Source organism: Gimesia algae, from assembly GCF_007746795.1.
Taxonomy (GTDB): Bacteria; Planctomycetota; Planctomycetia; order Planctomycetales; family Planctomycetaceae; genus Gimesia; species Gimesia algae.
On the sequence record NZ_CP036343.1, the window covers coordinates 5,052,101 to 5,109,771 of the forward strand.

Consider the following 57,671-nt stretch of genomic DNA (forward strand, 5'->3'; position numbering starts at 1 on the left):
GTGGCTCACCAATCAGATCTGGTGGCCCGCCACACCAGCACGAATTTTGCACTACGTGGAAGCATTTGAGCAAGGACCTTACCCCTCGATTACTTTTCGTAACTGGGAGATCCCGGCGCGCTGGACGATCGAACAAGGACTTCATCCAGATTTGTCCCGCGCCCGCAAAGTATTAGACTACGAAATCGCCACTGATCAAGATCTTTTAGCCTTTATTCTGGGCAGTGCGTTCCGGGTAGGACTCGTGCGCCCCGACCAGATTGATACACTTCCCGATCTGGAAGAAGAACGACGATCACTACTGCCTGAAGCCAACTCACGAAAACCACGTAGAATCTATGGCCTGAATCAGAACGCCTGGGTCTTCTATGCCCTGGCTAATAGTAATCAACTCTCATCTGAGCATCGGGACTTTCTAGAGCAGCGGTTACTGGTCACTCTTGAAAACCCTGTCGTCAAAACGTCCGATATGCTGGAGACTGCCCTCCGCGTGACACAGTTATTAGAGGTGATCGACCGCCCCATCGACCGTGAGAAATACCGCAAGCAAGTCCATCAGTGGCTACGCGAGTTTCACAGCACACAGACCCACTCTTTCCAGATCGCTGGAGGATTCGAAAAGAATCAAGGCGTGTCAGCATCAATGCTGGCAACTTCAGATGCGGTCGAACTGATGCAGATCTATGGTATTCCCGAGGGGCTCGATTTAAACTGGGTCCGATCTTACCTGCGTCCGCTCAATTTCCGACCTTCCAGCGATAAATGGATCGCCGCGGTGACGCTCGATCGCCTGAATCGTCTGCCCGGAGTGACTCAACCGACGTTATTCGAATGGCTCTACTACGAACGCAGCCTGCTCGCGGCAATGCTGCTGGTCGCTTTGTGTCTCTATGCGACTCTGTCGTCCCCCCTGCCTCGTAAAGATAATTCTGGTACCAGGGAAGATTCTGCGTTAGGATGAAGCTGCTGATCCTATATTCATTTCGGGGTTACCGTTATGCTCGTACAATTCGCGCGATTCTTCTTACTCCTGGTCGTCGTCGGAATCCCTTCCAACACCGCTTCGACTGTAGCGCAGACTGCTCCTGCAGTGGGTACCAGTCTCATCCAGCCATGCCAGTTTGGAGCACAACTACAAGGAGAAGAAGCCTTGATTGTGGTCCCCGAAAACCGGACCGCTACCAGCAGTCGTAACATCACTGTGCATTATTTTCGGTTCCCCGCCCGAAAGCCCACCGGGCAGCCACCGGTTTTCTTCCTGCCCGGCGGACCGGGAGAAGCAGTGACGGCCAAACAGATTACAGCAGGATTACAGCAGAAACATTATAACAAATATGCTGAGATGCTCGCCTTCAACCAGACGCGTGATGTTGTCATTGTGAATCAGCGTGGGAACAGCCATGTGCCGGGAATTCACCAACTGCCTGAACTGTGTTTTGCGCAACCGGGTCAACGCCTGGAAGCATTGTCATTTGACAAGGCAGGCGCACGCTTGAAGGCAGGTTTACAAAATTCGATTCTCACTTGCCAGAAACTGCAGTTCGATCTCCGGGGATATGATATTCTGCATCTGGTTGAAGACGTCGATGCGATTCGGCGTTCCTGCGGTTACAAACAGATTGCCTTGCGTGGCAGCAGTTTTGGATCGCAGTGGGCACTGGCCTACCTGAAGCAGCATCCCGAACAGGTCGAACGCATGATGCTGTCGGGGGTAGAACCGCTCAATCATACCTATGACAGTGCCAACGGGATCTGGAACGTCTTCCAGCGAGTCGAAAACGAACTCCGAGCCTCCGGAACGATCAAACTGCCAGAAGCAGGATTACTGGGCGCTTTAAAGACCGTGCTGACACGGCTGGAGAATCAGCCGGTACGCGTGCGCGGCAAACACCCGCGTCGAGGTGGAACAACTGAGGTTGTCATCGGCGTCGATGACGTTCGCTATTATCTGACGAAACCGATACTGAATTCACGCGTCCATTCCCGCAGCATGCTCGAATTGTGGCCCAAAATGGTACTGGAACTTTATCACCAGGATTACCAGTACCTGGCAGCAAAGATTATCGATGATCGACCTGAAGTGATGCGTTACAACCTGCTACTGACATTGATCGATAACAGCCTGGGAATTACCGACAAACGATTACACGAGCTGAAACAGGAAGAAGCCCGCCGCTGGCTGGGAGATATCAACTGGTTCTATACAGCGACACGGAAAGTGACTCCCACACCTGTGGTAAATGATGCATTTCGTCAGTTTGAAACCTGTCAGACGCCAGTCCTGCTCATACATGGTACTCTGGATCTAGCGACGCCTGTGGAGAATGCGGAAGAGTTATTGAAGTACTTTCCGCGCGGACATCTGATTAAGGTCAAAGGGGGAACCCATGCAGCCAGTCAATACGCAGCAAGTGTCGATCCCCGGTTCCTGGAATACCTCACTGACTTCTTCAACGAAGCAAATCCGACAGACGCCTTTCAACATATCCCTGCTGAAATCACTTTACCGCCGCTTCAATTTCGAGAAACGGGAGATCCCACCCTGTTCACCCAACTGATTGAAAGCCCCCGGTAAAAACTTCATAAAATGGACCACTTGCTGTTGCAGAACAGCTCTTCCCCAGGAATTCTTCAAACATACTTGAGCGCATCACATTGAACCATAGCGTCTCTCAATCAATGAAACTCGGTCCAAATAACTCTGGAGACGCTACAGTTAAACTGGACACAGTCCAGTTGCCGCAAACGACAATCAGGGCATTCGTGGTTTCAAAGCTTTATTCGTCCCTTTTTCGACGGGATACTGAGCATCGTGTTGTTCCATACTGGCAATCAAAGCACGCATCAGCCGTTTGAGTTTCTTCGGTTCCGATTGTGCGAGGTTGTTCTGCTCAAACGGATCTTCAGCCAGATTATAGAGCTGGTAGTGTGAGTTTTCAGAATCTTTTGAAGGCACATAATGATAAATCACTTTCCAGTCACCGTTGCGATACGTGGTGAAGTAATTGCTGCGGTGTGGTGAATGAGGATAGTGCATCAGAAACTCTTCGGGCCGCGATTGGTCCGCCTGGCCTAGCAACAGTTTGTTGAGGCGTTTTCCGTCTACTTTGTATTTCGCAGGAGCTTTGACGTCGGTGATATCTAAAATGGTGGGAAACAGATCCTGCACGGCAGCAACCTGCGGTTGAATCACATCGGCGGGAATCGGCAGCTGTTTCTGAAACCGATTGTTGGGATTCGGTTTGGCCCAGGCGGCGATGAAGGGCACACGCATGCCCCCTTCGTAGTGGGCCCCTTTTTTGCCGCGCAGTGGTGCAGCACAGGCTACATCGTGCTGATGTCCCAACGGTGCATCCGAGCCGTTATCTCCCAGGAAAAAGATCAGCGTATTTTCGGCGACACCCAACGCATCGAGCTGATTCATAATATCGCCCAGCGATTTGTCCATGCCTTCAATTAACGTCGCGAAAGCTTGTGCATTTTTGGGCTTGCCCGAGTCCTTGTAATGCTCGGCGAAGCGGGGATCGGAATCAAAGGGGGCATGCACCGCGTACTGTGCCATATAAAGGTAAAACGGTTTGCCTGTTTTAACAGCAGACGCCAGAGCAGCATTGGCTTCAATTGTGATTGCTTCCGTTAGAAAGATATCAGTGCCATGGTATTTTTCCAGATGAGGCACCGCATGATGGGCCCGCCTGGTACCCAGACCAAATTTCTGCATGCCATAGTAACTGCCCGGTGCCCCAAACGAGGCGCCTGCGATGTTGACGTCGAATCCAAGATTGAGCGGCTCCGCTCCTGGAAATCCGTCAGCACCAAAGTGCCCTTTCCCTACATGAATCGTGTGGTAGCCTGCTTTTTGCAACAGGCGCGCCAACGTGACATCGTCTTTCTTCAAGCCTTCCCAGTTCCAGTCGGGCGGCCCCTGCGGTCCTGCATTATTTTTTCTGGGATTGATCCAGTTTGTCGCATGGTGCCGGGCGGCATTCTGACCGGTCATAATTGAAATGCGTGTCGGCGAGCAGACACTCATGGCATAGAAATGATTGAAGCGGATTCCCTGCTGCGCCAGCCGTTCCATACTGGGTGTAATATAATGATCGTTCAACGGATAACGCTTTGGTTTTCCCGCGGCGTCGGTCAAAAAGGGAACCGAAGTATCCATGATGCCCATGTCATCCACCAGAAAGACCACGATATTCGGATGCGCCTGCGTTTCGTTTTGAAAATTCGCAGCTTGCACAGAGGCAGCCAACAGAAACGGAATCAGACAGATAACAGCAACTCGTTGAAAAACGCGTGAGAAATGTTGACTCATGATGTGATGCACTTCCTTTAACCGAGATCGCTAAGTTAAAACAGGATTCAAACCGAAGCCGGTCTGCTTTCAATTGAATATAACAAGCCGAACATGGACATGTCTAATGCAGCCGGAAAAGTTCTCCCTTCCTTAAAGATGTTAACCAAAGTCAAGACACTGCTTCTCTTTAATCAAATCCGCGGCACGGCTTTCGGACTCTGTTCCACGACGAATTTCATAAAATGTTTTTTTTGCATTTGACAAAGATGTTTTACTCGAGTAAATTCACTCCAGTAAACGACAAACACAATCAGGAGACACGGATGAATTCGAAACAACTGGGGCGTGTGCAACTGCAGATCATGCAGGTCCTCTGGGATCGGGGCCGCGCTAATGCGCGTGAGATTACCGATGCGCTCAACGAAAAGAGTGAAATCGCACATAGCACCGTACAGACACTGCTGCGACAACTGGAAGTCAAGCAAGCGATCGCACACGATGTCGAGGAACGCACGTTTGTGTTTTATCCTCTGATCAAAGAAAACAAAGTCACGCGGCAGGCCACGCGCGAACTGATTAATAAGATCTTCGACGGCTCCGCTGCCGGCCTGGTCGCGTATCTGATCGAAAATGAGAAAATCCCCAAGTCGGAATTACAGCGGCTTCGCAAACTGATCAACGACGAGTCATAACGAGGTACTTCACCACGGCAGGAGATCTACTCATGTTTGATACACTGATTGCTGATTTTGCTGTTCACATTCTGCTTCAATCTTTGGTTCTGATTACGATCGGCCTGCTCGCTGTGCGTGTCTGTGGACGACATAAACCGGCCGTCCAGTCGACCATCCTGCGAGTCACACTGATCGCCGTCCTGTTCTGCCCACTCGCCTCTCTGACATTGAGCAAAGTCGGCATCACCGGCTACGCTTTGCTGCCTGCCTGGGAATCAGATCAGATCGTGCAATCAGATAGTCCCACGATTCTCCAACTTACAAATTCGCTGCCGCCTGTTGCTGATGAAAATACAGTGAGACGGATCAAGGATCCAAACGGGATAGCTGATACGAATCGTCTTCCCGGAACGGACTTTGATTCGACGAGTCTACCCCACACCGGGAATCCGGAGACCGGACTGACTGCCCAAACCGTTCCAAAAGAGGAGTCATTTTCAGATCCAGTGACTTCAAATCGTTCTCTACCAGTCGTGGGTTGGATCGTCTCTTTGATCTGGGTCACCGGTGCTGGATTTTTTCTGACAAAACTCCTGCTGGCATGTCATCAGGTTTCCCAACTGTGTCGCAACAGTCAACCAGCAGAGGCTGCCGTTCAGGAACTCTGCCGGAAGACGTCAAAAACACTGAGTTTAAATCCGCCGCAGGTCAAAATCGCGGCCTCTGTCCATTCTCCCTGCCTCATTGGTATCTGGAATCCTGTGATTCTCCTGCCCGAACAGAAAACATTAACAGAGCCCGTCTTGCGCGATATCTTCCTGCACGAGTTGGCACATCTGGCCCGCCGTGATTGTCTGTTTCATCTGTTGGCCCGCATCGCGACTGCGATTCTGTTCTTTCAACCGCTGGTCTGGCGGCTGTCACGTCGTCTGGAACTCATCGCCGATGATCTCTGCGATGATTATGTCATCCATTTTGGGTCCTGTCGCAAGAGTTATGCGAACACGCTCGTCGATTTTGCAGAACAACTTACAGCCCCAGCATTGGCTACGGACCCCAGTCTGGCGATGGTCTCGCTGCGATCTTCATTGAGCCGCCGCATTCTACGGATTATGGATTCATCGCGTTCTCCGACGCTCCGGCTGCCTGCGAGATGGGTTGTTTTGATCGCGGTAATGGGAATCACCGTCACGGCCAGTGCGGCTCTGATTGTGAATGCCAGAACCAGCGCTTCTGAAGAGAAAATAACTTCCAGATCACAAATAGACCAGGATCAACCAACTGCGGTGACCCCGAAAGCAGCGGGATTACGGCTGCGAGGACGTGTCGTCAATCCGGATGGTCAGCCGGTCAAAGCTACCACGATCGGATTAGTAAGTACAGGCAGGGATCAACGCAAGCAGATTAAGCTTGCATCCACGAATGATCAGGGCAAGTTTGATTTCTCTATTCCCGCTTCGAGTGAGCTTTATGATTCGATGAACAACGGAGGAATGTTGATCGCCCAGGCTGAGGGTTATGGCCCGGCGGTAGAAAGCGTCTATCAGTTTGAGACCTCTGGCGAAATGCGCAAAACCCTGCTGGATAAACTTGCGAATTCTCACACTCCTCCTGGATTTCTGAACCAGGCCCGGAAACGGATCCACAATGCTACGTCCACCTTCCAACTGGTCGCCGACGACACGCCCCTGACGGGCCGCGTTGTCAATATAGAAGGGCAGCCGGTGGCAGGGGCCAGTCTGCGGGTGACCCAGTTGAACTCTACAGAGACAGGATCGCTCGACGAGTGGGAAAAAGCAGCAGAGAAGTCAGGAGCTGACTTTTATGAGATACGAATGCTACTGACCGAGAGTCTCGGCAATGATGTTGGCGGTGCGACGCTGGAATACATTCCCACTGTAATGACCGACCGGAATGGGCGGTTCACATTGAAAGGCCTGGGACGCGAACGTATCGTCAAACTCCTGATTTCCGGTCCGGGAATCGCCACTAGCTACGTCTATACCCGAACCCGCAAAGGAAAAATCATTGAAGTCCCTATGCAGGCCAGCAATCCCTGGAGGGAGAAAATGGTCTATCATCCGAGTGAATTCACGCATGTGGCTGGACCGTCTCACCCTGTGTCCGGCGTGGTTCGGGATACGAAGACACACCAACCGGTACCTGGTGTCACACTGCAAAGCTATCGGCTGGCCGGGCATCGTACATCAGGCTGGTCTGAGGGGCTGGTCCAGACAGTCACCGATGACCAGGGTCGCTATCGCCTGGAAGGCTTACCGATCGGCAAAAATGAAGTTATCTGTCTAAATCCCAAGAATCAGCCTTATCTCCTCTCCAAGTTTGTCGCAGAGACCAGCGCAGGAATTCCAGTTCTGAAAAAAGATGTGGACCTAACACGGGGAATCTGGGTAGAAGGTCGTGCCTATGACAAGGCCTCCGGTAAACCAGTACGAGGGGGGCGCGTCCACTACTTTGCATTCAATGACAATCCTTTCCTGCAACCGGTTAAAAAGAGTTTAGCGCATCTCACAACCCACTACAAACTCCAATCCGACGGCACCTATCGCATTCCTGCTCTTCCGGGGCCTGGTATTGTGGCGGTGATGGCCGACGATCACGAGCAATACCAGCGAGGCAAGGGCGCGGAGAATATCAAAGGCAAAAAATATCAACAGATGAACGCCTTTTATACAGTGCCTTATCTGTTGATCGTTTCAAACTTTCACTTCATGGCGGAAGTCAATCCCGCGGAAGACGCGAAATCAGTTCAGCTCGACTTCCCGTTCGACTCGGGACGAACGTTGCAGATAAAAGTGATAACGCAGGACGGCAAAGCGGTTCAGAATGGAAATTACGTTGGACTGATGGAAGAATTTCCGAGTTGGCATGGCTTCAGCAATGGACAGCTGGAAATCAGGGGGTATCGCCCTGAACAACCACGGCGAGTGCAAGCCATCGATCCGGAACGCAAGCAGGTCGGCTATCTATTAATCGATGAGAAAGATCCGTCTGATTTGAAAATCACCCTGGAACCCTGGGCTGAAATCACCGGTCGTCTCGTTGACGAATTCGGCATTCCCCAAGCCAATATCATGCTTTCCGACTCCTTCTCGGTGTTAAAAAACGATCCGAACGTCGCATTGTTGCCTCCCAATCCTGAACAAAAATCGGGGGGATCAACTAAATATGTCACAGATAAAAACGGAAGGTTCATGATCAGAGGCTTGATCCCCGGAATTAAATACAGTGCTTATGCCAGAGAACTACGTAAAAACGGCACCAGTTTCTCACTGGGCGATCTTGTGAACGGGGATCCTCTCCAACCGGGTGAAGTACGTGACCTCGGAGACATCCAATTCAATCCCGCGGGAGCCGAGTGATGGAACTTTTCATTCAGGCAGCGAAGCCTGATCATTCAATCCGCTGGCGTGAGTATCGACCGACTAAAAAAACGCCATGGAATCTGCGGCGTGTGGTCCACCTGCATCGGCGGGCCGGGTTTGCGGCAACGTGGAATGAGCTCCAACGTGATCTGCAGGAAGGCCCCCAGTCGAGCATTGACCGCATGTTAAACGGAACGACGCGCGAGAAAACATATTTTGATGATTTCGAACGTATGTCTGCCAGCATCGCGAAGGCCGCCGTTCGATCAAATCAGCCTGATCGCCTGAAAGCGTGGTGGCTGTTTCGGATGCTGTTCACGACCGATCCATTAACGGAAAAACTGACGCTGCTCTGGCACAATCATTTTGCCACCAGTAATCAAAAATTGGAAGACCTGTCACTGATGAGACAGCAAAACGATCTGTTCCGCAGCCTGGCACGGGCGCCGTTTGGCAAACTGCTCACCGCGGTCCTGCACGACCCGGCGATGCTGCTCTGGCTGGATGCGCCCTCCAATCACAAAGGGCGCCCCAACGAAAACCTGGCACGCGAATTAATGGAACTGTTTACGCTGGGTATCGGCAACTACAACGAAACCGATGTCAAAGCAGCAGCCAGGGCGCTGACCGGCTGGACAGTGATCGATGACCGGTTCTCATTTCGTGCAGCACAACACGATGCCGGTCAAAAGACAATTCTTAATCAACGCCGTGCCTGGAAAGGTGACGAACTCGTTGAATTACTGTTGGACCAACGTGCCACCGCAGAGCGTCTGGCAGGACGCTTATGCCAACTTTTTCTCGGCGAAGGAGTCGCGCAGTCGGAAGACATCAAGGCTCTGGCCGAAGGGCTGCAGGCACACGATCTGGATATCGAGTGGGGAACAGAAACCATTCTGCGGAGTGAACTTTTCTTTGCCGACCAGAATATTCGTCAGAGTGTGGCAGGGCCGGCTGAGTTGATCATCGGCGCGACGCGCGCTTTGGAACTGGTTGATCCGCCACCGCAAACCATGATTCTGGCAGACTGGATGCGCAAACTGGGCCAGGATCTGTTTTATCCCCCCAATGTCGGCGGCTGGAACGGCGGCAGAGACTGGTTGAGAACCAGTGCCCTCATCAGCAGGACCAACTTCGCCGCGGGACTTGCTCGCGGCCAGTTTTCCGCAACGCAGACACCTCCGGACTGGTCCGGCTTTGCCGCAAAACAGAGACGCTCCAGTACTCCCGAAGATTTCGTGGCGTTTCTGGCTGAGTTACTGTTTGGTGGTGAACCCGCTCCCGGCTGGATCGAAGGCATCGCTAAACGCATTTCGTCAAATTCCCATTCTCGCGATGAGGTGCTGCAACAGGCCGTCGCTAACATACTCGCATCACCCGAGGCACAACTCAACTGAAGGAGTCCTCTATGTTGACACGTCGCCAGTTTCTCGACACTTCATTCCAGTCAACGTCGATCCTCTCGCTCGCTTCCTCGGTTCCCTGCTTTCTCACACGATCACTGCAAGCCGCCGAGAAAAAAAAGAAAAACGGGCGAATCCTGGTGGTGATCGAACTCAACGGCGGCAACGATGGCCTGAATACAGTCGTCCCCTTCAAAGATGATAATTACCAAAAGTACCGAAAAACATTAGGCATTTCGGAATCAAAGGTTCTGAAGTTGAATCCGGAAATTGGCTTACACCCAGCCATGAAAGATGCTGCCAGACTGGTGGAAGATGGACGCCTGGCGATTGTACAGGGCGTCGGCTATCCCAACCCGAATCGCTCTCACTTCGAGAGTAGGGGGATCTGGCAGTCAGCACAGCTCAACCCTAAAGCGCACGGCGGTTACGGCTGGCTCGGTCGTGCCCTTGATCAGAATTCAAATCGGGTTCAAACATTCGCCGATTCCATTTGTCTGGGTGACGTTGATCCTCCGCAGGCCCTTCGAGGACGTCAGGCCACCCCATCGACAATTAAAAACCTCGCTGAACTGAAATTTGATTTGCAATCTATCGACGCCGAAGTTGATTCTGACAAAAACACGACAGACGACCTGCTGCAGTTCGTTCGCCGCCGGACAGTGGATGCGCGCGCCACCGTCGAGCGCTTAAATAAAGTGAAAAACACCGGTTCGACAAAGACACGTTACCCGAATAATGGTCTGCCAAACCGGCTGAAAGAGATCGCCCGGCTGATCCGAGCCGAACTGGAACCGCGCGTTTATTACACGGTTCAAGCGGGTTACGACACGCATATCAATCAGGAATTCGATCATTATCGACGCCTTTCAGAATTCAGCGGCGCACTGAGCGCGTTCCTCAACGATCTGCGTGACTCCCAACTGGACGACCGCGTGCTCGTGCTGGTCTTTAGTGAATTCGGACGGCGTGTTGCCGAAAATGATTCCCAGGGAACCGATCACGGCACCGCTGGTCCCGTCTTTCTGGCAAGCCCTTCCGTCGAAGCAGGACTGCACGGCCCTGCTCCGGATCTGTCCGATCTACAAGACGGCGATCTCAAAATGACAACTGATTTCCGCAGTGTTTATGCCACGATTCTCTCAAAGTGGCTCGACATCAATCCGCAATCATGTCTGCAGGGACACTTTCCCTTGATCGATTTCTTGCCTTCCTAATCACACAGTGAGCGTCTTCTTTTTATCACTCACACCATAACGGCCGCAATCGCCGTTCCGCTCAGATTATTGTACTGATAGAATGACACTGTTATACATTGTTCATTTTAGCACAATATCTCTGCACCAGATTATCGGAAAGCGTTTCCCATGTGTCGCTGGCTAGCCTATTCCGGTCCCTCGCTTCGACTGAGCGATGTTCTGACCCGCCCTAATCATTCATTGATCGATCAGAGTCGTCATGCCACACAGAATGTCGAAAGCCTGAACGGCGATGGATTCGGCGTTGGCTGGTATGGGGACGACCCAACGCCGGGCGTCTATCGTGACACACACCCCGCCTGGAATGATTCGAACTTCCTGCATCTGGCCGAACATATTCATGCGGGTCTGTTTCTTTCTCATGTACGGGCCTCAACAGGCACGCCGGTCCAGAACACCAACTGCCATCCCTTCAACTACCAGAACTGGCTCTTTCAACATAATGGCTCGATCCCCGAATTTCATTCACTGAAACGCCAACTGCTGTTTGACGTCGATCCGGGTCTATTTCTGGCGATAGAAGGTTCCACTGATTCGGAACTTCTGTTTTACCTGGCGTTGACATTCGGGTTAAAAGACAATGCCCCCAAAGCCCTCGCCAGAACAATCGGTCATGTCGAACAGGCCCGTCAGTCAGCCGGGATCGAAGGAGCCATCTATTTCAGTGCCTGTGTTTCGGACGGAGAACGGATCTGGGCAGTACGCTATTCGAGCAATTCCCAGTCCCGCACACTCTATCATAGCAGCCACCTGAGAGCATTACATGACTTGGACGGGACCTATGCGATCCTCCCCGATGATGCGGTCATCGTCGTCTCGGAGCCGCTGGACGATTTAACCCACCACTGGATGTCAGTTCCCGAGTCATCACTTCTGACCATAGAATCGGGATCTGCCACTGTCACCGCGTTTAGCCCGAAAAGATAAAGAGTAATGAAAGAAACTTCGGTGAATACGTTTATTGCATTATTACGCGGAATCAACGTCGGTGGAAATAATCGCCTGCCGATGAAAGAACTGACCACACTGCTGGAAGAACTGGGATATCAGTCGATCCAGACCTATATCCAGAGCGGCAATGTGATTTTTCAATCCCGAAAAAAACAGACCGTTAAAATGGTAAAAGAGATCAGCGCCCGCATCGGGGAAACGCAGGGCTTTGAACCCCACATCTTATTACTGGAGAAAGGGGACTTACAATCAGCGATTGATCACAATCCTTTCCCGGTCAACGATGGCAAAGCCTTACATTTTTTCTTTCTGGATTCCGTTCCCCGCAAACCGGATCTGGAAAAGCTGCAGGCACTGCAAGTAAAATCGGAACGATTTCATCTGCAGGACAAGGTCTTCTACCTGCATGCACCGGACGGCATTGGTCGCTCCAAACTGGCAGCAAAAGTAGAATCATGTCTGGGTGTCCCCGTCACCGCCAGAAACTGGAACACTGTGAGTAAACTCGACAGCATGATTCAGGAGTCGCATTGAACCGAACTGATTTCTCTCTATGCAGAGAAAACTGATAAAACAGAAAAGCCGTTTACCCTGCATTCGGCTCTTCTGTGATAAGGAATTCGACTGCTGTAATGTGCCTCAGTTACGTCCCACGGCCCGCATTACCGCTTCAAGCTGGTCATGTTGTTTACGTGTGCCATTCATTAATACGAATACCTGATCCTTGCGCTCAATCTGATCGACAAAATTGGGCGGAAACACAAGTCTCTGTTTATCATAGTCGGCCATCCTCGGTTCGGCTTCCGTGACAACCAGTTTAAAGGGAGTTGCGATTTGAAACACCTTAATGGCTTCAGTAAATGATTCTGCCTGCTGTCCGGTCTCGAAATAATAGGCTCTGATCGAAGATTCGACTCCCCAGATGACGAGTCTTGCATCTGCGATCTGGGGTTGATGATACGCACTCGTCCCCGGTTTCGCTTTCGATTCATCAGATGTTTCCGAGTCTGTCCGGGCCTGCAGCAGACCTGTCAGCAGGACTATCCCACCAATGGTCAGTACAACCTGCATTAATCGAAGCCTGCCATACCTGGTTCTATTGTTAGCGACCATCTCTGCTCTCCTCTGATCATAGTAAGATGAACTCCATCAGGCCCCAACCCAGGAAACCTGTTTTCCCTTAAAGTCTTAGCAACGTCTTTCTCTACTTAGATCCTGTACAACACAACCGACAGAAAACGCGATGATTATTTCTGTCGTTTGAACTTACTTCGTTTCCAGCGCACTCATCACTTTCTCCAGCCGTGAGTGATCTTCTCGCGTGCCTTGCAATAACACATACTTGTCGCCGTCGAGTTCAAGATTTTTTGCGATGTTAGCTGGCATGATAAAAATCCGTTTATCCTGATCGGTAAGCATGGGTTTTGTATCCGAAACTTCTACTTTGAACTGATCTGCAAGCTGAAATGTTTTCACCAGCTTTGCGAACGTTTCAGCGGCCTGGACGGTCTTAAAATAATAAGCTCTGCTTGATGTTTTACTGCCCGACCAGGAAATCAACTTTACATTTGGAATCGTCGGTAAATTAGCAGACCCGGTATTGGGCGTATCGGACTCTTCTTTCTCCAGCTGCCTGTTTTCCGGAAGAGTTTCGTTTGGAGATTGCTCGACTGCAACCTGATTACCGGAGACGCGCTTCTGATCAGCCTGAACCGGGACCAACATCAACGCAAGCAGGCCGAGGCAAACTATTGCCCCACGATGTGAACGGGTTAAAGTTGTTTTGACACGAGAACTGGCAACCATGGTAATTCTCCTCTCCAAAGAACGGGATTCGATAAACTGTGTTCCCCAGACTGGCAACACAGATTTCTCATGAACAGCATAGTCAACGGCAGCCAGTAATGTTCTGGCGTATGACTGGCGAGAACCGGATGTCTTGTCGATCGCAAACGCATCACAACAGGTTTCAGCCGCAATAAACATTTCCCGACGTGCGAGCCAGGCAATGGGATTCCACCAGAACAGACTAATGACGCCATAGGCCAGCAGGCTGGGGAGATAATCTTTACGGACCAGATGTCCGATTTCATGGGCCAGAATCTGTCGCAACTGTTCCTCACTTAAGGTCTCTGCTAATGCGCGTGGCAGAATGATCGTGGTACGTCGGAACCCTACCCACAACATCGGAGAGCAGACCGTATTGACCACAACCAGTTCGGGTGCTTTTAAGAGCTGACAGGACTTACAGACACTCTGCAGCATCGCTGTGAGGCGTTGTTCCGGTTCAGCAAAATGGGCTGATATTTTTTTCAATCGGTACTGTTGAACAACCGCTAAAACAGCGAAAATCCACGTCACAAAAAGGCTCAGACAGAGGAGCGCTTTGGAAATCATTAAACCACCATGATTCCAGTCGCTGCTGTGCGTTCTTTGATGAACTGAGAACTCTGCAGATTCAACTAAAACAGGAGCGACCTGCTCCTCCGCAGTGCGATCACTTTCTGCCATCGGTGGTAACGCGGTCCTGGTTGGCTGTTCCGTCTGCATTGCCGGCAGTAATGGAACCACAAACAGTGGGGGCGTCACGAACTTCAATAATACCAGCATCCAGAGACCATGCCGTAATGCCGGTCGTTCATGTAGACAGCGGGTTGCCCCCAGCAGAGATAACATTAACGATGCTGCGGTCACGAACACCAGATTCCAGAGTAGACAGTACAATAGATAATTCATCGTAACGCTCCTCTAGAGCGCATCACATTTAACCATAGCGTCTCCCAATCTATTATACTCGGTCCAAACGGCCCTGGAGACGCGACAGTAAAACTGGACACAGTCTAGTCTTTGATATCTTTTATGATTTTCTCAATTGAAGCACGTTGTTTGTCGCTCAATTTGGCCTGGTCTACGAGTGAGAGCAGCATCGGTGCGAGCGAACCACCAAAGTGACTATGCGCCATTTTCTTTAACTGCAGCCCCACAAACTCCTGGCGATCCAGAACGGCTGCAAAACGATGAGCAAAACCACTCTTATCAACGGTCACCAGACCTTTCTCCATCAGACGGTCCAGAAAACTCTTCACCCCGCCATGCAGTGAATGTTCGTGGCGGCCGTACAGCTTCAGTACGATTTCCCTTACGGAAATACCTTCCGGATTTGCCCACAGTATTTCCAGTACGGACAACTCCGTATCAGTCACATCAATATCGATTTCATTTTCAGGCATTTCCCGCTCCAGCTGTTTGTAGTGAGAAGAGAGTTTCAACCTCTCATTCATTCTGCATTAGATGTTAATGCATTTTGCATGAGAGTCAACCACAATCTGAAATAATATTTTTTTTAATTCTCAACCGCACAGCGTCAGCGATCGATATCACTAATCCCCAGTGAGACTGGCAATGATTTTTCCGTGACATACAGTTTCAGCAGCGCGAGTGCGAGGGTATCTGCGCGGGTCACGTTTTCGTAATGATTGCATTGCGGATCGGCCTTGGGAAGCGGATGTGAATCGGGCCAGTAATGCTGGAGTCCCAGTTTCGCAAAGTGCCGGGCCCGGATTAGATACTGGTTGTTATTCGTCATTTCATAAGCAGCCAGTTGCAGATAAACAGCGATCCCGATTTCGACCGGCCAGGGACGCTCCGACATATCAGGCTCACTATTCAGATAGCGGTCCGCTGCCTGCAGAATCATCTCGCGGTATCGGTCCTTCTCTGGTCCTTCGGGAAGCTGCTGGTAGCGACTATCAAACAGGACTCCCAGCATGCCAGTCGTCTTACGTCCGTATTTGATATTCCACAGAAAAGAATAACCGCCGTTTTGTTTGTGCTCATAGAGTTGATACCTGGGTTCCGCTGTTACATATTCCACGAAACCGAGGCTATCAACCTGATGCGGGAGGGCCTGAAGACCCGTGTCAATCGATTGCGAAAGCTTGAGCAGTTTCTCCCGCAGATCGCCAGGGCCCACCAGTTGCGCTGCATGATGGCAGTCGATCGCCAGGGAAATGCTGGCAGAGGTATCGGCATAATTACGGATCGAGTCGAACTCAATCAGGTTGTTTTGATGCTTGTCCAACTTACGTACATAGCGACTGGCGAGCACATCGATATATTTCAGAAACCTGGGATCCTGTGTTTTTGCATACGCACGAGCCCAGTCATGAATGAAGTAGCCTCCTTCCTTAGGAAAATCATAATTGCGGCGTGGGTCATGTTTATCATACGCTGCATGACGACTGAAATTACCGTCCTTCCTCCCCTGCTTGTCAGTATAGAGCTGATGTTCCCAGAGTCCGTCACAATAGTTGATCGTTCCCGTAGGATTTAATTCATAAAACTTTTCGAACAAGATCGTCGGACGTTTGGGTTCATGAATGGCTTTTGTTTCGTAGGTCCCCGGGCGGTCCGTTTTAAGATCCCAGCAGAGATGCTCACCCCAGGCAAATAACTGAGTTTCAGAGGAGGGAGTGACTTCCAGAAATGTTTTCAATGCAGCATCCGCCGCCTGTTGATATTTCGGGTCGGCGGTGATCTCGGATAACGCATAGAGTACCCGATACAGATTCTGATCCAGGTTCACATTCGAGCCATGCGTCGTCACCCGGTCACCCTGTCGGATGCCGTTTGGCGCGGGTGGCATTTTAGAAAAGGGTTTGAGCTTCGTCCGCTGCATGATCGACAGCAATAACGGAGATTTCACACTGCCATAAACATCGGTCCCGTGTTCCAGCATCGCATCTGCATAGGCTTGTACCACCTGCAGATATTTCTTCGACTCCTGTCTGTCGTCTGCAGAGACCGGATCAGTATTGAATAGGAAAACAATCAGAAACAGCGGGAGAAATGCTTTCATAATACCGTCCAGTGAAAATGAGCGATCTGGCAACAGAAAACTCTATCCTAAACAGCCTGCATGTGAATTGCCAACATGATTCCAATGGGAACGGCAATTGGTTTCTGCTCGCTGCAAATTATCCGCAGTCAGATCTTGACACCTGAGACAGCATGTCCTACCCTACCCTGCGACAGCATGTCCTATGTTCTGGTGAGGTAATCATGGTTAATAAATCACGCGATGTCACGGAAGCCGAACTGAGTGTTCTACAGGTACTCTGGCAGCAGGGTTCCGCGACCATCCGTTTGATCGCGGAAGTTCTGGAACCCCAGCGCGTTGACGCGTATTACTCCACGGTGAAAAAGTTACTGGAACGTCTGGAAACAAAAGGCTTTGTGCAACGTGAGCCTGCAGGCATCGCATTCACTTATGAGGCCACTATTGCCCGCGACGATCTGGTCGGGCGACGTTTACAGGAAGTCGCAGAAACGCTCTGTGAAGGCTCACTCACGCCACTGCTCACGCAGTTGGCCCAACACCACGATCTCAGCAGAAAGCAGCAGAAAGTGCTGATGGATCTGATCGACGATCTGGCGAAACAAAACAAAAAACCATAGGGAGATGGTGATGAATCCGATACTGAATGGAATGCTCAGTAATGTGTTGATTGCAGCCGGCCTGTTTGCCGTGGTCATGCTGTTACGCCGCTGGATCAAAAACCCGGCGGTTATCCATCTGCTGCTGGTCTTGATTCTCGTCAAGCTCATCACGCCGGCTTACTGGCAGCCACAAATCGAACTCTTCCCGGCGGAATCAGTTTCTGTTGAAGTCAATTCGGACAAGAAACAGGCAGATACTCTCCCTCAACGATCGGACATGCAGGAACAGTCACCAGCAGTGGAGACACCGTCTTCGAAGCAATCGCTGGCTCCCTTGAAAAACCTGTCAGGGCGTCCTGCAGAATCGACTTCCAAAGCACATTCAGGTTCAAGCGACCTGAAGAAAAAACAACCTGCTTCCAGTAAATACGTAGCAGACTCACATTGGATTCCCGGTAACTTCTCGTGGAACAGGCTGCGTGAGATTTCATTTCTAACCGCGCTTTTGTTTCTGTGGGGAATGGGAAGCATCGTCTGTTTTCTGCTGGCGGCGATTCGCATTATTCGTTTTCAGAAACGATTACGCCATACTCAACCGGCGTCCGCCGACCTCATTGAACAGGCCTCATCACTGGCAGCCCAAATCGGTTTAAAGTCGTTGCCGCGTGTCGAATTGATTTCAGCCAATATTTCCCCGCTGCTCTGGGTCTTCTGCAGTCGAGCCCGCATCATCTTACCGGCGAAACTGCTCACACAACTGACCCAGGCGGAGCGGGAAACACTGATATTACATGAGCTGGCCCATTATCGGCGCGGCGATCACTGGGTGCGTCTGCTGGAACTGCTGTCCACGGGAGTTTACTGGTGGAACCCGCTACTCTGGTGGCTGCGTCGGGAAATTCGCATCACGGAAGAAACCTGCTGTGATGCCTGGGTCATTCAAACACTTCCGGATCTGCGACGCGCGTATGCTGAAGTCCTCGTGAAAGCCATGGGATTCGTCTCACAGGCACAACCGATCACCGCGGCAACGGGCATGGGTTCACAACATTTTCTGGAGGGGCGTTTGAAATCCATTATGTGTGATTCCGTTCGCAGCCGACTCTCACGGCCGATAAAAGCAGGAATCGCCGTGTTGACTCTGGTTCTGCTCCCCTTTGCGCCCATCGCCGTCCATTCACAAACGGAAACGGAATCCGAAACAGCAGTCGCAAAAGATAAATTGCCAACTGTGGAAGAGATCCTGAATGGGTACCACGCAAATCTTCAGAATCTGCTGCCCATCGAGATGACTTATCGTGTTCTATCACAAGAGAACATGAATTGCATCACACGAGATCAGTTTGAGCTGGAGGCGATTAAACAGGCTCCCAATCTGGACCGCAGCCAATTCATCACGGCGGACGGCAAAGTCATCAGCGAAGATCAATTTCGGTTTATGGATATTTCATTCCAACTGAAGCAACAGCAACTTGAACGACAGCTGACTCCCGAAGCAATCCAGGAACGCCTGCGGGAAAAAATAGTCGAGCAACGCTATTTCTGGACCGATGGTTCCTCATTTCACCAGCGCTGGCCCTATTGGTCCGACAGTGAACGACAGCAGAATCCCAAATTAGATCAAGGGCCTGTCTGGCCGCCGGAGAATCTAAATCTACACTACGACTCCATCAAGCTCATCTCCTGGTCAAAGGCCAACCAGCCTCCACTCAGGCACTGGTTTGGCAGGAATAAAGAACGCAGTTCCCTGCAGGCTTCAATTGGAAATCAACTGAAGGAGATGCCTTCCCTTCACACCAGTGCGCCGTTGGGTCTGAATGCATATCAATGGGATGAGAAATTGCCCACGTATTCACTCGATGATTCCATGTCAAAAAATCCCGATCAATACAAGATCGCAGGTCGAAGCCAGGTGAACGGCCAATCCGTCATTCTGGTTGACAGTTTCAGCGCCTATCCTCGACGCTCGAAGGAGTCGCGCTGGCGGATGCGAGCCTGGATCGATCCCAGCCGTGGCTATCTTCCTTTACGCATTGAATGGGGGGTTGTTGATCCGTCCAACAAGTTGATCTCTGGCTTGAGTCACCACCTGGAGATACTTGAAATCAAACAGGTGGCGAACAGTTACTATCCTGTAAAGATTAAATATCAGGAATATACGTCTGACTGGCTCACACAGCAAAAGCAGGCTGAGAAAATGCAGCCCGAAGAGCGAGCCAGGCTAGCACAGCTACCCATTCCCGTAATCGAGGGTCGCTACAAAACCTGGGAAGTCGTCAGCATCACAGCCAATCAATCGATTGAGCCAGAAACACTGGCACTCCAGTTTCCAGAGGGAACTGTTTATGAAAACAAGATTGACGGGCAGAAATATGTAACGGGGAAGACACACCCCCTGCCCTCTGAGCCTGAACCTGAACCTCCAAAATTCGTCAACTTCCTTGAGCAGGCGCCTCCCCTGCAGATTCAGGAGTGGGTGGATGGAAAAACACGGAATCTCGCAGATTTCCGCGGCAAAGTTGTGGTTCTGTTATTTCTGGGTGATGTGATGCATTTTGATTTTGAACAGATTCCAGCGGAAAATCAACAGTGGCTTGAGATGATCAAACAGACAATTAAGGCATTCCATACGAAATACGCCGAAAAAGAAGTCGTTTTCCTGGAACTCTACCCCCCTGGCACGAGCAAGGAAAAGATTCGCGCATTCCACCAGTTCCGAGGTTTTAAAACGCACGCCGCCATTGATCAATCCGCACCAACTGGAGGTGTCACCAATTTTCAATATCATGGCGGCATTCTCGATCTCAGCTTTTATCTGATCGATTCGGATGGTCGTGTGATCTTTGGTCCGCGTTTCTGGGATGGAGAACTCGGCGAGATGTACTTCCAGAATGCGGCTGACAAACTGTCGATTTCTCTGGATTCTTCCGAAGATATCTCCCCGGAAGAGGGGGCCCGTGCCAGCCTGCGGATCATGGAATACATCATCAGCGAACAAATCGACAAAGCACTGGCAGCGAAGAAATCGAAATAGTTCAATCAGTTCTCTGCTTTCATTCATTCCACAGCAGGTTTACTGTTCTCTACTGGCAGACCGGCCCGTTGCTGGTCAAGAACAACTTTCAGTTTCTCGAGATCGTCTTGATAAAAACCTACCGAAGAGAAAACAATTTTCCCTTCAGGAGAAACCACAAAAGTCCGTGGAATCAGTTCGTGGGCGAATTGGGAATAGATCTCACGTTTGGGGTCGGGAGCGACGGGGAAGGTGAAACCGTATTCCTCACAAAACTGTTTTACCTTCTCCTCTGTTTCCTCTCGTCCGATTACCAGCAGACGAAAACCCGGATTTTTCTTTCGCTCATCCCAGATCTGCTGAATATGTGGCAATTCCAGTCGGCAGGGGCCACACCAGTTTGAATAGAAATTGATCAGCACCACTTCGCCCCGCGCCGCTGCTAAGGAAAACAACTCGCCATCTGTCGTTGTCACAGAAAAGTCAGGCGCAGTATCCCCCTCCTGTACGACCGATGTTTTAATAAGCCGCTCCGCGCGGAATGCATTCGCCTCTGCGATTTTCTCGCGAACGAGAGACGGCCAATAGATCCAATTGCTTACAACGTAAGTCACCGCGTAGAGTCCAATAATCGCAATGACTGAGGACAGCAGTCGAAGTGCATGTCCTCTTCGCTTTGGCGTTTTCCAACGCAACAACATAAAACCCAGCGAAAATACCAACACGCCAATGGCAATGGACATTGTGATCGCGATGAGATAAATAACCAGATTGTATGTCTCACCGCTCATAACTCCCCCTGGCTATTACCACTGCACAAAACAAATAATACGATGCTGTTTTGCTTACTCTGCAACCGCTTCGCTTTTCTCTTCTGGCAGACCGGCCAGTTGTTCATCCAGCAATGCTTCCAGCTGCGGAACATCGGGTTCATAAAAACCGGCCTGAGAAAAGATGATTTTTCCTTCCGGTGAAATGACCAGTGTCCGCGGGATCAGATCGTGAGCAAACATTGAGAAGACCACGCGATCCGGGTCGGGGGCCGCAGGGAATGTGAAACCGTTCTCTTCACAAAACAGTTTCACCGTTTCCATCGTTTCTTCGCGACCGATCACCAGCAGTCGAAATCGGGGGTTCTCTTTGCGTGCTTCCCAGATTTTTTGAATATGTGGCAGTTCGACGCGACAGGGTCCACACCAGGTCGCGAAGAAATTGATGAGCACCACATCTCCGCGTGCCTGTGTTAATGAAAACTCTTTGTCATCCGTCATCGTGAGTGTAAATTCAGGAGCCTCGTCCCCTACCTTCAGAACAGACGATTCATCAAGCTGTTTTGCACGTCCCTCCTCATGCTCTGCTATTTGCTGTTCACGCAAAGTGGGCATCAGCATCCCCCAGAAAATTGACTGTTGCACCACGATGCAGCCGACAATGATTCCCAGAGAAAGCAGCAGCCGCAGGATGTGCCGTCCCCGTCGCGGTGTCGTCCATTGAATAATCATCCCCAAAAATGAGACGATCATGACACAGATCGCGACGAAGGCACCAATCTCTAGAGCAAACAGAATCGAATTATAGGTAGAAATACTCATGGTTTCAGTGCTTCCAGTTGCTTACGGATCAGGGAAGATTGCGCATCATTCAGAATCTGCCAGCAGGCCAGACCATTGCCGACCAGATCAAATTCGTCGAACTTCCAGACGACGTTTCGGTCGGCATCCAGTTCGATGATCTGTGGATTCTCCGGGCCGGCGTGGCAGTTGCCAATCACGATGTTGCCGTTCTTCAGTTGCTGTAGACAGGTGGTCCATTTGAGTTCGATTTCCGTCCCTGGCACTTTACCCTGGATCTCCCACACCGTCTCTTTCTCCGGATTCACTTCGCGAATACTGTTACCACTGCCGGACGCAATGAGTGTGTTGCCGTTCTTTAGTCGAATGGCACCATAGACGCGGGTGTTGATCAGGTAGTCCCAGATAATTTCGCCGTCCCGATTGTATTCGGTCACGACGCCAGGCTGTTCAGAGCAGACCAGATACGTTCCTGCTGGCGTAATCCGCATCAGACGGGTGGATTGCGTCCCCCCTTTCTTGAGGGGAAACTGATGCACCAGCTTGCCGTCCTGACCGACTTCAATAATCCGCCCCACGCCACTTTCTACAATCACCGTGTTCCCATGGGGAAGCCGGGAAAAAGCATGCACGTCGACACGTTTACCGGCATTGCCATTCATCGTTGCGGAATCGTAGGTCCAGACGATTTTTTTAGCGAGTGTGATTTCTTTCAAGCCGGTCCAGCTGTCATGAAACAGAATATGGTCGTTAGGCAGCAGTTGCACGTCGTGATGGCCTGCGTGCCCCTTTTTCGGACCTGCCGTTTTGTACGACCAGAGCACTTTGCCATCGGCATCGCAGATCGCCAGGAGGTCTTTCTGATAGGAAGCGCTGACCAGCACCAGTCGTTCCGCAGACGCGATAGCGGTCACCAGCAGGCAGATGAACGACAAGACAAACAACTGCGAGGCACGTTTCATGATGACTGCAGGTCCTTCCGTACAAGTGAAAAGAGTGGATACTCTCGAGAGTGGATCTTGATCTGATTGAAGCACGAACCGCAAAAGCTTATGTATCATACCCTTCCAGCACTGCAGTGGGAATACAGAACGGAATTCGTTTCATTGCTTTCAATGAGAATCGACAGTTTCACCCATTACATCTCATGAGACAGAATTCCTGAATCGCAGTTGATCTGACGAACCAACTCCCGTACCCTTGAGCGCAACTGATAAAAAATATTCATAATTTATCAGACAAATATGCAGGCTCACAAACTCTCTCTACGGTGAGAGGATTCTGTTATGAAACAATTGAAACATCATCTAAACCATCAGTGAGGATATTCGATGACTTCACTCCGCCTGCTTTCATTGTGTGCCTGCTGTTACTACCTGATCTCTTCTGGTCCGACCTTTGCCGATGACCTGTTTGAAAAGCCGGTTCGTCTGAAAGCAGAGGGAACGATTATGGACACCGGTGCCGCCTGGGGACACAGCAGCCCCTGCATTGAGGACCTCGATGGAGATGGCCTGAAAGACCTGATGGTGGGCGATTTCAGTGGTACGTTTCAATTCTATAAGAATGTGGGCCGCAGTGATGCCCCGTCTTATAAAGATGTGGGAAAAGTTCAGGCGGGCGGTAAAGACGCGAAAGTCAACATTTACTGTTGCGTGGGTGGTCAGCCCCGGTTCGTGGACCTGGACGACGACGGCATTCGGGATTTCATCAGCAGTTCTTATGATCCGGGTACCTGCTTCTATTTTCGTGGACTGCCCGATCACAAATTCGCTGCCCCTGTAGAATTAAAAGACAAAGCAGGCGTCCCGGTGCGGAGCAGTGTCAAACAGAAACAGGACTACCAGTCGTTCGGCAGTTTTTATACTCCAGTCGACTGGGACGCGGACGGCGATTTCGATCTGCTGATTGGCTGCTTCGACGGCCACCTGAAACTGCGCCTCAATGAAGGGGACGCGAAAAAGTATGCCTTTGCTGAAGAGAACCAGACAGTCGACGCCGGCGGAAAACCGCTGGAAGTTGAGAACCACTGCTGCCCGGTGATCGCAGACTGGGATCAGGACGGTCTATGGGACATTTTAGCTGGCAGTGATAAGGGGAGCGTTACCTGGTTCCGTAATATAGGCTCGAAAACAGCGCCTCAGTTTGAAGAAGGAAAAACCCTCATCCCCCAACATGCAGGGAACGGCTATAACCAGGTCGTCTGGAATGAAGATGAAATTGTTCCTGGAATTCGCGCGCAAATTGAAGTCGTTGACTATAATCAGGATGGCAAGCTGGATCTCATTCTCGGCGATTTCAATACGTCTTACGATTTTCGCAAAGACTTGACAAAGCAGGAGAAAAAAGAAGTTGAGACAATGCTGTCAGAATCAGAAAAAATCGGCAACGCATACAGCAATCAAATTGAAGCCCTGCGGGAGGATTTCAAAAAACGCTATCCGGGTGATAAACTCTTTAGCGAGAAGGCAACGAAAGAATGGTCAGAGGAATATAAAGCCCTCAAAGACAGTCCTGAAGCCAAAGCGTTCGAAAAGCACGACGCGGAATTCGTAAAGCAGTTGAAGCCCTTCCTGGCCAGTACACACCGCAAGGGAAACCGTAGTTTCGATCTGGCAAAACCTCATGGTTACGTCTGGCTGTATCTGAGGAAATCATGAACGATCTGTCTTTCAAACGACAACCTGTTTTCTGCACCAGAGACGCCTTGACTCTGATTTGCGTGTGCTGCTGTCTGTTGACAATTTCAGGCTGTGAGCAGGCATCCGAGCAGAAAGTGATTCCAGAAAGCAGTACCGTTGCGGATCAACCTCAAAAGGAAACCAGTCTTCCCCGGGCAAGTCAGCAGGTTAGTCAGACTGTGGTTTCTGATCGCGTCGAAGGCCAGCAGGTTTCCGTTCTGCTTGAAGTTCCCCATCAACGGGTGAAACCGGGGACAAGTTTCCCCTTGACAGTGAAGTTCGAAATTGCCCCTTTGTGGGAAATCCGGGCACTGGATGAACAGCCCGCAAATGTCGCCACGCAACTCAAACTGGAACTGTCTGAGGTTTTTCAAACACAGGATGACTGGCAGGCTCCTCCACCAGGACGTTCACTGTCCTCAGACAGTCATCCCGTTTATTCAGGTCAGGTCGAGTTTAAAAAAATGATTCAGGTTTCCAAAGATGCCCCACCTGGTGAATATAAGATAAGTAGCCAGGTGCAATACCAGGCCTGCGATGAATTTCGCTGTCTGAGCCCGACGAAAGTAAAACTGAAACTCACCGTCAGGATCGAGTAAACCATCGATTCCGCATCCTCAATAATCGCGTGGCATCCTGACTGGATAGCGTTCAGCCAGATTACCCGCTGTCCCAGCGTTCTCCCACGAAGCTGTCATTGATCGCTTCAATTTGCGTGCGGATGGCGGCGATGCGCTCATGATGCAGTCCCAGAGTGACAATATTAAACGCCGCCTCTGGACTGGGATTGTGGTAATATTCTTCCGGTGTCCGCGCAGGCATCCTCGTGTCGAGGGGAAAATCAGTGACTCTGACAAATGCCAGGATACAGCAGATACGCTGGTCGTTGGTTAACTCATTGCTCTGAGGAATGACAGCACTTCCATTTTCCAGTTCCAGCAGTCGGTTCCAGAGAGAATGTACAACCTGAGTATCCTCGTCAAACAAATCGACTAAATAGGCAGGTAGAAATTTCAGAAACCCCCAATATGACATGAACACCGGGGCTTCATGGTGAATAGAGATCAACCTGTGATCCAGCTGGTCCCAGGTTTTCCCTGAAAAGTCCCGGATGATTTCATCGTAGTCATCCCCCCGGGCATGCACTAACTGTCCGCCGTCAATGTCCGCAAAGTGTGTCGCTGGCGGAAAAGAGTCAAAGATACTGTCGATGACAATTTCCCGATAGTCTCGATTCCAGTCTCTGTTTTTAAGAATAATCATATTAGACTGTGTCCAGTTTTACTGTAGCGTCTCCAGGGCCATTTGGACCGAGTATATTAGATTGAGAGACGCTATGGTTAAATGTGATGCACTCTAGACTGTGTCCAGTTTTACTATAGCGTCTCCAGGGCCATTTGGACCGAGTATATTAGATTGAGAGACGCTATGGTTAAATATGATGCACTCTAGACTGTGTCCAGTTTTACTATAGCGTCTCCAGGGCCATTTGGACCGAGTATATTAGATTGAGAGATGCTATGGTTAAATGTGATGCACTCTAGAATATTTTCATGCGATGAGTAATCACGTCCTGACTAATATTGCAGCAGTAGGAAAGTGAAACTCCTGATTCCCAAATGACGGTAAATTACTGAATTTGTTTTTGCCCGTTTTTTCAAATCGCTGGTAGCAATCTGGTTCCGCTTTGCGTTTAAGTTAATGGGGTGAAAGCCTTAGATTCATACTACCGGATTTACCCCCATAAACTGCTATTATACCACGAGATACAACACAGATCACGAATCCTTGTATTTATTCCTGTCTTAAAAACATTCGTTATCGGAAACATCTGTTTCCAACCGCTGACGCTTTTGAGCGAGCAATCTTCTGCAGTATCGGGCCAACTGTATTTTTTAGTTTGACACTTGTTGTCCGATAGGGGGATTTTACGTATGCGAAAATTCAGTATGTTACTCACAGTTCTGGCGTTATCGATGTTTGCCACGGATGCTTTTGCCCAGCGAGGCGGCGGGGGTGGAGGCCGTGGCGGAGGAGGTGGTCCCCGCGGTGGTGGCGGAGGCGGTGGCGGAGGTCAGCAGATGGGCCAACAAGGGGGTGGCGGCGGAGGCGGTCAGTGTCAGCAGGGAGGGGGTGGCAGCAACTCAATGCGAGGTGGTGGAGCGGGAGGCACGCAGACAGATACGACCGACACCACCGATCTGGTCACTCAGATGATGTTAAGCATGGATCAGAACCGGGATGGCATGATCGCTGGCAACGAAGTTCCTCCTAAAATGCGATCGAAAGTGAAAGACGCCGATGCCAATGGAGACGGTGTTTTAAACCGCATGGAACAACTGGCTGTCATCGATCGCACCAAAATGCTCAACGGCCGCTCCGACGTCAATGGCCTTGGACTGAATGAAGACATTTTCAAGCGTCTGGATACCAATCTGGACACCTTTGTCAGTCCCGACGAAGTACCTCGTTCACTGCAGCGACTGTTTCGCACACTCGACACCAACAGAGACGGAATCATCGATACCGATGAGCGGAAGGCTGCTCTGTACAAGATCAAAGGGAAACTGAACCCGGACACCGCACGAACGAAAGAGTCCAATAATTAGACGTGTGACGATGATCCTTTTCTCATTGCTTTGCCGGGAATCAATCCAAGACTAAAATGGTGTAACTCCTTGGGGCAGGCAGCATCCTCGAACTCCGAGATCGAGAGATGCTGTTTGCTATACCAGTCGATGGGAGATTCCCGGCACTTTTTCGTTCATTGCAGCCCTGCTGTAGCTCATTAATGGAGCAGAGTCTCGAAATAGCTGGTGACGCGTGTCAGTTCGGGTGGTTCACAGCGAAGCGCAATATGGCCGTCAGGGCGGATCAGAAACAGGCTGGGATCAATCACGCCAAAGCGGGCATGTACTTTTCCGGCGATATCATGCAGCCAGCATTCCTGAGGTGACGATTCCGGCAGGAATTCAGGAGGGCAGGCAGTTGAGATAATCCAGAACACCCCACAGGCTTGCAGAATTTGATGGAATTCATCGAAAGCAGGAACCTCGGTCTGGTCAGTGGCCATCCAGAGCAGACTGTGCCCCTCATTGCAGATTAACTGACTCAACTGGATCGCTTCCGCTGTCCCGGATTTCATAAGCGGGCCGGCATCGGGTGTGCAATCGCCGGGCAGTGGCCCGAACCAGTGTTGCTTTGCCTCGTCGCCTGCAGCATGATAACCACTCACCAGGGGACTGTCGCGGTAGTGAAATTCCAGCTCGGACTCCGCCTGGGCCGCCTGCAACTGTCCCCGGGATGTTGTTAACATCGCACACAACGCACGCTTGACCCGCTCAACGGCAGCTGGATTATCGGGAATACTGCGAAGTTCTTCCGCTGTGTCTCCCGAAGCACCAACGGCGGCAGCCGCCGGGCGTCGTTCCTGCTCATAACTCGCGAGCAGTTTCGCATCCGCCGTTCCCTCAATGACCAAAGCCAGCTTCCAGCCCAGGTTGAATGAGTCGTGAATGCCCATATTCATGCCATGCCCTTCTATCGGGCTGCAGGCATGCGCGGCATCACCGGCCAGAAGAACCCGTCCCGACTGATAGTGCGCACTCAACTGTCGATAGGTATGATATAACATCGGTTCATCCGGTTCATGCAGTTGGGAACCGGGAGACAGGATCTCGAGACCGGCGTTAATCTGTTCCAGCAGCGCAGCATTGTCGATGTCATCATCGTCCCGGAAGTAGATCCGCCAGCGACCCCGTGGAAGAGGAATCGGATTCAAAGACGGGGCTTCGATCTGAATGGCCGCCCGATCCGGAGCATGCTGCCAGTCTTGTATCTGACCATCAATCACTCCCCAACGCCGCAGATAGCGATGGCCGTCCACATCAATCCCACACGCCTCTCTCACCCGGCTGTGAATTCCATCGGTCCCCACCAGCCAGTCGGCGGCCACGGACTGTTCGGTTCCGTCGGTAGACCGCAATTGCGCGATCACTTGTGATTCGCTCTGTTCCAGACTGCTGAGTTCCCAGCCACGCGTGACAGCGCCTCCCAAAGCGACAAGTCGCGCTGTCAGAATCTCTTCAGTTTCGTTTTCAGAAAGATTCAGGTCATAAGGGTGCCTGCATTCCAGACCGTTGAAGTCGGTCTGCGCGACGATCTGACCATAGGCGAAGATATTGAACCCCCGCATCAGATGCCCCCGCTCCAGAAACGCATCGATGACGCCCATTGATTCAAAGATTTCCAGTGAGCGACTGTGTATGACCGTTGCGCGATCAAAGGGCAGTGGTTCCGGGCGACGATCAACCAGCAGGAAATCGATATTTCGTCGCGACAGTTCTACAGCAAGAGTGAGCCCCGTCGGACCGGCACCGACGATCAGCACCGGAGAGTACAGAGGAAGTCTTGTATTACCGTTTGACATTCTGTGTTCCATAACCTGAAGAGAAGTGAGGACCTGAGAAATGTATTTTTCATCACTGCATTGTAATCAGATGGAGTCATCAGCAATGATTGCATTCAACGATCATACAGATCTTAATGCTCTGTTCGCGAGTCCATTCTGATCAATTCCAACCGCTGCCTGCATTGCCTGCAGAGAATCGCGGGCAAACTCTTGCTGTTTGCGACGCACATAGGGATAAGCGATTTTCGATAACAACTGCTGTGGTCGCGAGAAGGCATAGAGATCGTACCAGACCGAATCATCGTCGGCCCGCCATTCCACCTGAAAGCGTTCTTCGCCACACTCCGCATGTTCGGGCAGTGTGCCGTATGCGAAGGCATACCGTTGAACCGGCTCCGTTTCTTCCAGCACATACACCACTCGACTCGCATTCAGAACCCACAGTCCCAGCGTCTGCGCCAGAATGGCCACGGTCTGTCCCGGCTCAGGCAACGCAGCAGGCCGATGCAGACTGACCCAGTTCAGACGAAAGTGCTGCCAGTCCTGCAGTGCCCGCTTCGCCTGTTCATAAACGGCTCGCCCCTGCCCCAGACAGATCCGGTTATGATCGACCTGAAAGCCGTCAGGCGGTGTAGCTGACCGCGTCGCTCCAAGAGAGGAGTAGGTAAACTCCAGCTGTGCCTGAATCGCGATGAATTCGTTGATCTGTTCTGCAGAAGGTTGCTGAAGAAGAAACATGGTTTCCTGGTTTTTTCATAAAAGTGATGAACCGCCGGCAGCGAACTTGCGTTACCATAGATAGAGATTAAGCAGTAAATTCTCTCAACAGAAGTGTATGGGCTCTATGGACCTGATAAATCCCAAGATGGTTGAACATGGAGGAATGGAGGCTGAGCACAAGGTCTTTCGGATACGGAGAAAATACCGAAATGGTGGTGTAGCGGGGCTGGCTCTGGCCTCAATCATGACTATCGGCATGATGCTGGAAATCAGGGCTGAAGCGCCCCCGGATCGACAGATGTCACAAATATTTTTTTTCGGTTCCATCTGCACTTTCTTCGCGAGCATTTCTCTATGGATGGTCCTATCATATTATTTCGAATCTCTGACGATTCAAGGCAGTAAGGTTATTGAGCAGGGAGTCCTGCTGCGGAAAGAACTCGACCTGGAACGCATCAGAATGCTCCGCTGGATCGCTAGTCCCTCTGGTGGTATCAAACTGAAAACCCTGACTGAGAAAATCACGATCTATCTAGAAAACTTTCCGTGTGAAGAGCGGCTTTGGATAGTGGAACATCTTCGTGAACAGATTCCTGAGTCAGCTCAAGAGGGCTGGGATCTGTTTTGTCACCGTGTCGCGCTGCCACTCAGACGCTATGATCCCCAGGCACTGCCTGTGCCTGATAAAGATGAAGTCCTGCTCACCAGGAAACGCTGGGATCGGCTTCTGCTGCCCTGGATTCTGTTATTTACAGTGGGGGGAGTCCTGGCCGCCTGGAAGTTTAACTTACCGCGCCTCTTGTCTGCTCCTTTACTGCCAATGATTCTCTGGTTGTCCATGCGTTATTCCACTCCCAAACAGGGAATGGTATCGCAAAAACTCAGTGCGGATAAAGAGTCCAATTCATACCTCACGTTTCTGGGAGGAATGTTTGCAGCATACATGATTTTAATGATTGGTCTAAAGTTTATCGATAACCCGCCTGTCAGTGAATCTACAATTATGTTCTGTTTGACAGTAATCTGGTTTGCAGTCGTGCTCTGGAAAAGTCACCGGATCGGTAAGAAGCTTCACAAAAAACAGCTGGAAGCATCGAAGACTTCTGTCAAAGAATGGGAGGCCGGATCTTCTCCTCAGACAACTGACAGTAAAGAAAGTCAGTTATCATGAATGAGATTTCCTTTAATGAAACAGATTTGTCCGAACCAGTTAAACAGAAAAGAGTGTTTCGGCAGGGAAAAAAGGAGCAAAACGAAGCCATAATCACATTGATCTTTTTTGGAATAATCGGCCTGGGTTTTATTTTCGGAATGTGGCTTATCGCTCCTGCTGAAACGCGAATCTACGCTGCCCTCTTCTTCAGTGTGCTTTGGGGTTTACTAATGAGCATTTTTTTCTGGTCATTTCTGATCGCGAAATATGTCTCAGTCTCCTTTCACAATGGAAATCTGATCCTGCAGGGAGTCTTTTCGAAAAAGGATATTTTACTGTCCAATATCGATATAATCCGGTGGAGTTTATATTCACATGGGCAAATCATAGTCGAGACTGCCACCGAAGTCGGAACCATCAACTTGTTCTATTTTAAAAAAGAAGAAGAACTCTGGATGATTCAATTTTTCCGGAATCACTTCCCGGAAAACCAGCAGGAAAACTGGGACCTGTTCTGCCATCAGATTGCCCTGCCACTCCGAAACCGACACTTGAATAAACCACGAACACCTCGGCCCGATGATTTCTTACATACCCGAAAGCGTTGGGACAAATTAATCATCATCTTTGCCACTGTGACAGCTCTGATCAGCATTCTGCCAGCCTGGTACTTTCAACAAATCAAATACTTACTGTTACCAATTTTGCCACTGTGTGGCTGGTTTGTCCGTTATACGATTCCTGAGGAAGGAATCCCTGTTTCGGCAAGTGAAAATAAAAACTTCAATGAAGCATCTTATTTCTTTGGCATCTGGTCCGTGGCATGGCTCATCATTTATCTTCCCTTCCGATTTGAACTGCTACCTGCTCCCGCCGCAATCAGCGTTGGCTGGACAATCACTTTTATCTGGAATTTCGGTTTGTACTGGAGAATTTTTCTGATGAACCGGAGAGATCACCAGAAGGATCTGGAAGATGCGAAACTGTCAGTTCAGGAATGGGAAGCCGGAAATACGTCTTCCGACTGACGACTGACGTCTCACCGACTCCCTCATTATCTTTTTCCGCAGCGTCTCTTTCGTTAACCGTATGTCGGCTTCTGTGGCCAACCCACGGGGGAGTCTTCGAACGCTTCCTGGCGACCGTAGGGCGTGATATCCAGCAGGCTGTAGGCATTTGTCAGGCCTTCACATCCTCGCGCATATGTGGAATAGGTGTGATAGATCTCATCACCCAACCGGAAAAAGGCGCTCATGCCATGCATTTCGCCCGACAGGAAATAAGGTTCGTCATTTTTGCGCTGCTGCAGTTCTGCCTGGGTACGATAGTTGTATTGAGGTGGCATGATCTTGTCATCGAGCGTCACATGAAAATCGTAATTGAAATCGCTTTCGAAGGACGAAATCCAGGTCCGGTTCCAGCCCTGATCGGCCTTCATCTTCAACAGTTTCTCCAGGGGTGCTCGCGAGATCATTGCGAAAGTGGTATCGCGATCATGCAACATTGACAGATCACCCATCGCATTAATCAGACCCGTACAGCCTCCACAGCCTTTCTCCCAGTCAGGATCAAACATGAAGTGATAGACGATCAACTGGCGGCGTCCCTCAAATAGATCCAGCAGACTCAGCTTGCCATCGGGTCCGTCAAACTGGTAATCCTTCTCCAGCTTGACCATCGGCAGCTTACGCCGCAGCGCATTGACGCGATCCTGCTGCTGCGTCAGTTTCTTTTCAGCAGTTAACAGATCCAGTCGTTCGCTCAACCATTGTTCCTCGACCACAATCTCGGGATGGGTGACAGCGTTTTCGGTACTCATAGTGATTCTCCTCGGTTAAGAATGTTTTCGGTAAGGGATACTTGCTCTGTCGGTCAGCTGTGGGGCAGAGAAAAAATGTTTTAGCCGCAGGAACACAAAGAGCGTCAGCACCACACAACTTACCACGATCAGGAACAGTCTGAGCCAGGCCGCAACGGTCAGCGACAATCCGACTCCAGTCAAGAACGTCACCCAGGCGGCGACACAGACCGGGCATTTCGGCATCAGAAGCAGCACCAGGGTCGAAAGCAGCGAAGCCAGCCCCTGTTTTAACCAGACTCTGCGTCTCTGAGTCTGAGCAGTCGGGATTCCTCCCGAAGCCGGCAGCTGATATCTCTGACAATGACAGTCAGCGTCGAATGGCATCAGATGTTCCTTCAAAACAGGGTGTGTTGGTGTTCTACCCTGTTGTCGAACGGCATCCGGTCAAATCGACAGGAGCTGAAAAACTTTTTACATTCCGTCAGAGAAATGTTTTATTGCCTTAATCATCTGAATGACAAGGCTTTACGGCTTCGAGGGGCTGAAACTCAGACAGCGATTCTCTGACTTCTGGTTCCGGTTGTATCTCCAGCACTGTCATCACAAAACCAAAGCAGTCATAGGAATCCTGCAACGCCACGCGGGGACAAGGCACGAAATACGTCTCCCCATTGGCTTCAATACGCAGCTTGATTTTATCGGATTTGAGCCACTGCTTCTTGTCTTTTCCGGGCACGAACCAGGAACCACTCAGTGACTCTTTTAACTCCCAGTGCCCCAGTGAATCTGTCACACAGGTGGCGCCATCTGAGTTTATCAAAACCAGCGTCACTTTTGCGCCCGAGACCGGCGTTTGATCGGCCCCCGCCAATACCTGGCCGTCCAGAAACAGATCGTAAGAATAACTGCAGCCCGGCAGAGCCAGCAGCGACAGGACCAGACACAAAGTGACCCGTTGTGCGACCGCGTACATGCGCAGTTCACGATCCAGCCAACAGTAGAGACGACGACAAAATGATCGATGAAAAGTCCGAGACATGCTGGAACCTCACCTGAAAAAGATCAAGGAAGCAGATTCGCTTACTGCTTATGAGATCTGTTTCAGGCAGGATTTATTCCCGGTTATTTGAAGAGATCATATTTTTGCTGTGGATTGTAAAACAACAGTTCAACTATGCAGTTCGCCGCCTTTACTTTTGAGTTCGTTCAATACATGGCCGTAGACGCCCTGCTCGTCTGGGTGACGATAGTAGTCGGCAGGATGCAACAGACATCCCTTTGCCTGAATCTCGGCAACCACTTTCTCCATCCAGTCATGAAGTGAATCAGCTACCGGGACCAGAACATCCGGAGAATGATTCATGAACAGCATGCTCCCCTCCGGGTACTCCGATTTTTTCGTGGCGATGCAGGTAAAATCGCCATTACCAAAACTGTGAAACGTAATGAATCCCTGTGCGTACTGCAGTGAATCCGCATCGTACAACTCTGCTGATAAAAGCTGCATGCCATTGGTGACAGTATAAAAGTCGCGCAGTTCCTGAGGCAGTCGCATCTTATCGATCAGGCTTTTCAGTTCATCCGCCGAAAGTGGGTCCTGCAATTGGACGGTAATCTCAAATTCGTCCTGATCTTCCGCGGTCAGATCTGCAATTTGCTCCAGCAGTTCTTTAATTCGGATCATTATTTTTGACCTTTCGTTGAAACAGGAGCCGTCTTCATTTCTTCCAACTCAATTTCGACAACGATAATGCCCCGCCCCGGAACGCGGACACTGAACTTTGAACCCTGGGGATGAATGGCAACACTGGGGAAGTCAGTCAGCACTTTGACCGACTTGACTGGTTTCCCAACGTCAATTTCGGGGCGTGCATAACTCAGGGAACGATTCTTGATCGCCATGCGAATGCGTCCGTCCGCCTGCTTCACTGGCATCAGCGCCACCGCCCCTTGATCGGAAGTGACGGTAATCGCCTGGGATACCTGTTGCAGTGTTTCGGCGCACGCTTTCAGAAAACTCGGAGAGACCTTGCGATAAGTCAGATGAGTCCAGTAACTGCGGGGAGCGGTGAGACTGGCCAGATCCCCTAAGGGCGTTTCCTCACCGTCCTTAATGATTTCTACCGCTGTGATCTCTGTTTCAGAGCTAATGCCATACACACCGCACCAGAGTTCATCGGGTGGATAAACATCGCTGAATTCAAAATCAGCGGCCGGCAGTGACGCCACTTTACGCCCGATCAGAACAATCGGCCCCCCCTGGTATTGCATTACGCCAGCCAGTTCCTCAGCGGGCAGCAGATGTGGATTGGGCACGAGAATAGCGCCTTTCGCCTTTGACAGTGACTTCACATTAATCGTTGTCTGTAGTGTGGCGCCGGCCCCCATCAGTTCTGCAACGAGATGATGCGTATTCCAGCTGCGTGTTTTAATGAAATCAGCCATTTGTGCGCGATATGCGGCGTCTGACCAGACGACTGTGACGCCATCTGTTTGCAGTGGAGGCTGCGTGAAAGCGAGATCCCAGCGTTCCTGCAGCCACAGCCATTCTTCGCGGCTCAGCCCATCGCCCAGGCAAATCAGAAAACCGTCCGAGCTCGGCTTGAGTGAGCCATCGGGCATAATGTGAAACACATTCGCCAGCGCTTGAATTTCCCGTTCCAGCACGGTGGGGTGGTGATGAATGGCGTCCCACTGCTCCACGACGTCATGCACCGTCTGCAGATTAATCAGCCGCGTATCAGGTAGAGCGGCTCTCATGAGCATCAGCATGGACAGGAAGTCATCGTGCCGATCGACGGCGGAAAGGCGCGGGTCCATCGCCAGGCTGGCGGCAACAGTTTCCACGATCACGCCATCAACGCCTGTCTGGGCAATCCGCTGATAATCAACACCGTAACGATAGAGGGATTCAAACGGAGCCCGTCCCCAGGCCGAATTGATGACCGCCTGCTTCTGCCGGGCATGCAGGGCGTCCACCATCGTCGACCAGAAACGCGCCCAGCGATCTGCATAGAATTCACTCCATTCCGCCCGTTTGTGATTCAGGATCCAGTCTCCCCGGGCCGTCAGCTTGTCGGCATTGTATCCGCATTCCTGTGTAACAACAGCCGGTAATTCCAGACCGGATGCCTTTTGAAACTGCTCGATCATATCGTCAGAATAGGATGTCAGGTGAATATTTCCTGAAAGTGGGCCAAATCCATCAGCACCGTGCCAGCCATCGAAACCGTAGTCAGTCAGCGTTTTGACCATCTGTGACGCGAAGTAGTCTTCGAAATAAGAGCCGTCATTCAGCCGGGCCAGACAATTCAATCCCCAGACTTTACCATAGCCCTTCCAGACATGCAGGACTTCCAGATGATCGCTGATCCATTCGCGATGAGTCCTATCCCGCGTATACTTCGCGAACGTACTCAGAAAGACCTGTACGCCCTGCTTTTGCAGATTCTTAATGAGGGCGCGGAGTTGAAAACTGGTCCAGTCCTGGCGTTTTCGCTCGCGATTGAATTCATGTCCTTCTCGCGAACAGTATTCGGGATACAGTGGGAAGTCCTGCTTGAGTCCAGGATGTGACAGTACAAAATCGGGGGAACCTATCAACAGGCATATCGAAGTGGGAGTGAATCCCGCTTTATCGAGATACTGTTGAACGCCATAATCGTCCTGCTGATTATCAAAGGCGATTAACTCAGTCCAGATCCAGCGTTCATAGTCGCGAGATTCAGTAGATTTTTCAGCGGCTGAAAGGGGGGTAACGACGAAGAGTACGAGCACGAAATAAAATGTCATACGCGACAGAGATATTTTTTGCAGAAGCATGGAATGATCCCAGCAGTTGGAGAGTCTAATTGGCAGGGGAGAACAGGTGAGACACAGTTTCCCATAATTTTACAGCGATCGCATCCAGACTGAAATCAGCGAAACCTGTTTTAGACTCTATTTTTCCGTTTTCCGGGAGAAGGACGGGCTTTCAATCCCGCTCTCGGAAATGGAACCTGTTTCCTGAGAAGCGAGAGCAACATTCGGTACTGTACCAGAGCTGCGACTCACTCTCACAGCGGTCGCCGCTCCGCATTTAATCATCGGACGTTCGACCCAATGATACGAAAGGCATGCGACATAATAACTGATCACAACCGATACAACAGCCAGCAACAGACCGAGCATAACGGGATATGCAGCGGTAACCGTCGGACTGACGACAGCCAGCAAACCACAGGCGAGCCAGTACAGGATGATAAAGTGATAGATATAGAATGAGTAAGACAACTGACCCAGCTTGCGGACAAGCGGAACATCCAGGACACGGCTCAGCAGCGGGTTGGTTTTTCCGTCTGCAAGAATTGCGATCAGAAGTGTTGCAAAAACCGCCTCCATCAGAACAGCACAGAACAGATTACCGGGTGAGAACACTGAGCGAGCCGATATTAAACAGACAATGCTGATTAGAAACAGTGTATTCCAGGCTTTCTGGTGGATATGCTGATTCAGTTTCTCAATCAGAGTTGGCAGCATCAACCCCAGATAAAACACATATCCATAGAGAAAGTAGAGACTTCCCGGCAGGACCACACAGATCAGACTGCAAAAGATGAGTAGCATGAGAAACATCAGATTCAGTTTTGTTCCCACACTGCGGCTGACAAAATACGCCAGCGGAAACACCGCAGATATGACCAGTTCCACTTTCAAAGTCCACACAACATGATTGATGTTGGTCTTTTGTAATGCATAATTGGCCAGCACGTTATCCATGGTAATCGGGTTCCGATACCACGCTTTGAACCAGATTGAGGTATTCGGGTACACCTTATAGGTATGAAAGTAGAATATCGAAAGAATAACCAGCGACAGGCAGACCAGATACGCCGGGTAGATGCGAAACAGGCGTTTTACCCAAAAGGCGATGCTTGTTCCCAGCGACTTTGATTTTCGGTCGAGTGACAGCCCCAGTACGTAACCGCTCAGGACAAAAAAGACCGTCACCGCGGCTCCGCCATTAAACGGTATGAGCAACAGGCGCGTGATGTAAGCCTGTGTGCCCTGTGTCGCCTGCAGCGGGGTCGCCCAGATCATTTCATTCTGGTTGACTGAAAACACAATCAGACAATGGCTCACTGCAACCATCAGAGCAGCAATACCCCGCAGTGATTCCAGTTTCGTAATAAACATGGTCTGATTCCGTCTGGCTGTGATCGAAGCTGTTACTCAAGTAATTTCCTCAGTTTAGCCCTCGCTCAGGGGCAGACACAATCAGAAAACCGAAGTAGAGCACCGATTCCCGCCTGATTTCCATCGAAGTCTTTTTATTTCACAGGTTTCCCGTTACGTCGATCAAACTGGAACGGGTCGGATGCATCATCTGTGACCGTGACTTTCAGGGGGGACGCAATCCCTCCCTGGTCAACTTCGACACGCAACAGATTTTTCGCGGCAAACGGCCGATCATGAATCCAGCGATGTCCGTCGCCATGGATGTAGAGGATCGGCTTTTTAAAGGCAATCGCTGTTTCACTCAACGGATCAAAGAAGTCATTGTGAGCCTTCACCGGTTTGGCGTGTCCGAAAATGACCAGACTGCTGACTTCATCACCGAAACGACGCAGGTTGCTGCGCACCCAGTTCAGATTGTCAGCGTGACGCTGTTTCCACTCCACAGGATCGTGAATACGGCCGCCCACCAGATTCAAACCGATAAACAATACGTTCCCTTTCACGAAGGAAAAGTTCTCTTCCCGCTCCAGTTGACGAAAGATTCGAAAAGAATGCTGCCAGCGACGGTCAAACCGCATGAAATACTGTTCCCAGAATTTCCACGCTTCCGCGGGATTGGCACAGTCATTCCATTCGTTATCCCCCGGAATAATAAATACCGGTGTTTTTGACTTGGCCAGCATACCGGCTACTTTAATATAGACGCCTTCATTACAGGGTGTGCTCCCCGCTTTGATATCTCCCACATGCACGACGAATTCGGCATCGTCTGGTAATTTCGTAATCTGTTCCGGCAGCAGGACATCTTCCGCCGGTTTGTAGGGAACGTCGCCCATCACGTAAAAAATGACCTGAGTCGTAGCCTGTGCACTCGATTCAGTTTTCTGCTCTGCCATGGCAGTCGAACCGCACAGCAGCAGGAGTCCCATTGAAACCATTCTCAATCGCATCGGTATCTCTATCCTCAAGAAAGAGTGAAACACAGTGTTATTCTTCGTAAGTGCAGAAGAATGCATTTAAAGCATGGTCAGCGGAGAAGAGAACAGCAAGTGCCCCGGTATTAAAATTGCGATACGCATATTTATTTCAGCCAAACAGCTTTCTGGCCGTCGGATAGACGAAGACAAACCAGTATCCACTGAGAAAACTGATCGCTGAGAAAAAGGCACAAGAGGGATCGATCCTGTTTCCAAAGAGAGTAAACGCAATCATGATCACTCCAATCGAAGTGATAGAACCTTTCCAGACATACTGCCAGGTCGGACAGTGTTCTGCAAGCTGCTTATGCCGTTCCTTTGATTCAAGGGATGGTTCGCCTTCAACCAGCGATTTCCCCTGATCTCCGTTCAAGCCCAGCTGAGTGAGGGTGATGACAAACGGTAAAAAGAAGAATCCCGCTATGAAGAACAGGATGACTGTGGCATTTTTAGAATTCAACATTCGAAGTAATGCATGCGTCTCGTCAAAGGTAGAGAAAGCCATGACTGAGCTATACAGGAGTGCCAGGGCTCCGAAGAGGGAGAAAATATTTGTCATGAGTTTTTCTGCCTGTTACTGAAACTGCATAAAGAACCGAGTGGAAGCATCGATTGCCAGAAACAGTAATACCAGAATCATCCACGTATTTACAAAGTAACTGATCCTCACTTTGCGCCGCTGTTCGACTGACAGGCGCTCTCCTCTGAACGCAATTTTTGCCAGCAGCAGGAGCGAATACAACTGCAGCGGAAAAAACATGATGCCATAGACGGCCATCTTCCAGGCTCTGTCGACCATTTGATTCAGATCGGAATCGGTGACTTCGGCATCGGCAGCTTCATCTTCTTCCCACTGCTCATCAAAGTCTCCTGCTTCGCCGTCCAGACCCTTTGTGTTGCGCCAATCCTCTTCGGTAATCGTTACCGGTTCATGGTCATGCACAACTTCGAATGCACGCGGCACATCTGACTCGGCAACCTGCACTTTGATTCCGCCTATCGCGTTCCCCAGATACCAGGCCATGCCGACAGCGACTTCATCCGACATAAACGAACGAATGCCTGCCGCCTCCAGTTCATTTTGAACCAGACTCGCTTCCACAGGTGAACTTAACGTCGCTACGGTGATTAATTCATGGGACACAGGTTTCTCTCCTGTAATGGTTAAGGCACTTTGACAATCACATTATCATAATGAATCGACTCTTTCGGCGTGACCAGGCCAATCTTGTCTTTGGTCGCGTGTGCGATACCGGGCGACTGCAGGGAACCGATCAGCTTGCCATTAATGAAGGCCTGCATCAGATCCCCCTTGATGCGCACGGTCACCGTGTACCACTTGTCTTTATCCAGCTTGACGGAAAAATCAGCCTGCGTCTTTTTCAGGATCGCCTGTTCTTCCGCCGTCAGCTTTTCTTTGGACCGGCGTTTTTTGAAGATCTCATTACTGAAGACACCGGTCTTACCATCACGGAGCGTCACCTTGGTGGGCGAGACCACCACGCGACAGAGGTGCCCCGCATGCGAGCCTTTGAACTTGTGCTGGTTGAATGTGAGATTGGTAGAAGGGGAACCAGCAAACTTAAGATCAACGGTCAGTTCTACATCGCTATAAGGTTTGGTCAACAACTGATGCACGGCGGCATGTCCGCCACCTTCGAGTTCGACTCCCTGCAGCACGCCGTCTTTGATCACTGACGAACTTTTATAGAGCGTCCACTGTTTGCCCAGTTCTGATTCAGAGAAGTCGTCCGTGAACAGCGTATGCTGATAATTATCGCCGCGAATGGCTACCGGCGCACCCGCGAAGGTCGGCAAGGGAAAGAACAGACAAACCAATGTAAGCAGACACCGTTGACACGACATGTTGAGCACCTTTATTGAATGCCGGTGGGAGAGACTTTCAGAAACAACTCATTTTATCCCGATCAGAGACACTGTTCACTCCTGAAACCGAAAAAGGGGACAGTTTTCCGGAGGATATTTCATCAACTTCACCGCAGCGAAAACTGAGTCTCCTGCTAATCATCAACGTAATAGCTGATACAAAGGATCGTATTTTTAAATTAGAAACTTCTGCGAACTCAAGCATACCCCTTCCTGGTCTGACAGTAGCTACAGGATTTGCTATGATGGGGGGGAGTAGCTTATTATTTCAGCAAGCCACTTCAGGCAGTGAGATTTCGAATAAACAGGGAAATTCTGGATTGAAACCAGATTCTGAAAAGGAAGCAGATTATGTGCACGCGTGCGGTTTACCTGGGGCCGGAAGGCGAGACTGTGACGGGTCGGACCATGGACTGGAAAGAAGACCTGCAGAGCAATCTCTGGATTTTTCCGCGGGGAATGTCCCGCGACGGAGGGCTGGGAGACGCTTCATTAAGCTGGACCAGTCAATATGGCTCCGTGGTCGCCTCGCTCTATGAAGGCGGAACCGCGGATGGCATGAATGAAGCAGGACTGGTGGCCAATCTGTTGTACCTGGTGGAATCAGAATACCCGGCCGACGACGATCCGCGGCCTGCGATTGTCATTTCCGCCTGGGCGCAGTATGTGCTGGACCAGTTTGCAACGGTCGAGGAAGCCGTCAGTGAACTGCGCAAAGAGACGTTCCGGATGGTGACAGTGGTGGCCCCCAATGGAGCCGCGGGCACAGTTCATCTCTCCCTCTCCGATCCTTCAGGCGACTCGGCCATTTTTGAATATATTGGTGGAGAGTTAAAGATCCACCATGGCCGTCAATATCAGGTTATGACAAACTCCCCTGTCTTCGATGAACAGATTGCTTTGAACAAATACTGGCAGCAGATTGGTGGCACAGTTATGCTGCCGGGCACCAACCGGGCGGCAGATCGATTTGCCCGAGCCTCCTTCTATATTAATGCCTGCGCGCAATCAGCTAATCCCCGAGAGGCGGCTGCCAGTGTTTTCAGTGTGATGCGGAATGTGAGTGTGCCCCGCGGAATCAGCACTCCCGATCAACCGAACATCTCTTCCACCATCTGGCGTACGGTCAGTGACCAGAAACATAAAATCTATTTCTACGAAGACACTGCCAGCCCGAGTCTGGTCTGGGTTAACCTGAAGCAGATCGATTTCAGTCCTGATTCAGGCACCCGAAAACTGACACTGGTGGGCAACTATAATCTCAGCGGCGATCAGACTGACCAGTTCCAGCCGGCGAAACCTTATCCTTTCATGGCACCTGTCTGAAAGAGTATGTCGAGATATTACAACTGTCAGGAACTTGATCAATGCATAACAGGCTGTTTATCGCTACCTTTACTTTTTGCAGTCTGATCATATCAGGATATGTATTCGCTGTGCCTCCCTCTCCTGTCGTGGGGCAACTGGTGGATGACATCCGGTTGCGGGGAACTGAGGATGTCTTTCTGCAAGGGGATTATGCTTATTTACCCTGTCGCGAAGGGAAGCGGCTGACCGTCTGTTCGATTAAAGATCCTGCGCATCCAGCTGTTGTTTCCAGTTTCACACATCCCCTGCTGGGGGAAGCGGCCGGTTTTGCCATACATGGAAACAGAATCTATGTGACTTCCATGAGCAGTCATCGGCTGCTGATATTAGATGCTTCCGATAAGAAATCGCTACAGCTGCTGGGGTCGGTGCCTGTCGGCGAAAAAGGAGTGCTCTATAAAGCAGCCTACCGGAACGGTTTCTGTTTTATTCCCAATCTTCACGAGAAGAAACTGTTTATTGTTGATGTGCGGAACCCGAAACAGCCACGAGTCATGGGTTCCGTGATCGTCACGACGGAAAACGATGGTCCGTTCAGCGTGACGCTCCACGCCGATTATGCCTACGTGGGCACGATCTTCGGCAAACAGAATCGACTGGCGGTTGTAAATATCAAAGATCCTGCCCAGCCGCGACTCATCAAAGAGATACTCGGTCCCGATATGGGGCACGCCAGTGGCCAGATCGCTGGTCAGAAATTCTACGCTGTCAACTGGGACCGCAACGCGTTTTTTGTTTTCGACCTCACCAATCCAGCGGCCCCTGACCTGCAGGCCAAACTGCTCGACAGACGACTGGGCAAACCCAATCGCTGTGTGGTTTCAGAAAATCGCGCTTACCTGCCGATGGTGGAGGGAGACGGCATTGCGGTCGTCGACCTTTCAAATCCGGCTCAACCCGCATTTCTGACAGTATATCATGATTCCGAGCTGTTAAAGAAAACCTATGGCGTCGCGGTGCGAGGTCCCCTGCTGTATGTCGCTTCCCGGGAAGGGAACAGTCTGGTAGTTCTGAACCGCGAGATGCTGGAGAGGAAGTAGGCTGTATCATCAGCATCAGACATCGCTCGGTCTCTTATCAAGTCTTATGTCTGCTCCGGCCAGTTCTCAGCTACCACGAATAAACGCTCAATCTCCCGACAGTCATTCTGCGTTTGTTTCAGTACGCTGATCATCAAAGGTCGGTCCCCTTTCTGAAAATGAACATCCAGAGTTCGTTTGAGTTCAGAGAAGGTCAATAACTTCTCAATACCCGGCTCTCTGACAGCAGGGGACAACCAGTCCGGTTTTTCCCGGATCTGATAAACAGCCTCGCTGTACTGTGTTTTGAGCCAGTCTAGCTCAGAACAATATAACCAGACGCCTTTTTCATGTGCAGGTGACATCCGCTCCGGGAGTGGGGTGGGTGCTGCCAGATGAGGATTGTAAAAAATGATGCCTTTGACAAACGCCACACGCCGCGTGACTTCAGGGAAATGCGTTTCGCTCAAAGGCAGCTGATATTCGAGCAACCGTCTGCACTTCTTTTCAAAGTTGTCTTTGGCGTTAGGGCCGATAAAATGGCTGCCGGTCGTATTTTCAGCGGGATAATGCAGATAATATTTCACAGCCGTCTCCCAGTGAGTCAACTCCCCCGCTTCATCTTCAAACAGGAAATCGATTTCACCAACCGTCTGGTTCTCAACAAACAACTGTCGATTTTGCGCGACAATCTTTAAGCGGCGAATCCGTTCCAGCCAGTATAATACCAGGCCTTCAAAGTACTGGCCTACACGGAAGCGGGAATAAGGCACGAGGAACTCCGTCAGTTCCTGTTCGCTAATCAGCGACAGGTCCTGGTCCTCCGATCTATGGGGATCTTGACTCGAGTCCGAAATCAGAGAGGCGCTGGTAATGACCCAGTGCAGGTCACGCAGTGACTGTGATTTATAGAGATCATGCTGGATTGAGTCGGACTTTTTTTGATTCATTGTTCCCAGTTTAAACAGTTTCGCATAAAATAACCAATCACAGTAAACGGAATATTGATCAGTACAGACATGAGAAAACGTGCGCGTTCATTGCTCCTGGAATAAACCTGCAGTGAAATGACTGAGTCGAAATGATGCATCAGCAAATTCTGGAATTCCTTCGTAGAGCTCTTAACTGGCTGAAAGGTCGAGAACCGCTGCTACTGCTGGTCTGCCTGGGTTTTGCTGTTTCCACCTGGGCCTTTATCGAAATTGCCGATGAAGTACTTGAACAGGAAACGCAGGCGTTTGACAAGTGGGTCATTCGATCATTACGCAAAGCGGATGATCCGGCGACTCCGATCGGGCCGGTCTGGGTACAGGAAATGGGCCGCGACCTGACCGCGTTTGGCGGGGTGGCTGCGCTGGTGTTGTTTACGGTAATCGTGGCGGGCTATCTGTGTATCGAAAAAAAGCCGCGCGTGATCGCGCTGTTGCTGGCAGCCGCTCTGGGAGGGTTGCTGCTCAGTTCCCTGCTCAAGCATTTTATCAGCCGACCACGGCCCGATGTGGTGCCGCACCTTTCCCACGTCTACACCAGCAGCTTCCCCAGCGGCCACTCCATGCTGTCTGCCGTGATTTATCTCACATTGGGCGCATTACTGGCATCAGTCATACCACGGACGATTTTGAAAGTTTATGTGCTCAGTGTGGCGATTCTGCTGTCCATACTGGTCGGCCTGAGTCGAATTTATCTGGGAGTGCATTACCCGACTGACGTCATCGCCGGCTGGATCGCAGGGCTCAGCTGGGCCCTGTTCTGCTGGAGCATCGCCCGCTGGCTGCAGAATCGTAATAAGATTGAAGATGATGAGGAAGAACCTGAGCCTAATTCGAAGTGACTTCGAATCTGCAAACCCTGCAAATGTCGTTCTAAAAATAATCACAAGTGAGTGAGACAACTGTTATGGTTTTCTGGAACTGGTTTAAACGCAAACCGCTGAATTTTGGTGAAGTCTTTGGTCCGCTCAGCAGCAATGCCGCTCAGCAGTTTTACGCAACACATTTTCCGGATAAAAACTCTTATAACAGCTTCGGCATTAAACTTCCCGAACCGCTGCTACTGGATCTAGAGCCTTTATTTGATCCCGTCGAATCGTTTCAGTTCTTTGGCCGTCCCTTCAAAGTCGGCAAACGCTGGATACTGGCGTATCATATGGAATACGATACGCCCACGATTATCGTGAATCAGGACTTCCAGATCCTACTGGAAGGGTTGGGATTGGATGATTCGACAGAGGAATATTTCGTGGCGGATCACTTTCTATCATTTCTCGATCTGCTGACCATCGAAGCAGACGCCGAAGAAGTTTGAGCGTGTCCAGACCTATTCATTCTGTGAATTCAATCGCATAGAGTTTCGTATTCCGCATCCGAAACTGCAGGCGGATTGGCTTGCCAGACAGTTCTTTCAATTCGTGACCGCTGTTCCATTTCACGGGGAAGTCAACAGAATCTGCGTGAATCGCTGTGAAGTCAGCGACGGTGAATCCAGGGATCGCGGTGCCAGCCGCATCCAGAACCGCCACGGTAGCAATACCAGTTCCGGCGACGTCTATGTTTAGTTTCAACTGACTGCCTGTCACTACCAGCGGTAGAGTAGTGAGCGTCCCCGGTAGATTGCCGGCATCCATGGATACGAATCCATCCAGACGCGATGTGGCGCAGTAGATGCCTCCCAGATCGCGTTTCAGCCATTCCACGCGATTTTTCAGATCACGATCCCAGACGACCGGACGACCATGTGTATGCGGCCAGCCAACAAAGTACTGATGCAGTTCGCGAGCTCGGCGGATCATCCCCGTGCCCATACTGACCAACTGCAGTTGAACGCCGTCTACATAATCTGGTTGAATCCAGGCATCCCGTTGACGGTCCCAGTGAATGCCATCGCGGCTGACTGCGAGTTGCACATCAAAGGTTCCATCGTTGCCATTCAGGGCGCGGTCTTTCAATGGAGAGCCCTGATACAGAAAATAAGCTGCCGGAAAAGCAAAATACGCGTTCTCTGCCCACGGGTAACGGAAGACATTACTGGTATAAAGTTGCACATTCTCGGGGTCACTGTCATCGGGCCGCATCACAATCGGAATCTCACGGCTGATCGTTGCTACTTTTTTCTTGCCCCAGACATGTAGAGGAGAAACACGATCATCGTAAGCCCAGGATACCTCGATGTCTTTGACAGCTACACGACCAATCGAACGTTTGGGATCCCAGGCCCGCAGATAAATCGCATACTGCTGTGTTTTCGGATCCCAGCATGCGGAAGGCTGACTGTCAGGAACGCGAGGCAGCAGACGCAGGTCAGACTGGGTCCAATTGATCCCCTCCGCAGAAGATGACAGATAGACGCCGGCCCGCGCGGGATCAGGCCAGTGCCGATTGTGCAGCAGGCGAAACCGTTTGTCCGCAGGCGCGTGCGGATCCATAAATACGCCCGCTTCGACCGCTTCAAACGGGAAGATATTATTGCGATTCGATCCCTGATAGTCGCTCAATTTTAACTCAGGTCGTTTCCAGGATAAGCCATCCTCACTGGTCGCCAGACAGAAGTGTTTTCGTTTTTCGCCATCATAGGCACCGTAATACAGCATCGCCGTCCCGTCATGATCGATCACGCTGCAATAAAAAATGAACCCCAGTGCTTCCCATGTCATTTCAGGTTTGAGTACGCGACGCAGGGAGTGAGGAGGATTGAACTGTCGTTTCACGTGCTCAGTCATTTCAGAATCGACCAGTTGTTCGTCCAGAAATAAATGGCGCCCTGAACTCATCTGGATGACGCCTGCACGCTCTCCGTCTGCTTTGCAGTCAGACACATAATTTAAAAACAAGAGGATCACAAACGCTAAACAGAAGCAGGAAAGTCGAGGCTGTTTCAGGTCATAATTCATGGTGAAGATGTATCCGAGGGGATCGAGGTTATCTGGACCGGTAATAATATTTGTGACGATATTGAGTGAATCTGATTTTTTATTTTCGAAGGTAGTAGTTTAACCGTTAAGATAGGACACAGGAAAGTCATTCGCAATTCTTTGACCAGGTATCCAATCAGAACAGGAACCGCTGTATGCTGCTGACAAATACACTGACGAATCAACCCGCATGTGCATTCCGGTTTCAGACCGTGTTGCTTGCGTGCCTGTTTCTACATACCACAACAGTAAATGCGCAAGAAAACCCAACCGCACTGCAGAATTTGATCGAAGAAATTGAGCAGCACGAGAAGTTGTATGCGAATCTAAAACTCGACGTTACCAGCGTGAATGAAATGCTTCCTGAACGCAAAGAGGCCGATCAACAAATTCGCCATGTGACCAAAACGATGCTTTTCCGACATGGAAATCAGTATCGTGAAGAGGAATCAAAACGGGGACGATTTCAGATCCAATATTTTGCTCCGCCAAAAAAAGAATTGAGGATGCATTCGAATACAGGAGTGATGAAACGCATGCAGGTTTATGATGGAGATATCTTTCGCAGTTATTCGAGTATTGATTTAACGACAGCCAGGAAAGATGGAAAACCCATAAAGCATCACTCTGGTGAAATCACAGATGAACCGCCGCAGGTTTCGAATCTGGTCCGACCTCATATGTTTCTGTTCTTCGACAGAGGCCCTTATGTTCCATTGTCGACGTTCCTCAAAGGGCCAGCAGCGATCGCGGCAACTCCTGGCGCAGCATATGAAACTCGCGACAGACAGATTCAGGTTCAAATCCTTGACGAAGAGAAGTTCGCTGGTTTTAAGTGCATTCGACTCAGTATTAAACTCGTCAAAGACAACGGTAGCCTGCTTACGCGGCACGAATTGTGGCTGGCGCAAGGACGGAACCTGATTCCTGTGCGCAAATTGAGTTTTCCCAGTCACAGGTCAGATACGATCCCCCGATCAGATTCCATCGTTGACACATGGCAGGAAATACGCCCTGGTGTCTGGTTTCCTCACAAAGCACACCAGGACGAGAACAATGTTTTTATCATCATCAAGGAAAATCGGCAGCAACGATACTGGCACAGAGAGTATGCCACCCAGGATGTCGAACTGAACCCGCAATTACCTGAAGACATCTTTACCAGACTTGAATTCCCTCCAGATACGGTAATGAAAAGCAGTTATCGGGGAAATTAATTCTCGAACATTAAAAAATGGTCTGCTCTTTAACAGATCAATCAACAGGGAGTTCAAAAACTGGATCTTCAGGTATGAGGTTGGTTACCTAAATAATAATTCCTTCGGGCCGACCAGGTATCAGAGTCTATCTACTAAAGACCGAACATTGAATCCACAAGTGAACATGCTATCGCCCCAGACACAACACCTCTGGGTATCATTTCACATGAAAGCCCACTCAATGTTAAGCGATACATACTTCACTCTTCTTCGAGCATCGGTGGCACAACCCCATCCACTGCCGGTGGCACACCCTCATCCAGCATTGGTGGCACAGATTGTTCGTCTGAGATAGTGACTCTGCCCGAATCGTATGTTGGTCTCACACCGCCACCACCAATGGCCTGATATGTATTTACGATGGCAGCCAGTTGCTGCTGTTTGGTTTCGATCAAAACCACTTTAGCATCCTGCAGGTCACGCTGTGCCAGCAGCACATCCACATATTCGGCGCGGGCGTTCTGGAACAGCTTGTCAGCAACATCGACCGATGTTTCAAGTGCTTTCAACTGCTGCATTTTGATTTCAACGCTCTTGCCGTAGTTTTCTACTTTGTTGATGCGGTTCACCACTTCGGTGAAGGCATTCAAAACAGTACGCTGGTATTTGTAAACCGCCTGCAACTGTCGGGCATTCGCATTCAGGTAATCTGCCTTGATGGCTCTTCTGTTGATTACCGGAGCCACGAGTTCGCCGATGGCATTGTATACTAAGGATTCCGGCGTAATAAACAGATAGCGGGGATTGAAAGCCGAATACCCCACCCCGGCGTTCAATACCAGTGAAGGATAGAAGCGTGCCCGGGCAACTTGTATTTCTAGTCCCGCCGCCTGCAACTCGCGTTCTGCCTGGCGAATGTCGGCACGGTTGTTCAACATCTGTGAAGGGACACCAATACTGATGGTATGCATATTAAGCTCGAAGAAATCCACCAGTCTGCGTTCAACAGGCTGCGGGTATCGACCAGCGAGAAAGTTAATCCGGTTTTCTGTTTCGATCAGCCTCTGCTGGATGATCAGCTTTTCACTCTGGTTCTTGCGAACCTCTGCTTCGAAACGCTGAACCGCCAGCTCTGTGCCGCGCGCTGCTTTTTTATTTGCCTTGGCAACCTCGAGACTTCGTTCCTGCAGTCCGATCGTAATATCTAACGTCTCCAACCGTTTGTCGAGCGCCAGCAGTTCATAATAATTCTCTGCAATCTCGGCGACCAGACGTGTCGTGATGTAGTTTCGTCCCTCATCGGTAGCCAGGTAGCGTAGCGAAGCAGCGTCCCTGGAATTCCGCAGCTTTCTCCAGATGTCAATCTCCCAGGAGATATCGGCTGCGAGCAGGAAATTGGGCAGTGGCTCAGGAAAAGCTTTACCTGGAGCAATCTGCAGTTGATCTTCAACAGCACCGGCACGGGTATAGCGGCCTGGTTTATTGATATCCGCGCCCGCCCTCAAATTGAGGAAAGGCAGATACGACCCTGTCCAGGCATATGCCTCGTTGTTGGCGATATCAATGTCCTGAGCCAGGATTTTCAACTCCTGGTTATCCACCATCGCCTGGTCAATCAAAGCCGACAGCATGGGGTCGTCGAACAGCACCCGGAATTCAAGTTCCGCTGAGTTTGTTTCGTCGTAACTGCCATTGAAGGTGTCGGGCATTCCCGGTCCTTCATCCGCATCTTGAAGACAGGGAATTTTGCATGACGTGAGCAAAAGCAACAGAGACGAAATGACCGCAGGCCAAAAAGCGAGCCTCTTAATGAGAGAGGTGGAATATCTCACTGAAAACTTCATCTGCCTAATCCTTGACACTTTGACCAGAATATTAAGTTCCTGGTTACCAACCACTATCCTTGTGGATTTATTGTGTGGATTGTCAGTTCATGTCCTTGTTTTGGCGGCAGATTCAGATGCATGTCGAGACAATCACGGTTACTTCTTAATTCGACCTGAGATTGGGATCAACTTAATTTGATTTCATGGCAAGCTGGAATTCTACAGTGATTGGAGAATCCGAACAGAATAGCTGACCAGACAGCACTGAGTTACCAACGAGAATGGGGGAGATATTCCTGTATTTCAAGCGATTTTCGCTTCGTATACGAAGTGATTCACGACGACTGATCCAATTAAAATCAACTCAGGCGTCGGTATTGCATACTGCTTAAGAATCGCGTTCGAATAACTCAGTGAGAGGTTCATCATGCTCGTCCCTGATCAGTTTTTTCCCATCCGCCATTTTGGCGAACAGGTAGTAAAGACCAGGAATCACCAGGACTCCGATTAACGTCCCCATGAGCATCCCCCCCACTGCCGTCGAACCAATCGTGCGGTTACCAATTGCCCCGGGACCAGTCGCACGTACCAATGGAATCAGACCGGCGATAAAAGCGAACGACGTCATCAGAATCGGTCGGAAGCGAAGTCGTCCTCCCTCGATGCCAGCCTCTTTGATGCTCAAACCTTCATGGCGGCGCTGGACGGCGAACTCGATGATCAAAATCGCATTCTTACCCAGTAACCCCACCAGCATGACCAGACCAATCTGGCAGTAAACATCGTTTGCCAGCCCCATACCTTTCAGGAACAGAAACGATCCGAACAGCCCAACGGGTAATGAGACGATGACTGCCAGCGGCAGGATAAAACTTTCGTATTGTCCCACCAGAACCATGTACACAAAGACGACCACGATTAAAAAGATATAGATCGCCGTATTCCCTGCTCCGGCTTCGTCATAAGCCAGGCCACGCCAACCGATGTCGAAGCCGTGTGGCAGCGTCTGGGCGGCGACTTCCTGGATGGCCGCGATCGCCTCACCACTGCTGTAGCCCTTCGCTGGAGCGCCTTGAATCGGAGCGGTGGGATATAAATTGTAGCGACTGATCTCATTCAACCCCTGCTTTTTCTTAATCTTCATGAACGAAGAGTAGGGGACCATTTCTCCACGGTCGTTTTTTACGAACATATTGGACAAATCCTCGGGGTACCGCCGGAACTCGGGTGCGGCCTGCACATACACCTTGTAAAACTGCCCGAAGCGGACAAAGCCTTGCTCCCAGGTACTCCCGACAACAATGGAGAGATTGTCCATGGCATCACGGATCGACACACCTTTTTGCATGGCCACGTCATTGTCGATCACGATTTCATACTGCGGATAGTTGGCAGCAAAGAATGTGAACAATCCCTTGAGTTCCTTGCGTTTGGACAAAGCCGCCATGAAGGTATCGGTCACTTTTCCAAGTGTTTCGTAGTTGCCACTATTGGTCTTATCGAGCAGGTTCACCGAGAACCCCCCGGCTGCACCAAAACCCGGGACCGCAGGTGGCTCAAAAAACTCCAATTTAATATTGGCGATCTCTGTCCCTTTTTTCTCCAGTTCCTCGATGATCTCCTTCGACGTCAGCTCGCGCTCAGCCCAAGGCTTCAAGTTGATAATACACGTTCCCGCATTGGAGCCGCGGCCTTCGGTCAAAACCTCATAACCGGCGATGGAGGAGACCGAGGTAATCTCGTCCATCTTTTTACAGATCGCCTGCAGCTCGTGGCATTTGGAGTTAGTGTATTCAAGCGTCGAACCTGGAGGTGTCTGAACGATGCCGTAGATCATGCCCTGGTCTTCCAGGGGAATAAAGCCAGTGGGCAGCACCTGGTTTACGACCAGAATGCCATAACCAAAGGCCCCAATGACGACCATGGTCAGCAAGCGTCGTGTGATGATCAGTCCCAGGATGGCGGCGTAACCACTCGTCACTTTTTCGACGCCCCGGTCGAATAGATGCAAAAAGATGCCCAGCGGGCCCCGCACCTTCTTGCTCCCGTCGCTTCCCGAAAACACCGCTCGGAACGATAAGATAGCTACCACCGCCACAATACCGGCAATAACCTGCAGCTTCGTCTCATTCAACGCGACTTGCTCGGATATCACCTCGTGTATTAGCTTATTGTGTAGCATAACGTAGACACCAACACCTACACCGAGACCGAGAACGACGTTTAGCAGGCCGCGCAAAATAGGGGCGTAACGCCCTGCGACCTTCGAGATACCACGGTTAACCAAAGCAATCAAGCCGCGTTGTTCCTTGCTGTTAAGGGGCTTGAGAATCATAGCGCAGAGAACCGGCGTAAGTGATAAAGCGACCACACCGGAGATCACGATGGACATGGCCATCGTGAGGGCAAACTGACGGTAGAAGACACCGACCGGCCCGGTCATGAAGGTTACCGGGATGAACACTGCAGTCATCACCAGCGTAATGGCGATAATTGCGCCACTGATCTCATGCACGACCTCCCGGGTTGCCTGATAAGGACCGAGGTGTTTTGTGTGCATTTTTTCATGCACTGCTTCGACCACAACAATCGCATCGTCCACCACGACCCCAATGGCCAGCACTAAGGCAAATAGTGTGATCAGGTTGATCGACATTCCAAACATCAACATAAAAAAGAACGTACCGATCAACGATACGGGAACCGCTAAGGTTGGGATCAAGGTACTGCGAAAATCCCCCAGGAATAGATAGACCACCAGCGAAACAAGGATGAAGGCCTCAAACAAGGTGTGCAGCACCTTTTCGATGGACGCGTCCAGAAAGTGGGAAACGTCATAGGTAACCGCATAGTCCATACCCGGAGGGAACGATTCCTGCTTAATCTCTGCCACCTTCGCCTTGACCTTTTTGATGACTTCGGCAGCGTTGGAGCCAGGGGTTTGCTTCAGCACGATGGCCGCCGAAGGCAAGCTATCGATGTCCGAGTAAAGATCGTAGAAAGAAGAACCCAGTGAAACCTGAGCGACGTCTCCCAGACGTAAGATCTCGCCGTTGGGATTCGACTTCAAAATGATCTGCTCGTATTCCTCCGGTGTTTTATAACGTCCCACCCAGGTGAGTACGTATTCCAGGCTTTGAGACGTCTGGCCCGTCGCTTGCCCAAGTCGGCCGGGTGAACCAATCATGCTCTGTTCGTTGAGCGCCTCCATCACTTCTTCGGCGTCGACTTTATAGGCCCGCATGCGATCCAGGTTCAGTTCGACGCGCATGGCGTACGAGCGGTTACCGAGAATAGTGGCTCGACCTACGCCGGGGATCCGCTTGATCTCATTCAGTACGTTGACTGTGGCGTAGTTGTACAGAAAGTTTTGGTCGACGTTAGGATCCTTACTGAAAATATTCACATACATCAGCATACTTGTCATGTTCTGCATGACGATGATTCCCTCCCGTTCCACGATGGGAGGGAGTTGGTTCTTGACCATATTGACCCGGTTATTAACGTTCATGACAGCCACATTTGCATCTGTACCTGGCTCGAAGACGATCTGAATCGTTCCTTCCCCGGCACTGGTAGCGTCGCCCATCATGTAACGCATATTCGGGACACCATTGATAGCTTGCTCCAGGATCACCATCGTTGAGTCGATTAAGATCTTGGCACTGGCGCCAGGATAAGAAACCGAGACCCGCACGCTCGGCGGCGCGACCGAGGGAAACTGCGAAATCGGCAATGTGCCGATCGCCAGCCCACCCATGAACAGGATGAGCAGTGAAATCACAATGGCCAAGGCAGGCCTGTGAAGAAATTTTGCAAACATGGCGGGGATTCCTATTCAGCGGCGAATTTCAGATTCTCAACAGCAAGAGCTTTTTCGGGAGCCAGGTACTCGTATTTCACCTGCTCTCCATCGCGAACCTGTTGGATCCCCTCAAGAATGATCTTGTCGTTCACGTCGAGACCTTCTTTAACAAGGAATATGTCGTCTTGCTCTTTTAAGATTACGATTTCACGCTGATGCACGATACCATGTTCGCCGGCATGCTCACCTTCATGTTTTCCGGGATGTTTCTCCGCATGTTTCACTTCATGCTTTTCGGCATTCTTTGCAGCATGTTTTTCTCCGTGCTCAGCGTGCCCTTTCGCCTCATGATTTGCTGTATGATTCTCAGCTTTTGCCATGTGTTCCTTGAGATCATCTTTTCCAACAACATAAGCGTATTTCTTGGCGAGAATTTCATAAGTTGCCCGCTGAGGGATCACGATCGCGTCCTTGATAACGCGACTGAGCAAAATGTTCCCGGTCTGACCATGTCTCAACAGGCCATTCGGATTGGGGAAATCTGCACGGAAGGAAATGTTCCCGGTCTCGTTATTAAAATCGGCCTCTATCGCACCAATTTTGCCAACCTGAGGGAATCGGGAGCCATCTGCTAACTGGAGTTCTACTTTAATATCATCCCGGTTTGGGTCAGCTTTATACTCGAGATAACGTGCTTCAGGTACGTTGAAGTAAACCCACATGACGCTGTTGTCAGACAATGTCGTAAGAATATCACCTTCTGAGATCAAGCTACCCTGCTGATGATGCTGTTTATCGATAATGCCTTCGAATGGGGCCTTGATCGTCGCAAAGTCCAGCTCGGCCTGTGTCAGCTGCATATTGGCCGTCACCTTTGCCAGTTTAGCCTTAGCAAGAGCGACCTCCGGTTTTGCTACCACATTCTGCCGATACAACCTTTCCGTGTTATCGTATTCGATTTGAGCGAGCTGAACTTCGGCTTTTTCGGCATTTAGCTTTGCCTGATAAAGTGTGGGCAAGATTGTAAACATCGTACTCCCCTGCTTCACCAGCTGCCCTTCCTTAACCGGGATCTCCTCAAGATACCCGTTCTCCAGAGCTCGAATTTCAATATGACGGTACGAATGGATCTGGCAGACATATTGCTGGGTGCTGATCACATCCTTAGCCATTGGACTGGTGACAACAATTTTGTGTTGTGGATGCTCTTCATGATGCTCTACAGCGCTATGCCCTTCCAGTTTGGAACAGGCGGGTAGAGAAAGAGTGAGGAGCATCAGACTGATAGCCGAGAGCGGTGAGAGTTGCATAGTGTAATTCTCGCAGGTGGATTTCCATGTCCAGTACGGGAGCATTTACCGAGGACAATAAAAAGGAATGAATAATCATCTCAAACGCAATCTACATACCACTTAATAAAAATAATTGACGTACGCTCTTCCCAATCCTATTTCAGCCTTGAATTACAGGAGCTTTTATGCGGGAATTATTTATTCTTGCAGTGCTTTCCCTGATCATATCCGGGAAAAAATTCGATTCTGAAGAAGTTTTCGTGCAAGATCTTGCACTCAAAAACGCAACTTATTGCACGAAGTAACGCAAAAATATGCAGGTCCTGAAATGAGGTGACTTGCATTGTTTTTTTCTGAGGAATGGCAGGGGACGATGTCCTGCCACCAGAAATCTGCAGACCAAATGTGGAAGACATCTAAACTGTGATCTTATATGCAGCTGCAGGCACCACGTAGATTTCTGGTAGGATCTCTCACCGGGCGCCGAAGGGAAAATGCTTCACTAGGCCGAAACTTCTTTCGGATTTGTTCACCTCTGATCGCTAGAGAGTGTCCCGTTTTACTGCAGCGTCTCCGGGGACATTTGGACCGAACGTAATAGCATTTGAAATACGATGGTAAAATGTGATGCGATCCAGCAGCATTCTGCTCAGTCGGGATGGTTTTATTTGCCGACTGGCAGCAAACCGTCGCTCTAACTGGCTATTCTGATTTAGAGAGGTTTGGTTTTGAGAAGTTGGATGAGAATATCGATCAGGTCCGGCGCGAGATCGACTCAATTCAGGTCCATTGTTTTTCAAAACAGGCGGGAGTGTGTCTTTCAAGTGTTCGAAACAGGTTTGATAAATAGTGCTCAACAGGAACTCCTGCTTCCTCAGAAATGGAAATATGCTTTCATACAAGTAGCAATGATAGTGCTGATTTTACTACGTCTGGCCGATGATCAGAGATCAAATTCAAGGCGACGCGCGCGACGCTTATCTGCGTAGTTTCTTGGAAGGCACCGCGGGATCAAGTCGAATCTATGTAGTGAATATCGGGCAGTGGTGAAGAACTGAAAACGGGTCTGAAATCAAGATGCTGGAAAATCCCCGCAGTGTATCGACAGCGATTCTACAGGTGGGTATGTTCAGCCGTTACAGTTTGGTATAGAATATCAGACGATGCCTCGTATCCTGTTCCTTTAACGCCGGTGACTGACTGTGCTGTTTCGACTGTTTCTTCTGTTCACGATTATCCCTCTCGCCGAGCTGTGGCTGCTGCTCTGGTTCAGTTCGCTGACCAGTCCAGTAGTAACCTTTGGCCTGGTTGTGGTGACGGGAATTCTGGGCGCCTGGCTGGCGCGGAAACAGGGGTCGCAGGCCTGGCGGAAAATTCAACAGCATATGGTACAAGGACAGCCTCCTACCAGCGCGCTGCTGGACGGACTGATGATTCTTATTGCCGGTGCGTTTCTCATCACGCCAGGCATCATGACTGACATGGTCGGTTTTGCCCTGCTGATTCCTCCCGTTCGCGAAATACTGAAAGTCCGGGTCGGAGAATGGCTCAAACAACGGGCACTGTTACAGGTCCGTTCGCAGAATACTTTTTATACCAGTGGAACCCATTTTCAGGATTTTCAGCAATCGACGGGTCCCAGTCAGACTGCCGCAGAAGAAGATATCATCGATGTGGAGTTCACTCGTAAAGATTCTTCAGAACCAGAATAACCAGCTTTACAATTGCATCAGGGGGGACGGCTCTTATAATCGAAAACAGACAGATCATTGTGTCTACATGTTAACTTCCTTTAGATATTGTCCGCTGATTCTGTGGTGATCCAACGCCGCCGAACAACTCCTGCTTGCCTACCCGCTGTTTATTATTCAATTCAGGAATCTGCTATGGCCCTGCTCCACTTACGATCTCTGTTCCCTACTGTCTGTCTCCTGGCTGTGATGATGACGTCAGCATCATTGGTAACAGCAGAAGAACCACACTGGAATCAGTTCCGTGGCCCACACGCCGATGGCACATCGCAGGCAACCGGATTGCCAACCACCTGGAGTGAGAAAGAAAATATCGTCTGGAAAACTCCGGTGCACGGGCGATCCTGGTCCTCTCCTGTGGTCTGGAAGGACCAGGTATGGGTCACCACTTCAACCAAGGATGGTAAAGAGCTGGGTGTCGTTTGCGTCGATTTCAAGACCGGAAAGATTCTGCATGACAAGAAAATTTTTGATGTCGAAAAGCCCCAGTATATTGATCCCAGTAATTCACACGCCTCGAGTACACCGATCATTGAAGATGGTCGGATCTATGTGCATTACGGCGCGTATGGTACAGCGTGTCTGGATACGAAGACCGCGAAAGTTTTATGGGAAAGACGCGATTATCCCTGCAATCACTGGCGGGGCGCTGGTTCGTCACCCA

Annotated in this window: 48 protein-coding genes (2 of these 48 running past the window's edge); 22 read left to right on the forward strand and 26 right to left on the reverse strand. The window is 50.4% G+C overall.

Going from position 1 to position 57,671, the window contains the following annotated elements:
* Positions 1-961, forward strand: the 3' end of a protein-coding gene (locus Pan161_RS18735; protein ID WP_145229710.1) for a hypothetical protein. The gene continues 1,043 nt to the left of window position 1, outside the view; the window shows 961 of its 2,004 coding nt (coding positions 1,044-2,004); its start codon lies beyond the left edge, outside the window; it ends in the stop codon at positions 959-961.
* A gap of 36 nt (positions 962-997) precedes the next feature.
* Positions 998-2,575 carry an alpha/beta hydrolase gene (locus Pan161_RS18740; protein WP_145229712.1) on the forward strand — a complete coding sequence of 526 codons (1,578 nt, stop codon included), beginning with the start codon at positions 998-1,000 and terminating at the stop codon, positions 2,573-2,575.
* 177 nt (positions 2,576-2,752) lie between these two features.
* Here Pan161_RS18740 and Pan161_RS18745 read toward each other — a convergent pair whose 3' ends face one another.
* Positions 2,753-4,318, reverse strand: a complete 1,566-nt coding sequence (locus Pan161_RS18745) for a sulfatase (RefSeq protein WP_145229714.1) — start codon at positions 4,316-4,318, stop codon at positions 2,753-2,755.
* 305 nt (positions 4,319-4,623) lie between these two features.
* Here Pan161_RS18745 and Pan161_RS18750 point away from each other — a divergent pair, with 305 nt between their 5' ends.
* The 6 genes from Pan161_RS18750 (at position 4,624) to Pan161_RS18775 (ending at position 12,504) form a co-directional block, all read left to right on the forward strand.
* The gene (locus Pan161_RS18750; protein ID WP_145229716.1) at positions 4,624-4,992 is read left to right on the forward strand and encodes a BlaI/MecI/CopY family transcriptional regulator; all 369 of its coding nucleotides are present in this window, start codon (positions 4,624-4,626) and stop codon (positions 4,990-4,992) included.
* 32 nt (positions 4,993-5,024) lie between these two features.
* Complete coding sequence (locus tag Pan161_RS18755; RefSeq protein ID WP_145229718.1) at positions 5,025-8,354, forward strand: M56 family metallopeptidase; 3,330 nt, start codon at positions 5,025-5,027, stop codon at positions 8,352-8,354.
* Complete coding sequence (locus Pan161_RS18760) at positions 8,354-9,754, forward strand: DUF1800 domain-containing protein (RefSeq protein ID WP_145229721.1); 1,401 nt, start codon at positions 8,354-8,356, stop codon at positions 9,752-9,754. Before Pan161_RS18755 ends, Pan161_RS18760 begins: the two co-directional genes overlap by 1 nt.
* An 11-nt stretch (positions 9,755-9,765) precedes the next feature.
* A complete protein-coding gene (locus Pan161_RS18765) occupies positions 9,766-10,977 on the forward strand; it encodes a DUF1501 domain-containing protein (protein ID WP_145229723.1) in 1,212 nt (403 codons plus the stop codon).
* 150 nt (positions 10,978-11,127) lie between these two features.
* On the forward strand, positions 11,128-11,946 hold the full coding sequence (locus tag Pan161_RS18770) for a class II glutamine amidotransferase (RefSeq protein ID WP_145229725.1): 819 nt from the start codon (positions 11,128-11,130) through the stop codon (positions 11,944-11,946).
* 6 nt (positions 11,947-11,952) lie between these two features.
* Positions 11,953-12,504 carry a DUF1697 domain-containing protein gene (locus Pan161_RS18775; RefSeq protein ID WP_197995405.1) on the forward strand — a complete coding sequence of 184 codons (552 nt, stop codon included), beginning with the start codon at positions 11,953-11,955 and terminating at the stop codon, positions 12,502-12,504.
* A gap of 105 nt (positions 12,505-12,609) precedes the next feature.
* Here the strand turns inward: Pan161_RS18775 and Pan161_RS18780 are convergent, their stop codons facing one another.
* The 4 genes from Pan161_RS18780 to Pan161_RS18795 form a co-directional block, all read right to left on the reverse strand.
* Positions 12,610-13,041, reverse strand: a complete 432-nt coding sequence (locus tag Pan161_RS18780) for a hypothetical protein (protein ID WP_145229727.1) — start codon at positions 13,039-13,041, stop codon at positions 12,610-12,612.
* A 195-nt stretch (positions 13,042-13,236) separates the two neighbouring features.
* A complete protein-coding gene (locus tag Pan161_RS18785; protein WP_145229729.1) occupies positions 13,237-14,706 on the reverse strand; it encodes a M56 family metallopeptidase in 1,470 nt (489 codons plus the stop codon).
* Between the two features lie 104 nt (positions 14,707-14,810).
* Positions 14,811-15,200, reverse strand: a complete 390-nt coding sequence (locus Pan161_RS18790) for a BlaI/MecI/CopY family transcriptional regulator (protein ID WP_197995406.1) — start codon at positions 15,198-15,200, stop codon at positions 14,811-14,813.
* Positions 15,201-15,334: 134 nt separating this feature from the next.
* Positions 15,335-16,828: a hypothetical protein gene (locus tag Pan161_RS18795; protein WP_145229733.1), complete on the reverse strand. Its 1,494-nt coding sequence runs from the start codon at positions 16,826-16,828 to the stop codon at positions 15,335-15,337.
* A 203-nt stretch (positions 16,829-17,031) separates the two neighbouring features.
* On the opposite strand from Pan161_RS18795, the gene Pan161_RS18800 reads away from it, so the two are divergent.
* Both Pan161_RS18800 and Pan161_RS18805 read left to right on the forward strand, forming a co-directional pair.
* The gene (locus Pan161_RS18800) at positions 17,032-17,427 is read left to right on the forward strand and encodes a BlaI/MecI/CopY family transcriptional regulator (RefSeq protein WP_145229735.1); all 396 of its coding nucleotides are present in this window, start codon (positions 17,032-17,034) and stop codon (positions 17,425-17,427) included.
* Positions 17,428-17,437: 10 nt separating this feature from the next.
* Positions 17,438-20,443, forward strand: a complete 3,006-nt coding sequence (locus Pan161_RS18805) for a M56 family metallopeptidase (RefSeq protein WP_232103308.1) — start codon at positions 17,438-17,440, stop codon at positions 20,441-20,443.
* Between the two features lie 23 nt (positions 20,444-20,466).
* On the opposite strand, the gene Pan161_RS18810 is transcribed toward Pan161_RS18805, so the two are convergent.
* The 3 genes from Pan161_RS18810 to Pan161_RS18820 are packed head-to-tail and all read right to left on the reverse strand — an operon-like array spanning position 20,467 to position 22,955.
* Positions 20,467-21,213 carry a TlpA disulfide reductase family protein gene (locus Pan161_RS18810; RefSeq protein WP_232103309.1) on the reverse strand — a complete coding sequence of 249 codons (747 nt, stop codon included), beginning with the start codon at positions 21,211-21,213 and terminating at the stop codon, positions 20,467-20,469.
* Between the two features lie 54 nt (positions 21,214-21,267).
* Positions 21,268-22,014, reverse strand: a complete 747-nt coding sequence (locus tag Pan161_RS18815) for a TlpA family protein disulfide reductase (RefSeq protein ID WP_145229738.1) — start codon at positions 22,012-22,014, stop codon at positions 21,268-21,270.
* Positions 22,011-22,955, reverse strand: a complete 945-nt coding sequence (locus tag Pan161_RS18820; protein WP_145229740.1) for a PQQ-binding-like beta-propeller repeat protein — start codon at positions 22,953-22,955, stop codon at positions 22,011-22,013. Before Pan161_RS18820 ends, Pan161_RS18815 begins: the two co-directional genes overlap by 4 nt.
* Positions 22,956-23,324: 369 nt before the next feature.
* On the opposite strand from Pan161_RS18820, the gene Pan161_RS18825 reads away from it, so the two are divergent.
* Positions 23,325-24,653, forward strand: a complete 1,329-nt coding sequence (locus Pan161_RS18825; protein WP_145229742.1) for an FG-GAP repeat domain-containing protein — start codon at positions 23,325-23,327, stop codon at positions 24,651-24,653.
* A complete protein-coding gene (locus tag Pan161_RS18830) occupies positions 24,650-25,273 on the forward strand; it encodes a hypothetical protein (protein ID WP_145229744.1) in 624 nt (207 codons plus the stop codon). Before Pan161_RS18825 ends, Pan161_RS18830 begins: the two co-directional genes overlap by 4 nt.
* 61 nt (positions 25,274-25,334) lie before the next feature.
* Here Pan161_RS18830 and Pan161_RS18835 read toward each other — a convergent pair whose 3' ends face one another.
* A complete protein-coding gene (locus tag Pan161_RS18835) occupies positions 25,335-25,937 on the reverse strand; it encodes a hypothetical protein (RefSeq protein ID WP_145229746.1) in 603 nt (200 codons plus the stop codon).
* A gap of 671 nt (positions 25,938-26,608) precedes the next feature.
* On the opposite strand from Pan161_RS18835, the gene Pan161_RS18845 reads away from it, so the two are divergent.
* Positions 26,609-27,283, forward strand: a complete 675-nt coding sequence (locus Pan161_RS18845; RefSeq protein ID WP_197995407.1) for an EF-hand domain-containing protein — start codon at positions 26,609-26,611, stop codon at positions 27,281-27,283.
* A 179-nt stretch (positions 27,284-27,462) separates the two neighbouring features.
* On the opposite strand, the gene Pan161_RS18850 is transcribed toward Pan161_RS18845, so the two are convergent.
* Positions 27,463-29,103, reverse strand: a complete 1,641-nt coding sequence (locus Pan161_RS18850; RefSeq protein ID WP_197995408.1) for an FAD-dependent monooxygenase — start codon at positions 29,101-29,103, stop codon at positions 27,463-27,465.
* Between the two features lie 102 nt (positions 29,104-29,205).
* Entirely contained in the window at positions 29,206-29,823 is a 618-nt protein-coding gene (locus tag Pan161_RS18855) for a DUF1990 family protein (RefSeq protein WP_145229751.1), read from the reverse strand.
* A gap of 106 nt (positions 29,824-29,929) precedes the next feature.
* Between Pan161_RS18855 and Pan161_RS18860 the strand changes: the two genes are divergently transcribed.
* Together Pan161_RS18860 and Pan161_RS18865 are read left to right on the forward strand one after the other, a co-directional pair.
* Positions 29,930-30,976, forward strand: coding sequence for a hypothetical protein (locus Pan161_RS18860; protein WP_145229753.1), 1,047 nt, complete (start codon positions 29,930-29,932; stop codon positions 30,974-30,976).
* A 212-nt stretch (positions 30,977-31,188) separates the two neighbouring features.
* The gene (locus Pan161_RS18865; protein WP_145229755.1) at positions 31,189-31,986 is read left to right on the forward strand and encodes a hypothetical protein; all 798 of its coding nucleotides are present in this window, start codon (positions 31,189-31,191) and stop codon (positions 31,984-31,986) included.
* Between the two features lie 53 nt (positions 31,987-32,039).
* Here the strand turns inward: Pan161_RS18865 and Pan161_RS18870 are convergent, their stop codons facing one another.
* From Pan161_RS18870 to Pan161_RS18915, 10 genes are all read right to left on the reverse strand, one after another.
* Positions 32,040-32,777: a DUF899 domain-containing protein gene (locus Pan161_RS18870; protein ID WP_145229757.1), complete on the reverse strand. Its 738-nt coding sequence runs from the start codon at positions 32,775-32,777 to the stop codon at positions 32,040-32,042.
* 15 nt (positions 32,778-32,792) lie between these two features.
* A complete protein-coding gene (locus tag Pan161_RS18875; RefSeq protein ID WP_145229758.1) occupies positions 32,793-33,143 on the reverse strand; it encodes a hypothetical protein in 351 nt (116 codons plus the stop codon).
* Positions 33,144-33,261: 118 nt separating this feature from the next.
* Positions 33,262-33,798, reverse strand: a complete 537-nt coding sequence (locus Pan161_RS18880) for a hypothetical protein (RefSeq protein WP_145229760.1) — start codon at positions 33,796-33,798, stop codon at positions 33,262-33,264.
* 129 nt (positions 33,799-33,927) lie between these two features.
* Positions 33,928-34,443, reverse strand: coding sequence for an SMI1/KNR4 family protein (locus tag Pan161_RS18885; RefSeq protein WP_145229762.1), 516 nt, complete (start codon positions 34,441-34,443; stop codon positions 33,928-33,930).
* Positions 34,443-36,581 carry a hypothetical protein gene (locus Pan161_RS18890; RefSeq protein WP_145229764.1) on the reverse strand — a complete coding sequence of 713 codons (2,139 nt, stop codon included), beginning with the start codon at positions 36,579-36,581 and terminating at the stop codon, positions 34,443-34,445. The genes Pan161_RS18885 and Pan161_RS18890 overlap by 1 nt, the downstream gene beginning before the upstream one ends.
* Positions 36,582-36,698: 117 nt before the next feature.
* Positions 36,699-37,934, reverse strand: a complete 1,236-nt coding sequence (locus Pan161_RS18895) for an acyltransferase family protein (protein ID WP_145229766.1) — start codon at positions 37,932-37,934, stop codon at positions 36,699-36,701.
* A gap of 134 nt (positions 37,935-38,068) precedes the next feature.
* Positions 38,069-38,926 (reverse strand): hypothetical protein, encoded by an 858-nt coding sequence (locus tag Pan161_RS18900; RefSeq protein WP_145229768.1) that lies wholly within the window; start codon positions 38,924-38,926, stop codon positions 38,069-38,071.
* Between the two features lie 136 nt (positions 38,927-39,062).
* Positions 39,063-39,512: a hypothetical protein gene (locus Pan161_RS18905; protein WP_145229770.1), complete on the reverse strand. Its 450-nt coding sequence runs from the start codon at positions 39,510-39,512 to the stop codon at positions 39,063-39,065.
* A gap of 15 nt (positions 39,513-39,527) precedes the next feature.
* Positions 39,528-40,097 carry a putative signal transducing protein gene (locus tag Pan161_RS18910; protein WP_197995409.1) on the reverse strand — a complete coding sequence of 190 codons (570 nt, stop codon included), beginning with the start codon at positions 40,095-40,097 and terminating at the stop codon, positions 39,528-39,530.
* A gap of 20 nt (positions 40,098-40,117) precedes the next feature.
* Positions 40,118-40,819 (reverse strand): family 16 glycoside hydrolase, encoded by a 702-nt coding sequence (locus Pan161_RS18915; RefSeq protein ID WP_145229773.1) that lies wholly within the window; start codon positions 40,817-40,819, stop codon positions 40,118-40,120.
* A gap of 372 nt (positions 40,820-41,191) precedes the next feature.
* On the opposite strand from Pan161_RS18915, the gene Pan161_RS18920 reads away from it, so the two are divergent.
* Positions 41,192-42,166, forward strand: a complete 975-nt coding sequence (locus Pan161_RS18920) for a linear amide C-N hydrolase (protein ID WP_145229776.1) — start codon at positions 41,192-41,194, stop codon at positions 42,164-42,166.
* A gap of 41 nt (positions 42,167-42,207) precedes the next feature.
* A complete protein-coding gene (locus Pan161_RS18925) occupies positions 42,208-43,248 on the forward strand; it encodes an LVIVD repeat-containing protein (protein ID WP_145229778.1) in 1,041 nt (346 codons plus the stop codon).
* A 44-nt stretch (positions 43,249-43,292) separates the two neighbouring features.
* Here the strand turns inward: Pan161_RS18925 and Pan161_RS18930 are convergent, their stop codons facing one another.
* On the reverse strand, positions 43,293-44,177 hold the full coding sequence (locus tag Pan161_RS18930) for a DUF1853 family protein (protein WP_145229780.1): 885 nt from the start codon (positions 44,175-44,177) through the stop codon (positions 43,293-43,295).
* A gap of 134 nt (positions 44,178-44,311) precedes the next feature.
* Here Pan161_RS18930 and Pan161_RS18935 point away from each other — a divergent pair, with 134 nt between their 5' ends.
* Together Pan161_RS18935 and Pan161_RS18940 are read left to right on the forward strand one after the other, a co-directional pair.
* The gene (locus Pan161_RS18935) at positions 44,312-45,058 is read left to right on the forward strand and encodes a phosphatase PAP2 family protein (RefSeq protein ID WP_145232752.1); all 747 of its coding nucleotides are present in this window, start codon (positions 44,312-44,314) and stop codon (positions 45,056-45,058) included.
* 47 nt (positions 45,059-45,105) lie between these two features.
* Positions 45,106-45,531 (forward strand): hypothetical protein, encoded by a 426-nt coding sequence (locus Pan161_RS18940; protein ID WP_145229783.1) that lies wholly within the window; start codon positions 45,106-45,108, stop codon positions 45,529-45,531.
* 16 nt (positions 45,532-45,547) lie between these two features.
* On the opposite strand, the gene Pan161_RS18945 is transcribed toward Pan161_RS18940, so the two are convergent.
* On the reverse strand, positions 45,548-46,993 hold the full coding sequence (locus Pan161_RS18945) for a glycoside hydrolase family protein (protein ID WP_145229785.1): 1,446 nt from the start codon (positions 46,991-46,993) through the stop codon (positions 45,548-45,550).
* A gap of 296 nt (positions 46,994-47,289) precedes the next feature.
* On the opposite strand from Pan161_RS18945, the gene Pan161_RS18950 reads away from it, so the two are divergent.
* The gene (locus Pan161_RS18950) at positions 47,290-48,351 is read left to right on the forward strand and encodes a hypothetical protein (RefSeq protein WP_145229787.1); all 1,062 of its coding nucleotides are present in this window, start codon (positions 47,290-47,292) and stop codon (positions 48,349-48,351) included.
* 242 nt (positions 48,352-48,593) lie between these two features.
* Here Pan161_RS18950 and Pan161_RS18955 read toward each other — a convergent pair whose 3' ends face one another.
* The 3 genes from Pan161_RS18955 to Pan161_RS18965 form a co-directional block, all read right to left on the reverse strand.
* The gene (locus Pan161_RS18955) at positions 48,594-50,042 is read right to left on the reverse strand and encodes a TolC family protein (protein ID WP_145229789.1); all 1,449 of its coding nucleotides are present in this window, start codon (positions 50,040-50,042) and stop codon (positions 48,594-48,596) included.
* A gap of 505 nt (positions 50,043-50,547) precedes the next feature.
* A complete protein-coding gene (locus Pan161_RS18960) occupies positions 50,548-53,982 on the reverse strand; it encodes an efflux RND transporter permease subunit (protein WP_145229791.1) in 3,435 nt (1,144 codons plus the stop codon).
* Positions 53,983-53,993: 11 nt separating this feature from the next.
* Positions 53,994-55,274, reverse strand: a complete 1,281-nt coding sequence (locus Pan161_RS18965; protein ID WP_145229793.1) for an efflux RND transporter periplasmic adaptor subunit — start codon at positions 55,272-55,274, stop codon at positions 53,994-53,996.
* Between the two features lie 1,184 nt (positions 55,275-56,458).
* On the opposite strand from Pan161_RS18965, the gene Pan161_RS18970 reads away from it, so the two are divergent.
* Both Pan161_RS18970 and Pan161_RS18975 read left to right on the forward strand, forming a co-directional pair.
* On the forward strand, positions 56,459-56,968 hold the full coding sequence (locus Pan161_RS18970) for an FxsA family protein (RefSeq protein ID WP_197995410.1): 510 nt from the start codon (positions 56,459-56,461) through the stop codon (positions 56,966-56,968).
* 174 nt (positions 56,969-57,142) lie between these two features.
* Positions 57,143-57,671, forward strand: partial view of an outer membrane protein assembly factor BamB family protein gene (locus tag Pan161_RS18975; RefSeq protein ID WP_145229797.1) — the start only. The gene runs 755 nt beyond the window's last position; 529 of the gene's 1,284 nt are visible here — the first part of the coding sequence; the start codon lies at positions 57,143-57,145; its stop codon lies off the right edge, out of view.

Bases quoted from the DNA above. Each gene is read 5' to 3' on its own strand.
- Pan161_RS18740 (WP_145229712.1), top strand. From the start codon at position 998: ATGCTCGTACAATTCGCGCGATTCTTCTTACTCCTGGTCGTCGTCGGA.
- Pan161_RS18745 (WP_145229714.1), bottom strand. From the start codon at position 4,318: ATGAGTCAACATTTCTCACGCGTTTTTCAACGAGTTGCTGTTATCTGT.
- Pan161_RS18750 (WP_145229716.1), top strand. From the start codon at position 4,624: ATGAATTCGAAACAACTGGGGCGTGTGCAACTGCAGATCATGCAGGTC.
- Pan161_RS18755 (WP_145229718.1), top strand. From the start codon at position 5,025: ATGTTTGATACACTGATTGCTGATTTTGCTGTTCACATTCTGCTTCAA.
- Pan161_RS18760 (WP_145229721.1), top strand. From the start codon at position 8,354: ATGGAACTTTTCATTCAGGCAGCGAAGCCTGATCATTCAATCCGCTGG.
- Pan161_RS18765 (WP_145229723.1), top strand. From the start codon at position 9,766: ATGTTGACACGTCGCCAGTTTCTCGACACTTCATTCCAGTCAACGTCG.
- Pan161_RS18770 (WP_145229725.1), top strand. From the start codon at position 11,128: ATGTGTCGCTGGCTAGCCTATTCCGGTCCCTCGCTTCGACTGAGCGAT.
- Pan161_RS18775 (WP_197995405.1), top strand. From the start codon at position 11,953: ATGAAAGAAACTTCGGTGAATACGTTTATTGCATTATTACGCGGAATC.
- Pan161_RS18780 (WP_145229727.1), bottom strand. From the start codon at position 13,041: ATGCAGGTTGTACTGACCATTGGTGGGATAGTCCTGCTGACAGGTCTG.
- Pan161_RS18785 (WP_145229729.1), bottom strand. From the start codon at position 14,706: ATGAATTATCTATTGTACTGTCTACTCTGGAATCTGGTGTTCGTGACC.
- Pan161_RS18790 (WP_197995406.1), bottom strand. From the start codon at position 15,200: ATGCCTGAAAATGAAATCGATATTGATGTGACTGATACGGAGTTGTCC.
- Pan161_RS18795 (WP_145229733.1), bottom strand. From the start codon at position 16,828: ATGAAAGCATTTCTCCCGCTGTTTCTGATTGTTTTCCTATTCAATACT.
- Pan161_RS18800 (WP_145229735.1), top strand. From the start codon at position 17,032: ATGGTTAATAAATCACGCGATGTCACGGAAGCCGAACTGAGTGTTCTA.
- Pan161_RS18805 (WP_232103308.1), top strand. From the start codon at position 17,438: ATGAATCCGATACTGAATGGAATGCTCAGTAATGTGTTGATTGCAGCC.
- Pan161_RS18810 (WP_232103309.1), bottom strand. From the start codon at position 21,213: ATGAGCGGTGAGACATACAATCTGGTTATTTATCTCATCGCGATCACA.
- Pan161_RS18815 (WP_145229738.1), bottom strand. From the start codon at position 22,014: ATGAGTATTTCTACCTATAATTCGATTCTGTTTGCTCTAGAGATTGGT.
- Pan161_RS18820 (WP_145229740.1), bottom strand. From the start codon at position 22,955: ATGAAACGTGCCTCGCAGTTGTTTGTCTTGTCGTTCATCTGCCTGCTG.
- Pan161_RS18825 (WP_145229742.1), top strand. From the start codon at position 23,325: ATGACTTCACTCCGCCTGCTTTCATTGTGTGCCTGCTGTTACTACCTG.
- Pan161_RS18830 (WP_145229744.1), top strand. From the start codon at position 24,650: ATGAACGATCTGTCTTTCAAACGACAACCTGTTTTCTGCACCAGAGAC.
- Pan161_RS18835 (WP_145229746.1), bottom strand. From the start codon at position 25,937: ATGATTATTCTTAAAAACAGAGACTGGAATCGAGACTATCGGGAAATT.
- Pan161_RS18845 (WP_197995407.1), top strand. From the start codon at position 26,609: ATGCGAAAATTCAGTATGTTACTCACAGTTCTGGCGTTATCGATGTTT.
- Pan161_RS18850 (WP_197995408.1), bottom strand. From the start codon at position 29,103: ATGTCAAACGGTAATACAAGACTTCCTCTGTACTCTCCGGTGCTGATC.
- Pan161_RS18855 (WP_145229751.1), bottom strand. From the start codon at position 29,823: ATGTTTCTTCTTCAGCAACCTTCTGCAGAACAGATCAACGAATTCATC.
- Pan161_RS18860 (WP_145229753.1), top strand. From the start codon at position 29,930: ATGGACCTGATAAATCCCAAGATGGTTGAACATGGAGGAATGGAGGCT.
- Pan161_RS18865 (WP_145229755.1), top strand. From the start codon at position 31,189: ATGAGCATTTTTTTCTGGTCATTTCTGATCGCGAAATATGTCTCAGTC.
- Pan161_RS18870 (WP_145229757.1), bottom strand. From the start codon at position 32,777: ATGAGTACCGAAAACGCTGTCACCCATCCCGAGATTGTGGTCGAGGAA.
- Pan161_RS18875 (WP_145229758.1), bottom strand. From the start codon at position 33,143: ATGCCATTCGACGCTGACTGTCATTGTCAGAGATATCAGCTGCCGGCT.
- Pan161_RS18880 (WP_145229760.1), bottom strand. From the start codon at position 33,798: ATGTCTCGGACTTTTCATCGATCATTTTGTCGTCGTCTCTACTGTTGG.
- Pan161_RS18885 (WP_145229762.1), bottom strand. From the start codon at position 34,443: ATGATCCGAATTAAAGAACTGCTGGAGCAAATTGCAGATCTGACCGCG.
- Pan161_RS18890 (WP_145229764.1), bottom strand. From the start codon at position 36,581: ATGCTTCTGCAAAAAATATCTCTGTCGCGTATGACATTTTATTTCGTG.
- Pan161_RS18895 (WP_145229766.1), bottom strand. From the start codon at position 37,934: ATGTTTATTACGAAACTGGAATCACTGCGGGGTATTGCTGCTCTGATG.
- Pan161_RS18900 (WP_145229768.1), bottom strand. From the start codon at position 38,926: ATGCGATTGAGAATGGTTTCAATGGGACTCCTGCTGCTGTGCGGTTCG.
- Pan161_RS18905 (WP_145229770.1), bottom strand. From the start codon at position 39,512: ATGACAAATATTTTCTCCCTCTTCGGAGCCCTGGCACTCCTGTATAGC.
- Pan161_RS18915 (WP_145229773.1), bottom strand. From the start codon at position 40,819: ATGTCGTGTCAACGGTGTCTGCTTACATTGGTTTGTCTGTTCTTTCCC.
- Pan161_RS18920 (WP_145229776.1), top strand. From the start codon at position 41,192: ATGTGCACGCGTGCGGTTTACCTGGGGCCGGAAGGCGAGACTGTGACG.
- Pan161_RS18925 (WP_145229778.1), top strand. From the start codon at position 42,208: ATGCATAACAGGCTGTTTATCGCTACCTTTACTTTTTGCAGTCTGATC.
- Pan161_RS18930 (WP_145229780.1), bottom strand. From the start codon at position 44,177: ATGAATCAAAAAAAGTCCGACTCAATCCAGCATGATCTCTATAAATCA.
- Pan161_RS18935 (WP_145232752.1), top strand. From the start codon at position 44,312: ATGCATCAGCAAATTCTGGAATTCCTTCGTAGAGCTCTTAACTGGCTG.
- Pan161_RS18945 (WP_145229785.1), bottom strand. From the start codon at position 46,993: ATGAGTTCAGGGCGCCATTTATTTCTGGACGAACAACTGGTCGATTCT.
- Pan161_RS18950 (WP_145229787.1), top strand. From the start codon at position 47,290: ATGCTGCTGACAAATACACTGACGAATCAACCCGCATGTGCATTCCGG.
- Pan161_RS18955 (WP_145229789.1), bottom strand. From the start codon at position 50,042: ATGCCCGACACCTTCAATGGCAGTTACGACGAAACAAACTCAGCGGAA.
- Pan161_RS18960 (WP_145229791.1), bottom strand. From the start codon at position 53,982: ATGTTTGCAAAATTTCTTCACAGGCCTGCCTTGGCCATTGTGATTTCA.
- Pan161_RS18965 (WP_145229793.1), bottom strand. From the start codon at position 55,274: ATGCAACTCTCACCGCTCTCGGCTATCAGTCTGATGCTCCTCACTCTT.